Raw genomic sequence first — 57,509 nt, forward strand, 5'->3', positions numbered from 1 at the left:
TTCAAGTACTCGCGCCCACGCGGCATCATCGCTGCCGGTACCGAAGAGCCGAACGCCATCCTGCAGATCGGCTCCAGCGAAGCCACCCAGATCCCTAACGTGCGTGCCACCCAGCAGGCGCTGTACGCAGGGCTGGTCGCCACCAGCACCAACGGCTGGCCTAACGTCAACAACGACGTCATGGGCATCCTTGGCAAGGTCGGTGGCAGCATGATGCCGCCGGGCTTCTACTACAAAACCTTCATGTACCCGAAATCGTTCTGGATGACGTACGAGAAGTACATCCGCAAAGCCGCCGGCCTTGGCCGTGCGCCGCTGCAGAACGACCCGGACAGCTACGACTACATGAACCAGCACTGCGACGTGCTGATCGTCGGCGCCGGCCCTGCTGGCCTGGCTGCCGCCCTGGCCGCTGCCCGCAGCGGTGCCCGGGTGATCCTGGCCGATGAGCAGGAAGAGTTCGGCGGCAGCCTGCTCGACACCCGCGAAACCCTCGACGGCAAGCCTGCCGCCGACTGGGTCAACGCGGTGGTCAAAGAGCTCGAAGGCCTGCCGGAAGTGACCCTGTTGCCACGTGCCACGGTCAACGGCTACCACGACCATAACTTCCTGACCATTCACGAGCGCCTTACCGACCACCTCGGCGACCGCGCCCCGATCGGCCAGGTTCGCCACCGTGTGCACCGCGTCCGCGCCAAGCGCGTGGTCCTGGCTGCCGGCGCCCACGAGCGCCCGCTGGTGTATGGCAACAACGACCTGCCGGGCAACATGCTGGCCGGTGCCGTGTCCACCTACGTACGCCGCTACGGCGTGGCGCCGGGCCGCAAGCTGGTGCTGTCGACCAACAACGACCACGCCTACCGCGCCGCGCTGGACTGGCACGACGCGGGCCTGCAGGTGGTCGCCATTGCCGACGCCCGCCACAACCCGCGCGGCTCGCTGGTTGAAGAAGCACGTGCCAAAGGCATCCGCATCCTCACCTCCAGTGCCGTGGTCGAGGCCAAAGGCACCAAGCACGTCAGCGGCGCCCGTGTGGCCGCCATCGATGTGCAGGCGCACAAGGTCACCAGCCCTGGCGAAACCCTCGAATGCGACCTGATCGCCACCTCCGGCGGCTACAGCCCGATCGTGCACCTGGCTTCGCACCTGGGCGGTCGCCCGGTATGGCGTGAAGACATCCTCGGCTTCGTGCCGGGCGATGCCCCACAGAAACGCGAATGCGTAGGCGGCATCAACGGCGTCTACGCCCTGGGCGAGGTGATTGCCGATGGCTTCGAAGGCGGCGCTCGCGCAGCCACCGAAGCCGGCTTCAAAGCCACCGTTGGCAGCCTGCCGAAAACCGTTGCGCGCAAGGAAGAGGCCACCGTGGCGCTGTTCCAGGTGCCGCACGACAAAGGCACGGCCCGCGCACCCAAGCAGTTTGTCGACCAGCAGAACGACGTCACCGCAGCCGCCATCGAACTGGCCACCCGCGAAGGCTTCGAATCGGTCGAGCACGTAAAACGCTACACCGCACTGGGCTTCGGTACCGACCAGGGCAAGCTGGGCAACATCAACGGCCTGGCCATCGCCGCCCGTTCGATCGGCATCACCATCCCGGAAATGGGCACCACCATGTTCCGCCCGAACTACACGCCGGTGACTTTCGGTGCAGTAGCCGGTCGCCACTGTGGCCACCTGTTCGAGCCGGTACGCTTCACCGCCCTGCATGCCTGGCACGTGAAGAGCGGTGCCGAGTTCGAAGACGTCGGCCAGTGGAAGCGCCCTTGGTACTTCCCGAAAGCCGGTGAAGACATCCATGCTGCCGTGGCGCGTGAATGCAAGGCCGTGCGCGACAGCGTGGGCCTGCTGGACGCCTCGACCCTGGGCAAGATCGACATCCAGGGCCCGGATGCCCGCGAGTTCCTCAACCGCATCTACACCAACGCCTGGACCAAGCTCGACGTGGGCAAGGCCCGCTACGGCCTGATGTGCAAGGAAGACGGCATGGTCTTCGACGACGGCGTAACCGCCTGCGTCGGCGACAACCACTTCATCATGACCACCACCACCGGCGGCGCCGCCCGCGTGCTGCAGTGGATGGAGCTCTACCACCAGACCGAATGGCCAGAGATGAAGGTGTACTTCACCTCGGTCACCGACCACTGGGCGACCATGACCCTGTCTGGCCCCAACAGCCGCAAGCTGCTCAGCGAGCTGACCGACATCGACATGGACAAGGAAGCCTTCCCGTTCATGACCTGGAAGGAAGGCAACGTTGGCGGCGTGCCGGCCCGCGTGTTCCGTATCTCGTTCACCGGTGAGCTGTCGTACGAAGTCAACGTGCAGGCCAACTACGCCATGGGCGTGCTGGAACAGATCATCGAGGCCGGCAAGAAGTACAACCTGACCCCGTACGGCACCGAGACCATGCACGTACTGCGTGCCGAGAAGGGCTTCATCATCGTTGGCCAGGATACCGATGGCTCGATGAACCCGGACGACCTCAACATGAGCTGGTGCGTGGGCCGCAACAAGCCATTCTCGTGGATTGGCCTGCGTGGCATGAACCGCGAAGACTGCCTGCGCGACAACCGCAAGCAACTGGTAGGCCTGAAGCCGATCGACCCAACCAAGTGGCTGCCGGAAGGCGCCCAGTTGGTGTTCGATCCGAAGCAACCGATCCCGATGGACATGGTCGGCCACGTTACCTCCAGCTATGCCTCCAACTCCCTGGGCTATTCGTTCGCCATGGGTGTGGTCAAGGGCGGCCTCAAGCGCATGGGCGAGCGTGTGTACTCGCCACAGGCGGATGGCAGCGTGATCGAGGCGGAGATCGTGTCTTCGGTGTTCTTCGATCCGAAGGGTGAGCGGCAGAACGTCTAAGGCCCCCGGTACCAACCGGTGCCTGATTGGAATGAGGTCTATGTGGGTGCGGGCTTGCCCGCGAAGAAGGCGGTGAATCCACCATCGCATTCGCGGGCAAGCCCGTTCCCACAGGATGACCGTCACCCGCAGGCATCGTGGTCGAACCCAGAATTCAAGGCAGGTAAGAAATGAGCGCTATCAACGTCTTCCAGCAAAACCCCGGCAGCGATGCCAAGGCCCAGTCGCCACTGCACCACGCCGACCTGGCCAGCCTGGTCGGCAAGGGCCGCAAGAACGCAGGCGTGACCCTGCGTGAACGCAAGTTCCTCGGCCACCTGACCCTGCGTGGCGATGGCCACAACCCGGAATTCGCCGCCGGCGTGCACAAGGCCCTGGGCCTGGAGCTGCCGGTTGCCCTGACCGTGGTCGCCAACAACGAGATGTCGTTGCAATGGGTAGGCCCGGATGAGTGGCTGCTGATCGTGCCCGGCGGCCAGGAGCTGGCAGTGGAGCAGAAGCTTCGTGCGGCCCTTGACGGCCAGCACATCCAGGTGGTCAACGTCAGCGGCGGGCAGAGCCTGCTGGAGCTGCGCGGCCCGAACGTGCGCGAAGTACTGATGAAGTCCACCAGCTATGATGTTCACCCGAACAACTTCCCGGTGGGCAAGGCAGTCGGCACCGTGTTCGCCAAGTCGCAACTGGTGATCCGCCGTACCGCCGAAGACACCTGGGAGTTGGTGATTCGCCGCAGCTTCGCCGACTACTGGTGGCTGTGGCTGCAGGACGCTTCGGCCGAATACGGCCTGAGCATCGAGGCTTAAGGAGAGCAGAACATGAGTCGGGCACCGGATACCTGGATTCTCACCGCCGACTGCCCGAGCATGCTCGGCACCGTCGACGTGGTGACGCGTTTCCTCTACGAGCAGCGCTGCTACGTGACGGAGCACCACTCCTTCGATGACCGGCAGTCGGGGCGCTTCTTCATTCGCGTCGAATTCCGCCAGCCGGACGATTTTGACGAGGCGGGCTTCCGGGCCGGCCTGGCTGAACGCAGCGAAGCGTTCGGCATGGCCTTCGAGCTGACCGCACCCAATCACCGCCCCAAGGTGGTGATCATGGTGTCCAAGGCCGACCACTGCCTGAATGACTTGCTGTACCGCCAGCGCATCGGGCAGCTGGGCATGGACGTGGTCGCGGTGGTGTCCAACCACCCAGACCTCGAACCCTTGGCGCACTGGCACAAGATTCCGTACTACCACTTCGCACTCGACCCCAACGACAAGGCCGGGCAAGAGCGCAAGGTGCTGCAAGTGATCGAGGAGACCGGCGCCGAGCTGGTGATCCTTGCCCGTTACATGCAGGTGCTGTCGCCTGAGCTGTGCCGGCGCCTGGATGGCTGGGCGATCAACATTCACCACTCGTTGCTGCCCGGGTTCAAGGGCGCCAAGCCTTATCACCAGGCGTACAACAAGGGCGTGAAAATGGTTGGCGCCACAGCGCACTACATCAACAACGACCTCGATGAAGGGCCGATCATTGCCCAGGGTGTCGAGGTGGTGGACCACAGCCATTACCCCGAGGACCTGATTGCCAAGGGGCGCGACATCGAATGCCTGACCCTGGCGCGGGCGGTGGGGTATCACATCGAACGGCGGGTGTTCCTCAACGCCAACCGGACTGTGGTGCTTTAAGCATTTGGGGCTGCTGCGCAGCCCTTTCGCGACGCAAGGCCGCTCCTACAGAGGTACGTATTCTCCTGTAGGAGCGGCCTTGCGTCGCGAAAGGGCCGCACAGCGGCCCCAGCTTTTCCCCTGCCGTTAAAAGGCATCTCCCTGTCGTTTCCAGTCAGTGCAAACCGCCGTATCAGGCCCACAATTCCCTGCATTCCAGTAACACATGCCGCCCATGGACGGCGGCGCGTTCCACCACCGCTGCATAAATAAAAATCAAGCGAGGTAAGAGCATGTCTGGCAATCGTGGAGTGGTGTATCTCGGCGCTGGCAAGGTCGAAGTACAGAAGATCGACTACCCGAAAATGCAAGACCCACGCGGCAAGAAGATCGAGCACGGCGTGATCCTCAAGGTGGTCTCCACCAACATCTGCGGCTCCGACCAGCACATGGTCCGCGGCCGTACCACTGCCCAGGTCGGCCTGGTCCTGGGCCACGAAATCACCGGTGAAATCGTCGAGCTGGGGCGTGACGTAGAACGCCTGAAGATCGGTGACCTGGTGTCGGTACCGTTCAACGTCGCCTGCGGGCGCTGCCGCTCGTGCAAAGAGATGCACACCGGTGTCTGCCTCACCGTCAACCCGGCCCGCGCCGGCGGTGCCTACGGCTATGTCGACATGGGCGACTGGACCGGCGGCCAGGCCGAGTACGTGCTGGTGCCGTACGCCGACTTCAACCTGCTGAAACTGCCGGACCGCGACAAGGCCATGGAAAAGATCCGTGACCTGACCTGCCTGTCCGACATTCTGCCGACCGGCTACCACGGCGCCGTGACTGCCGGCGTAGGCCCAGGCAGCACCGTTTACGTAGCCGGTGCCGGCCCGGTCGGCCTGGCCGCCGCCGCCTCGGCCCGCCTGCTGGGCGCCGCCTGCGTGATCGTCGGCGACCTCAACCCAGCCCGTCTGGCCCACGCCAAGTCCCAGGGCTTTGAAGTGGTCGACCTGTCCAAGGACACCCCGCTGCACGAGCAGATCGTCGACATCCTCGGTGAGCCGGAAGTGGACTGCGCCGTCGACGCCGTCGGTTTCGAGGCCCGCGGCCATGGCCACGAAGGTGCCAAGCATGAGGCACCGGCCACCGTGCTGAACTCGCTGATGCAAGTTACCCGCGTTGCCGGCAGCATTGGTATCCCTGGGCTGTACGTGACCGAAGACCCGGGCGCGGTGGATGCCGCCGCCAAGATCGGCGCGCTGAGCATCCGCTTCGGCCTGGGCTGGGCCAAGTCGCACAGCTTCCATACCGGCCAGACCCCGACCATGAAGTACAACCGCCAGCTGATGCAGGCGATCATGTGGGACCGGATCAACATTGCCGAAGTGGTGGGTGTGCAGGTGATCAACCTGGATCAGGCACCGGAAGGGTATGGCGAGTTCGATGCAGGCGTGCCGAAGAAGTTTGTGATCGACCCGCACAAGATGTGGGGCGCGGCTTGACGCCGTGATGTAACAAAGAGCCCCTCATAGTGTGGGGCTTTTTTCATGGCTGCTTGTCTGAGCTTTGCACCACAAGGACCGAGCCTTTGTCATCGGTGGCGAGTAAGCCGCCGGCCTGGGTGTTGCTTGTACTCAACTCTGCCAGAGGTTGTTCTGCATTGCGGAAGATGGCGCGATACTCGTCGCCTTGTATCACAGTGATGAACTTGTCGCCCTGGTAGAAGAAAAGCGAGCGGTTCGATGCTTTGCTCATGATTCTGGTCCCTGCTGCGATGGATGTAGGGGGTGTGCTTGATGCCCATTCTGAACAGTCGAAGGAGTTTCGATACTGGCAGAAATAACAGTTTTACTGCCTCCCTTAGCACTGCCTCATAACCTGCGGGAGCGGGCTTGCCCGCGAAGAGGCCAGCCCTGCCAACCCTTCAATCAGCGCATCATCCCCAACTCTGCATCATCCATCAGCGCCTTGGCCAACGCGCTTAGATAATGTGAAGCCCAAAGTAACTGCGGCTTGTTGTCCATCAGGCCGTCAATGGTCAAATCCCGCACATAGCCCATCAGCTCTGAAGCCTGTTCGCGTGCGCTCTGGCAGGGAATGCCCGGGGCAATGCAGAACAGCGGGTGGGTGTGGCCTTCGCCCTGGTAGAAAAATGTCTTGCCTACGGTGGTCTTGGTGTTGTCGCTGGTCATGATTCAATCTCCCTGAAGTTTCTCGACTGCCAGGCCCGGCCCTATCGCGGCTAAAGCCGCTCCTACAGGCCTTGTGCGGTCCGTGTAGGAGCGGCTTTAGCCGCGAAGGGCCAGCCCAGCCAACACAAGGCTCAAGCCCTAGTGCAACGTTCGCGGCTCCGCCGGCATCTGCGCCTGGATCAACGCCGCCTCAAGCAGCACCCGCAGCGCATCAAGCTCATGCATCGTGGCCATCATCAGAATCGAGACCGGTGATTTGGGCTGCAGCAGTATCGCCTGATGCGCGACGGTTTGGGCGCACAGCGCGTAGTCTGTGGCCTGGATGAGGGTGTCTTCGAGGGAATGGGAGGTGTGGGGTGGATCGGGGACAATCTTGAGCATTATCGTTTGCCTCTTGGGGCCACCACACACTTGCTGTCAAACAAGAAGGCGGCAGCTGTACATGGGTTGACAGACCGGTAGGCAAACAAAAACCCGGCGCACGTGAAGTGCCCCATGCACAGCTGCCATAGAGGCAAAGCCATGTGTTTGACTAGGACGGCCTGTCAAAGCCGGTCGCTGATTTCGCAACGACCGCCCGAGACTAGAGCGCAGCCCAGATCATCGCAATGGCTTAAGCGGCTTGGGACCTTAATTCAGAAACGTCCTACATGTAAGAGGAAATAACGGAAATCCCGTGGGATTAGCACGACAAGAGACTCTTTTCAGCTTGGTCCACGCGAGAATCGCTCAGCTTCCGTACCGGCCAGAGCCAAACCATGAAATACAACCGCCAGCTGATGCAGGCGATCATGTGGGATCGGATCAACATTGCCGAAGTGGTGGGCGTGCAGGTGATCAACCTGGATCAGGCGCCGGAAGGGTATGGCGAGTTTGATGCGGGTGTGCCGAAGAAGTTTGTGATTGACCCGCACAAGATGTGGGGAGCGGCGTAGTAAACGTCGAATAAAAGAGCCCCTCTGGTCGAGGGGCTTTTCCAGAGCGATGTTGGCTATCGTTTCTTTAAAGCTGAAACCCAATCAGCTCATTTTTATGAGCGCCATGGCGAGCGGCACGCAGGATTAGTGGACGCTAGCTATCTTGTTTGATCGAGAAGTAGAATACTACTACGGCGGTTCATGGTCTGGGCGCGATCTTGCGATAGATTTATTTATGATTATGTGCCAGTTGTTATTTTCTGGCTTCGTTGACTAAGTGTTTAATCAAAAAGTAGCCGCCAGTTCCCACGCCTACGCTAACGATGACCTGGAATAGTCCGCTCACGCGACTTGGAAATATTTGGGTCCGGTAAGGGCTACGATAGCTAAACTGTATGTCGGGTTTTTTAGTAGGCTCAATGATGGCGGGGGTGTTTTTGCTATTAACTGATGTGCTGGTAAAATCCGCTGTAGCAGATTTAGAAGTAAATGTATGAGTCGATTCAGCTATAATTCCAGCTGGTGAGCGCTGGATGCCTCTGTTCAGAGTTGAGGGTGCACCTGCTTTCGGCTGCGCTATGACAGATGTAGGCGCTTGTACTAATTTTCTGCTATGCAGTCCATCTGTACCAAATTTAATAAGGTGGCGTGTGACGGATCTCAATATTGATTGGAATGCTCGCATGAAATTGCCCGATGGGTCTTCCCAGTTGATTGGGTCGCCTTGGCAGTAGCTATAAGAATTTGATCCGCCCTTCCCAAAAGGGCTAAGTTCGTCCTGAGAGGTAAATCGCATTAGTTTAGTGTTATAAAGCCGGCGCCCATTTCCGAGTAGGTATCCGCCTGCGGATATTTCCTCTCGTTGTCCATTGAAGCCAATCAGGGGCGCCATTTCATCCGTCGCACGATGCCCATATGGTGCGTACACCATGTGGGAAAGTTGCATACCGATAACCGAGCCTGAGAGATCGGTCCGCAACAGTTTTGCCGATTGCACATTGTTATGCTGTGCAACTGCTGACTCGTCCGACCACATTATTCGGTGGCTGCCCTGCAAGGATTTTTCAGTTGCAAGTCGGTCGCCTTGGTAAAAGCGGAGAGTCGATGCCAGCAACGCTTGTGGTGATTCGCTGAGCGCTTCTGTCGGTTCGTTCTGCTGTTTGCCCGTCATGGATGTGATCCTTGGATTTGACTGTTAGGCCTTAGGCTGATCCTCTGTACCAAAACCCACAACTAGTAAAAATGACAGGTGCATTCGCTAAGGCGATTTATCGATGACATCGAGCTTGGCCGGAACAGAAGGACTGACTATTCGGGTTGGTGCAGTCAGTTAGTCGGATCCGCTGTGCGGCCCTTCACGGGCAAGCCCGCTCCCACGGAGGGCGCACGACAGACCCTGATATGCGGCTCGGAACAAACCTCCAACCCACCAGTCAAATCCGTCGTTTCCCAGGCCATCCCGGCCCACGAGGTCCCTCCCGATGAAAGCATTCACCCTGGCAACCCTGATGACCCTGGCCGCAAGCCCGGTGTTCGCCTTCAACCTCAGTGACGCCGCCAACGCCGTCTCCGCCATGCAGACCCAGAAGCAACAAGGTCAGGTACAAGCGCCGGAAGGGCAGGCCAATCTGCTCAACACCCTGGGCAGCCAGTTGAACATCACCCCCGAACAAGCCGTTGGCGGGGCAGGGGCGATGCTGGGGCTGGCGCGCAACAACCTGAGCAGCGACGACTATGGCCAGCTGACCAAGGCGGTGCCGGGCCTGGACCTGCTGTCGGGCGCCAATGCCTTGGGCGGGCTGAGCGGGTTGGGTGAGTTGCTGGGCAGCGACAAGGGCAGCCAGTCGGCCCTGGACAAGGCGTTGGGCAACGATGTGGAGAACCGTGGCGACCTGGACAACGCGTTCAAGGCGCTGGGGATGGATACCGGGATGATCGGGCAGTTTGCGCCGTTGATTCTGCAGTACCTGGGGCAGCAGGGGATTGCCGGGTCGTTGTTGCAGAATCTGGGGAGTTTGTGGACTACTCCGGCGCCGTTGACACAACCTTCGGTCTGAGGAATTTGTAGCGCCAGTGCCGGCCCTATCGCCGGCAAGCCGGTTCCCACAGGGATAGCATCGCCTTCAAGCCTGGCTGTGTACCTGTGGGAGCGGCCTTGTGTCGCGAAAGGGCCGCAAAGCGGCCCCAGCAATTGTTGCGTTAACGCTGAAACCCTGGGGCCGCTTCGCAGCCCTTTCGCGACACAAGGCCGCTCCCACAAGAAAAGCAGAATTGCTTTGGGTCATGCAGCTTCGGTGAAGTCCACCAGGCGCACCGGGCGGCGGAAGCCGGCGGTCAGTACGGCCAGGTACGCCAGACCCAGGGCAAACCAGCACAGGCCAATCACCAAGGTCAGCGCCGACAGGCTGGTCCACAGCCACAACGTCAATGCCAAGCCCACCAGCGGCACCGCGCCATAGCACAGCAGCCCTTTGAGGTTGCGCTGCGCACCTTCGCCCATCAGGTGGGTCTTCACCACCGCCAGGTTCACCGCCGAGAACGCCACCAGCGCACCGAAGCTGATCAGCGAGGCCAGGGTGGCCAGGTCGATCACCAATGCCAGCAGTGAGAACGCCGACACCAGGGCAATGGCGAACACCGGTGTGCCAAAGCGTGGCGACAGGTAACCGAAGCTGCGCCGAGGCAGTACGTTGTCGCGCCCCATGGTGAACAGGATGCGCGACACCGCCGCCTGGGAGGCCAGCGCCGAGCCGAGGCTGCCGGCAACGTAGGCTGCAGTGAAGAAGTTGGCCAGGAACTGCCCGCCCGCCTTGAACATCACCTCGTTGGCCGCCGCATCGGCATTTGCAAAGGTGGTGCCTGGCATGACCAGCTGGCTGACGTAGGCCAGCACGGTGAACAGCAGGCCGGCGAACAGGGTCGTGAGGATGATCGCCCGTGGCACGTCGCGGCGTGCGTCGCGGCATTCTTCGGCCAGGGTCGAGACGGCGTCGAAGCCGAGGAACGACAGGCACAGTACCGCCGCGCCGGCCATGATCGCGCCGAAACCTGGCTTGGAACCATCACCCATCAGCGGCGACAGCAGGTCCAGCGGCTGGCCGGCCAGCGACTGGCAGGACAGCGCGACAAACACCACGATGAAGACGATCTGCGCACCGACGATCAGGTTGCTGGTCTTGGCCACCGAGTGGATGCCGACCACGTTGAGCACCGTCACCAGCACGATCGAAGCCAGGGCAATGGACCAGGCCGGGATGGCGGGGAAGGCGATGTTGAGGAACAGGCCGATCAGCAGGTAGTTGATCATCGGCAGGAACAGGTAGTCGAGCAGCAGCGACCAGCCTGCGAGGAAGCCGACGTTGGGGCCGAAGGCCATGTTGGTGTAGGAGTACGCCGAGCCCGCGACCGGGAAGCGCTTGACCATGAAGCTGTAGGACGCGGCGGTGAACAGCATGGCCACCAGGGTAACCATGTAGGCGCCGGCGGTGCGGCCACCGGTGAGTTCGGTGACGATGCCGTAGGTGGTGAAGATGGTCAGCGGGACCATGTACACCAGGCCGAAGAACACCAGGGCGGGGAGGCCGAGAACGCGGCGCAGTTGGGCGGAGTTGGAGCTGGGTGGGTTGGCCATTGATCGATCCAGGCTTTTTTGTAGTTGTGCTTTGGTCGATTTTTATCCACTTAGGTGGGTAATGACAAAAAAGTATTACTTATTCTAATTATTAGCCTGGGTTTTAATCGGGGTTATGCGCACTCCTGTGTCGGCCTCTTCGCGGGTAAACCCGCTCCTACAGGTACAGCGCAAATCTGACGGCCTGTGCAACCTCTGTGGGAGCGGGTTCACCCGCGAAGAGGCCGGCACAGGCCATGAAAATCTCAGTTCATTTCTGCGCGAAGCAGCTCAATGCGCTGATCCTTTTCAAGCCACAGCTGGTTCACCCAGGCCTGCACGGTCTGCCGGAACTCAGGATCATTCTCGTAATCCCCATCCCATAACGCCGGGTCCAGTTCACGCACCTGAATGTCGATAATCACCCGGCTGATGCTGCCATTGAGCAAGGCCCAGAACCCCGGTGCCTGGTTGCCGGGATAGACGATGGTCACGTCCAGCAGCGCGTCCAGCTGCTCGCCCAGCGCCGCCAGCACGAATGCCACGCCGCCGGCCTTGGGCTTGAGCAGGTAGCGGTAGGGCGATTGCTGCTCGCGCTGCTTGGCCTCGGTGAAGCGGGTGCCTTCCAGGTAGTTGACCACTGTCACCGGCTGGCGCTTGAACAGCTCGCAGGCGGCCTTGGTGATCTCCAGGTCCTTGCCCTTTAGCTCTGGGTGCTTTTCGAGGAAGGCCTTGCTGTAGCGCTTCATGAACGGGTAATCCAGGCCCCACCAGGCCAGGCCCAGCAGCGGTACCCAGATCAGCTCTTTCTTGAGGAAGAACTTGAAGAACGGCGTGCGGCGGTTGAGGCTTTCGATCAGCGCCGGGATGTCGACCCAGGTCTGGTGGTTGCTGACGGCCAGGTACGAGGTGTCCTTGCGCAGGTTCTCGACGCCGCGGATGTCCCACTGGGTGGGGATGCACAGGGCGAAGATGGCCTTGTCGATTTCCGACCAGGCCTCGGCGACCCACATCACCGCAGCGGAGGAGTAGTCACGGCCGCGGCCCGGCAAGACCAGCTTGAGCAGGGCAAAGATCAACAGCGGGCAGATCATCACCACGGTGTTGAGCAGCAGCAGGGTGGTCGTAAGAATGCCGGTAAACAGGCGACGCATAAGGAAACTCTTGTTGTGGGAAATTAGCAGGGCGCAATGATAAGCAGCGCCGCGGTCTACGCCAAATGTCCAATGCCCGACGGCGGGGACAAATGTTTCACAACATGTTGGTTAGGCTTGTGACAGCGAACCTATCCTGCCATTGCAGTCTAAGCACTGACTCTTCTCAAGGAAGCCTGCCTGTGAAATCCCTGCTTGCCCTGTTATCGCTGTTGGCGCTGCCGGTCATGGCCGCCGAACCCACGCTCTATGGCCGTTACGAGAACATCAAGCTGCCCGAGCTTGGCCAGACCCTGAAAGCCAAGCTGGATACCGGTGCCTGGACCGCCTCGCTGTCGGCCAAGGACATCGAGTTGTTCACCCGCGATGGCGAGGAGTGGGTACGTTTCCGCCTGGCGACCAAGGACTCCGACGGCAAGGTCTATGAGCACCAGGTCTCGCGCATCAGCAAGATCAAGGGCCGTGCCGATGAGGAGGATGAGGGTGATGCACCGGAAATCTCCAAGCGGCCGGTGGTCGACCTGGAGATGTGCCTGGGGGGTGTGAAACGCACCATGGAGGTCAACCTGGTGGACCGCAGCCACTTCAATTACCCGCTGCTGGTGGGCTCCAAGGCGCTGCGCGAGTTCAAGGCGGCGGTCAACCCGGCCAAGAAGTTTACTGCTGGCAAGCCTGACTGCTGATTCCGAAATCAGACTAGGCCTGCTTTTTGTGGGAGCGGCCTTGTGTCGCGAAAGGGCCGCAAAGCGGCCCCGGCGATCCATGCGGCGAAGCTGAGATCCTGGGGCCGCTGCGCAGCCCTTTCGCGACACAAGGCCGCTCCTACACGGATTGCGTATGTATCAGGCCAGCGGGGCAGTCGCGACCATCGACGGTCGCTGGCTCACCTGGGCATACCACGCCGCCAGCCCAGGCTGGCGCTCACGCCAGCCGAAATGCGGCTGACGCAGGTCCAGATACCCCAGCGCACAGGCCACGCCAATCGCGGCGAGATCGAACCCTGACGCCAGCTCTGCCAGATGTTCCTGCTCAAGGTTGGCCAGGCTACGGCGGATCTTGTCGGTCTGCGCTTCAAGCCAGCCATCCCAGCGCTTTTCTTCAGGCCGCAGGAAGCTCTCGTAGCGGCTGGACACCGCCGCATCCATAATCGCATCGGCCTGCGAAACCAGCGTCATGCGCCGCCAGCGCGCCGAGCCCTCGCGCGGCAGCAGTGGCAGGCCGACGTGTTGCAGGTCGAGGTACTCGCAGATCACCCGGCTGTCGTGCAGCACGGTGCCGTCATCCAGGCGCAGGGCCGGGATCTTGCCGATCGGGTTGCCCTGGTTGAGCTGCTCGTCGCCGTTCACCGGGCTGATGTTCACCGGTTGCAGGCTCACGCGCTGCAGCTGGCCGGTCTCGTGCAGAACCACCATGACCTTGCGCACGAAGGGCGACAGTGGCGAGTGGAACAGGGTCATCGTGCTCATGGTTCAGTTGCCCTGCAGGCTCGGTGGCAGGCACACGCCGGTGCCGCCGATGCCGCAGTAGCCGTCCGGGTTCTTGGCCAGGTACTGCTGGTGGTAGGCCTCGGCAAAGTACACGGTCGGTGCCTGGTCGATCTCGGTGGTGATTTCGCCGTAGCCGGCCTTGCTCAGCTCGGCCTGGAAGGCGTCGCGGCTGGCCTTGGCCTGCTCCAGCTGTTCAGGGCTGGTGCAGTAGATGGCCGAGCGATACTGGGTGCCGACATCGTTGCCTTGGCGCATGCCCTGGGTCGGGTTGTGCAGCTCCCAGAACATCGCCAGCAGCTCCTGGTAGCTGACCCGGTCCTTGTCGAACACCACCAGCACTACTTCGGTGTGGCCGGTCAGGCCCGAGCAGACTTCTTCGTAGGTCGGGTTCGGGGTAAAGCCGCCAGCGTAGCCGACCACGGTGCTGACCACGCCTTCACGCTGCCAGAAGCGGCGCTCGGCGCCCCAGAAGCAGCCCAGGCCGAAGATGGCGAAGTCGATGGCACCTTCGAAGAACGGGCCGAGCAGCGGGGTGCCTTCGAACACGTAGTGGAACTCGGGCAGCTGCATGGGCGTCTCGCGGCCAGGCAGGGCCTGCTCCGCAGTTGGCATGACGTTTTTGTTCACCAGGATTTCCGAACGCAGGACCATGGCCGTTCCTCTGTATGTCAGTTGAATAGGGGTGGCCGCATCGCGGATAAATCCGCTCCTACAGGGACCGTGTGGGAGCGGGTTCACCCGCGAAAGGGCCCGAATGGGATCTAGTGTGCCCGACCTTTAAGCGGCTGTCAGGCCATTGGACCGCGCGGGTAGCGCTTGAGTTTTTCTTCGAGCTCGCGGCCCGGGATTGGCCGGTCGAACAGGTAACCCTGGCCGACGTCGCAGCGGTGCCGGCGCAGGAACGCCAGTTGCTCAGGCGTCTCGATGCCTTCGGCCACCACCTTGAGCTTGAGGTTGTGGGCCATGGCTACCACCGCCGAGGTGATTTCCATGTCGTCCTGGTTATCGGGGATCTCGTTGATGAAGCTGCGGTCGATCTTGATGATGTCGATCGGGAACTTCTTCAGGTAGCTCAACGACGAATAACCCGTGCCGAAGTCGTCCATGGCCAGGGTCAGGCCCAGGGCCTTGAGCTCGTCGAGCTGGCGGTGGGTGTCTTCGGTGGCTTCCAGCAGCAGACCTTCAGTCAGCTCCAGCTCCAGCAGGTGCGCGGGCAGGCCTTCTTCCTTGAGGATCGAGCCGATCGAGGCCACCAGGTCGGGGTCGGAGAACTGCTTGGGCGACAGGTTGATGGCCACGTGCAGGCAGCCCATGCCGGCTTGCTGCAACTGTTGGCTCATGCGGCACGACTGGCGCACCACCCACTTGCCGATGGGGATGATCAGGCCGGTTTCTTCGGCCACGCTGATGAACTGGTCCGGGCGGATCATGCCGCGCTCGGGGTGGTTCCAGCGCAGCAGGGCTTCCAGGCCCAGCAGGCGGCCGCTGCGCAGGCACAGCTTGGGCTGGTAGAACACCTCCAGCTCGTTCTGGGTCAAGGCGCGGCGCAGGTTGTTCTCGACGAACAGCTTGTAGCTGGCTTCGGCGTTGAGCACTTCGGTAAACACCTGCACCTGGTGCTTGCCGTTGGCCTTGGCCTTGTGCAGGGCCAGGCCTGCGTTCTTCATCAGGGTGGTCGGGTCGCTGCCGTGCAACGGCGCGCAAGCCAGGCCTACCGAGGCGGTGACGTTGATCAGCTGGTTGTCGACGAACATCGGCTTGTCGAGGGTGCGCAGCAACTGCAGGGCAACACCCTGGCCGTCTTCCAGGCTGGTGTCATCGAGCAGCACGGCAAACTCGTTGCTGGCGAAACGGGCGAGCACGCCGTTGACGCTCAGGCTGTTGCGCAGGCGCCGGGCCAGGCTGATCAGCAGCTTGTCGCCGGTCTGATGGCCGAGGCTGTCGTTGATGCGCTTGAAGTTGTCGATGTCCACCAGCAGCAGGCAGATCGGGTTCTCGCTGTCACGGGCGAAGCGTTCGTCGAGCTTGCGGATGAACGCCGGGCGGTTGCCCAGGTTGGTCAGGTTGTCGGTGTAGGCCAGGCGCTCGATGCGTTGCTGGGCCAGCTTGGTCTGGGTGACGTCTTCGTAGATGCCGATGTAATGGGTCAACTCACGGTTGTCGCCGTACACCTTGGAGATCGACAGTTGGCCCCAGTAGGGCTCGAGGTTTTTGCGCCGGCTCTTGAATTCGCCCTGCCAGCTGTTGCCCATGGCCAGGCTCGACGGCGAGTCGAACAGCAGCTCGCTGAGGTTTTCCAGGGCTGGCAGCTCGGCCAGATGGTGGCCCTGGACTTCCTCGGTGCTGTACTGGGTGATCGCCGTGAAGCTTGGGTTGACGTACTCCACCACGCCGTCGCGGTTGACCAGCAGGAAGGCGCTGGCGCTTTGCTCCACTGCCCGCTGGAACAGGTGCAGGGCGCTGGCGGCGGTACGCCGGTTGTGGTTGGTGATGACTTGGGCGAACTGGTCGGCCAGCTCGCCGGCAAAGGCGATTTCATCCGACTGCCAGGCACGCGGCTGGCCGGTCTGCTCCAGGCACAATACGCCGATTACCTGGCCATCGACGCGGATGCTGGCGTCGAGCATGGCGTTGTTGTCGGCATACAGGCTCTCGGCCAGCTCACGGGTCCGAGGGTCGTGGTTGGCGTTGTGCGCGTCGATGGCACGGCTGGCGTGCAGGGCTTCCAGGTAGTCGGGGAAGCGGCTGGCATCGATCGGCTCGGGCAGGCGGTGCGCCTGCTCGTTGCGCAGCCAGGCACTGATCGGCTCCAGGCGCTGCTCTTCCAGGTGCCAGATGCTGGCGCTGTCGACCTTGTAGATTTCGCAGGCGCTGCGGGTAATCAGCTGGGCGGCTTCGATCAGCGAGTTCTCGGCACTGTAGCGCTGGCGGGCCAGGCGCAGGATCAGGTCCTGCTGGGCGCGCACGCGCTCCAGATGCTCAAGCTGTTCCTGCTGGGCACGTTGATTGATCTGCAGGGCCAGTTGCAGGCGGTTGTTGCGCGATTCCAGGTCGTTGGTGTCGAGGTCGCTGTCGACTTCGTCGTCGAGCACCGTCAGGAACCCGCGCAGCTGCTGGCGGTTGTGCTGCTTGAACGCCTCGCCGGCTTCCAGCAGGCGCAGGGCGCGCGACTGGGTGTGCAGGGTGTAGCGCACGCGGTAGTAGCCACGGTTGCTCAGTTGCAGCTGGATTTCATCGTGCAGCCGGTAGCGTGCCTCGGGCTCCATGAGGCTGGCATAGGGCGAGTCGATCAGTGCGCACAGCTCGGAAGCGGGCAGGCCGAACTGGCGATCGCAGGCCGGGTCCAGGTAGAGCATCGCCCAGCTGGCTTCGTTCAGCCTTTCGAAACGCAGCATGCCGAGCCGCGAGGGCACGGGAAGCTGCGTGACGACCTCGGCCGCCACACGGCTGGCGGCATCGGGTTGGCTTTTCATCGAAGACTCGCTTGAAGGGGGACGCGGCCTGGTCGGCGGCGCATCTGGCAAGGTTGCATCATGTCCCTGAGGCTGGCAAGCGGCCATGAGGGCTGTCATGTATATGTTTTCGGCCGCCGGGCTGAAATCCTTAGTTCGGCTTTAGAATTTGGGGCCGCTTTGCGGCCCTTTCGCGACGCAAGGCCGCTCCCACAGGCATGCGCGATTACCTGTGGGAGCGGCCTTGTGTCGCGAAAGGAGGGCGAAGCCCTCCCAGCTTTCTCAAGGCAAAAAAAGCCCCGCCAATCGACGGGGTTGAGGTACGAGCGTGGCAGCTCGAAAAGGGTACCTGCCTCCCCGAGGGGAGGCAGGCTGGCTGCGTGTTACAGCAGCATGGTGCGGATGTCGCCCAGCACGTCGCCCAGGCGCTTGGTGAAGCGCGCGGCGGCAGCGCCGTTGATCACACGGTGATCGTAGGACAGCGACAGTGGCAGCATCAGCTTCGGCTGGAAGGCCTTGCCATCCCAGACTGGCTGCATGGTCGCCTTGGAGACGCCCAGGATCGCCACTTCCGGCGCGTTGACGATCGGCGTGAAGCCGGTGCCGCCAATGTGGCCGAGGCTGGAGATGGTGAAGCAGGCACCTTGCATGTCGTCGGCCGACAGCTTCTTGGTGCGCGCCTTCTCGGCCAGTGCAGCGGCTTCGGCAGCCAGTTGCAGCAGGCTCTTCTGGTCGACGTTCTTGATCACAGGGACCAGCAGGCCGTCCGGGGTGTCCACGGCGAAGCCGATGTGCACGTACTTCTTGCGGATGATGGCCTTGCCGCTTGGCGCCAGCGAGCTGTTGAAGTCCGGCAGTTCCTTGAGCAGGAAGGCGCAGGCCTTGAGCAGCAGTGGCAGCACGGTCAGCTTGACGCCAGCCTTCTCGGCCACGGCCTTCTGCGCAACGCGGAAGGCTTCCAGCTCGGTGATGTCGGCGGAGTCGAACTGGGTCACGTGCGGCACGTTCAGCCAGCTGCGGTGCAGGTTGGTGGCACCGACCTGCATCAGGCGGGTCAGGGCCACTTCTTCCACTTCACCGAACTTGCTGAAGTCCACGGCAGGGATCGGCGGGATGCCAGCGCCACCGGTTGCGCCGGCGGCTGCCGGGGCTTCCTTGGCCTTTTGCATCATCGCCTTGACGTAGACCTGCACGTCTTCTTTCAGGATGCGGCCGTGCGGACCGGTGGCGGCAACTGCGCCCAGGTCGACACCGAATTCACGGGCCAGCTGGCGAACCGCCGGGCCGGCGTGAACCTTGGCATTGCTGCCAGCAGCCGGGGCGGTAGCGACCGGAGCCGGGGCAGCAGCCGGGGCAGCGGCGGCAGGCGCGGCAGCTGGAGCAGCTTCGGCCTTGGCTGGTGCTGCAGCGGCTGGCGCCGGAGCGGCAGCAGGGGCAGCGCCCGCGACCTTGAGCTTGAAGATCAGGTCGCCAGTGCCAACTTCATCTTCCAGCTTGCACAGGACTTCTTCGACCACGCCGGCAGCCGGCGACGGGATTTCCATGGAGGCCTTGTCGGACTCCAGGGTAATCAGCGACTGGTCGGCTTCGACGGTGTCGCCGACCTTGACCAGCACTTCGATGATCTTGGCCTTGCCCGACGAACCGATGTCCGGCACGTGGATGTCCTGCACGCTGGCGGCAGCCGGAGCTGCTGCCGGAGCAGGGGCCGCTTCGGCGGCCGGAGCAGGCGCAGCAGCTGGAGCCGGAGCTGCGGCGGCGGCCGGGGCCTCAGGGGCCGCAGCAGCGGCGCCCTCGGCTTCCAGGACCAGCAGCTCGTCGCCTTCTTTCAGGCGGTCGCCCAGCTTGACCTTCAGTTCCTTGATCACACCGGCCTTGGGCGCCGGGATCTCCATGGAGGCCTTGTCGGACTCCAGGGTCAGCAGGCTCTGGTCAGCCTCGATACGATCACCGACCTTGACGAACAGCTCGATGATTTCACCTTCACCGCTGCCGATGTCAGGTACGCGAATGAGTTCGCTCACTTAAAAATACTCCTCAGCAGTCCAGTGGGTTGCGCTTGTCCGGGTCGATGCCGAACTTGACGATGGCGTCAGCCACAACCTTGGGTTCGATCTCGCCGCGGTCAGCCAGGGCTTCCAGGGCAGCCAGCACCACGAAGTGGCGGTCGACCTCGAAGAAGTGACGCAGCTTCTTGCGGCTGTCGCTGCGACCGTAACCGTCGGTACCCAGGACTTTGAACTCTTTGCTTGGAACCCACTGGCGAATCTGCTCGGCGAACAGCTTCATGTAGTCGGTGGACGCGATGACCGGGCCCTTGCGACCGTTCAGGCACTGCTCGACGTAAGTCTGCTGTGGCTTCTGGCCAGGCTTCAGGCGGTTGGCGCGTTCCACGGCCAGGCCGTCGCGACGCAGTTCGTTGAAGCTGGTGACGCTCCACACGTCGGCACCGACGTTGAACTCTTCACGCAGGATCTTCGCCGCTTCGCGGACTTCGCGCAGGATGGTGCCGGAGCCCATCAGCTGTACGTGGTGCGCGGCTTCGCGGGTGTCTTCTTCGAGCAGGTACATGCCCTTGATGATGCCTTCCTCGACACCGGCCGGCATGGCTGGCTGCTGGTAGGATTCGTTCATCACGGTGATGTAGTAGAAGATGTCCTGTTGCTCTTCGGTCATCTTCTTCATGCCGTCCTGGATGATCACCGCCAGCTCGTAGCCGTAGGTCGGATCGTAGGTGCGGCAGTTCGGGATGGTGCCCGCCATCATGTGGCTGTGACCGTCTTCGTGCTGCAGGCCTTCACCGTTGAGGGTGGTACGGCCGGCGGTACCGCCGATCAGGAAGCCACGGGTGCGGCTGTCGCCAGCGGCCCAGGCCAGGTCGCCAATACGCTGGAAGCCGAACATCGAGTAGAAGATGTAGAACGGCAGCATCGGCTGGTTGTGGCAGCTGTACGAGGTACCGGCAGCGATGAACGACGACATGGCGCCGGCTTCGTTGATGCCTTCCTCGAGGATCTGGCCCTTCTTGTCTTCGCGGTAGAACATCACCTGGTCTTTATCGACTGGCTCGTAGAGCTGGCCGACGGACGAGTAGATGCCCAGCTGGCGGAACATGCCTTCCATACCGAAGGTACGGGCTTCGTCCGGGATGATCGGAACGATGCGCTGGCCGATTTCCTTGTCCTTGACCAGTTGCGCGAGGATACGCACGAAGGCCATGGTGGTGGAGATTTCGCGGTCGCCCGAGCCGTCCAGGATCGCTTTCAGCGTTTCCAGGGATGGGGTCGGTACGCTGAAGCTCTTGGCACGGCGCTGCGGTACGAAGCCACCCAGGGCTGCGCGGCGCTCGGCCAGGTAACGGGCTTCGGCAGAACCTTCTTCCGGCTTGAAGAACGGCAGGTTCTCCAGGTCCGCATCCTTGACCGGGATGTCGAAGCGGTCACGGAAGTGACGCAGGCTGTCGACGTCGACCTTCTTGGTGTTGTGCGCGGTGTTCTTGGCTTCGCCAGCACCGGTGCCGTAACCCTTGATGGTCTTGGCCAGGATGACAGTCGGCTGCTCTTTGTGGTTCACAGCCTGGTGGTAAGCCGCGTAGACCTTGTACGGGTCGTGGCCGCCACGGTTGAGCTTCCAGATCTCGTCGTCGGACAGGTCTTCGACCATGGCCTTGAGCTCTGGGGTGTTGAAGAAGTTCTCACGAACGTACGCGCCGTCTTTGGCTTTGTAGTTCTGGTACTCGCCGTCGATGACTTCGTCCATGCGGCGCTGAAGGGCACCGTTGGTGTCCTTGGCCAGCAGTGGGTCCCAGAAGCGGCCCCAGACGACTTTGTTGACGTTCCAGCCACCGCCACGGAACACGCCTTCGAGTTCCTGGATGATCTTGCCGTTGCCGCGAACCGGGCCGTCGAGGCGCTGCAGGTTGCAGTTGATGACGAAGATCAGGTTGTCCAGCTTCTCGCGGCCGGCCAGGGCGATTGCGCCCAGGGATTCCGGCTCGTCGCACTCGCCGTCGCCCATGAAGCACCAGACCTTCTGCTTGCCGGCCGGGATGAAGCCGCGCGCTTCCAGGTACTTCATGAAACGTGCCTGGTAGATGGCCTGGATCGGGCCCAGACCCATCGAAACGGTCGGGAACTGCCAGAAGTCAGGCATCAGCCATGGGTGCGGGTACGAAGACAGGCCGTTGCCGTCCACTTCCTGACGGAAGTTGTTCATCTGGTCTTCGTTGATGCGGCCTTCCATGAAGGCACGGGCGTAAACGCCTGGCGATGCGTGGCCCTGGAAGAAGATCAGGTCGCCGCCGTGTTCTTCAGTCGGCGCCTGGAAGAAGTAGTTGAAGCCGATGTCGTACAGGGTGGCACTGGAAGCGAAGCTGGAGATGTGGCCGCCCAGGTCCGAGTCCTTCAGGTTGGTGCGCATCACCATGGCCAGCGCGTTCCAACGCACCATCGAGCGAATGCGGCGTTCCATGAACAGGTCGCCAGGCATGCGTGCTTCGTGGGTGACAGGGATGGTGTTGCGGTATGGCGTGGTGATCGCGTACGGCAGCTGGGAGCCACTGCGGGTGGCCAGCTCGCCCATGCGGGTCATCAGGTAATGAGCGCGGTCTTCGCCTTCTTTGTCGAGGACCGACTCCAGGGCATCCAGCCATTCCTGGGTTTCGATTGGATCGAGGTCTTGCATGGCTTGCTCCAGGGCGGAAAGGCCACCAGAATCGGGGGCCTGAGTTTGCGACTGGCCTTATGGGCAGACGTCGTGAATTCTTGGATTACCGGGGTGTCTCCCGGCGCCGTGTAGTTTTACTACATTTGCTCCGGCATTTCATGCTTTTGCACGCCATGGGTAGTAGTAAAACTACACAAATGCGACGTTTGGTCGCACCTCGGCTTGTGAGGAAAAACGTTCATGTTGGTTGGCGGTGTGTCGCGAACAGGTGAATCTTGATGTTTCGTGCCAATGATTCGTTTTTTTCAGCTATTTCCAACTTTTGTATGACAGTCCAACCGTGGTCCGGCTTCCTCTTGGCCGCTTTTTCCCCTCCATTTCACGCCGATCAAGGATAGACCATGCGCCTACCTTTGCCGCTCGAACTGCCTGCTTCCCTGCAACCGCTGGTCGTTCGCAACCAGCAGTTTCTGAGCGATGCCGTGGCAGGCCACGCTGAACTCGACCTGCAAACCTGGACCCCGCTGCACCGGCAACAGTTCGATCAGGTAGCCGCCGCCAGCGACTTCGTGCTTGGCCTGGCCCAGCGTGAGCCGGCCATGCTGTTTGCCCTGATCGCCAGCGGTGAGCTGGACCGCCGTTACGCCGCAGGCGAGTTGCGCGGGCAGATCGCCGCTGCGGCCCAGGCCGCGCAGAGCGAAGACGAGCTGGCGCGTAACCTGCGCCGCGAGCGCAACCGCCAGCAGCTGCGCATCATCTGGCGCGACATCACACGGCAGGCCGAGCTGGGCGAGACCTGCCGGGACCTGTCCGACCTCGCCGATGCCGCCATCGACGAAGCCTACCAGTGGCTGTACCCGCGCCACTGCCAGCAGTTCGGCACGCCGATCGGCAACCGCAGCGGCCAGCCACAGCACATGGTGGTGCTGGGCATGGGCAAGCTGGGCGCGGTGGAGTTGAACCTGTCGTCGGATATCGACCTGATCTTCGGCTTCCCCGAAGGTGGTGAAACGGAAGGGGTCAAGCGCTCGCTGGACAACCAGGAGTTCTTCACCCGCCTGGGCCAGCGCCTGATCAAGGCACTCGACCCGGTCACCGTCGATGGCTTCGTGTTCCGCGTGGACATGCGCCTGCGCCCTTACGGCTCGGCCGGCGCACTGGTGCTCAGCTTCAATGCGCTGGAGCAGTATTACCAGGACCAGGGCCGCGACTGGGAACGCTACGCGATGATCAAGGCGCGGGTGGTGGCTGGCGACCAGGCCGCAGGCGCGCAACTTCAGGAAATGCTGCGGCCATTCGTTTACCGGCGTTACCTGGACTTCTCGGCGATCGAAGCGCTGCGCACCATGAAGCAGCTGATCCAGCAGGAAGTGCGGCGCAAGGGCATGGCCGACAACATCAAGCTCGGCGCTGGCGGTATCCGCGAGGTCGAGTTCATCGCCCAGGCATTCCAGCTGATCCACGGCGGGCGCGACCTGAGCCTGCAGCAGCGGCCGCTGCTCAAGGTGCTGGCGACGCTGGAAGGCCAGGGTTACCTGCCGCCGGCAGTGGTGGCGGAGCTGCGCGAAGGTTATGAATTCCTGCGTTATACCGAGCACGCCATCCAGGCCATCGCCGACCGCCAGACGCAGATGCTGCCGGATAGCGAGCTCGACCGTGAGCGTGTCGCCTATATCCTCGGCTTTGCCGACTGGCAGAGCTTCCACGATCAGCTGATGTACTGGCGCGGTCGGGTCGACTGGCACTTCCGCCAAGTGATTGCCGACCCGGATGAAGACGAAGGTGAAGGCGAGCTGGTAGTGGGTGGCGAGTGGTCGCCACTCTGGGAACAGGCCCAGGATGAAGATGCAGCGGGCCGCCAACTGGAAGAGGCTGGCTTCAAGCAGCCGGCCGAAGCCCTGCGCCGCCTGGCCGGGCTGCGCGCCAGCCCGCAGCTGCGCTCGATGCAGCGTATCGGCCGGGAGCGGCTGGATGCCTTCATTCCACGGTTGCTGGCCCAGGCCGTGGAGCACGACAACCCGGACCTGGTGCTGGAACGCGTGCTGCCGCTGGTCGAAGCCGTGGCGCGGCGTTCGGCCTATCTGGTGCTGCTCACCGAAAACCCGGGTGCCCTGCGGCGCTTGCTGACCCTGTGTGCGGCCAGCCCATGGATCGCCGAGCAGATCGCCCGCTACCCGTTGCTGCTCGATGAGCTGCTCAACGAAGGCCGCCTGTTCAGCCCACCGTTGGCGCCGGAGCTGGCCGCCGAGCTGCGCGAGCGGCTGACGCGCATTCCCGAGGACGACCTGGAGCAGCAGATGGAAGCGCTGCGCCACTTCAAGCTGGCGCACAGCCTGCGTGTTGCTGCATCGGAAATCAGCGGCAACCTGCCGTTGATGAAAGTCAGCGATTACCTGACCTGGCTGGCCGAAGCGATTCTCGACCAGGTGCTGGCCCTGGCCTGGCGCCAGACCGTGGCCCGCCATGGCCAGCCCAAGCGCAGCGACGGCAGCTTGTGCGACCCAGGCTTCATCATCATCGGCTATGGCAAGGTCGGCGGCCTGGAGCTGGGCCACGGTTCGGACCTGGACCTGGTGTTCATTCACGATGGCGACCCGCAAGCGGAAACCGATGGCGCCAAGCCGATCGACAGTGCGCAGTTCTTCACGCGCCTGGGCCAACGCATCATCCACCTGCTGACCACCCAGACCAACTCCGGCCAGCTGTACGACGTCGACATGCGCCTGCGCCCCTCCGGTGCGGCGGGGCTGCTGGTCAGTTCGCTGGGGGCGTTCGAGCGTTACCAGCAGAGCGAAGCCTGGACCTGGGAACATCAGGCCCTGGTGCGCGCCCGTGTGCTGGTGGGCTGCAAGCAGGTGGCGACGGCGTTCGAGGGTGTACGGGCCAAGGTCCTGGGCCAGGCCCGCGACCTTGGCAAGTTGCGCAGCGAGGTGAGCGAGATGCGCGCCAAGATGCGTGACAACCTCGGTACCAAAGCCACGGCTGCCGGCACCGCGGCCAATGCCTTCGATGCTGGCGTTGCGTTCGATATCAAGCAGGATGCCGGCGGTATCGTCGATATCGAATTTATGGTGCAATACGCCGCTTTGGCCTGGTCTCACGAGCATCCGGCCATACTCCGATGGACCGATAACATCCGCATTCTGGAAGAGCTGGAGCAGGCAGGGTTGATGCCGGCCAGTGACGCGGTGCTGTTGCGTGAGGTGTACAAGGCGTTCCGCTCGGCGTCGCACCGCCAGGCCCTGCAGAAGCAGGCCGGGGTGATCGATGCGGCGCAGTTTGCCGATGAACGCCGCGAAGTGCGGCGGATCTGGAGCGAATTGGGTCTGACCTGAGGCCGCTGGGGCCGCTTTGCGGCCCTTTCGCGACACGAGGCCGCTCCTACAGGTGATCGCATTCCCTTGTAGGAGCGGCCTTGCCGGGGCGCCGGACCGGTCGGAAAGGGGCGCGAAGCGGCCCCAGCGGTTCCCCGGTGGTACACTGTCCGCCACATAGCCTGAATATAAAGAGGGGAGGCCAGGCTGTAAGCAGCCTGTAGCCTCCCCGAGCGTTTCTGGACTAAGCATGAGAATACTGATCATTGGCCCCAGCTGGGTCGGCGACATGGTGATGGCGCAGACCCTGTTCCAGTGCCTGAAACAGCAGCACCCCGACTGCGTGATCGACGTGCTGGCGCCCGAGTGGAGCCGGCCGATCCTCGAACGCATGCCCGAAGTACGCCAGGCCTTGAGCTTCCCGCTCGGCCACGGCGCGCTGGAGCTGGCCACGCGGCGGCGCATCGGCAAGTCCCTGGCCGGCCAGTACGACCAGGCCATCCTGCTGCCCAACTCGCTGAAATCGGCATTGGTGCCGTTCTTTGCGGGTATTCCCAAGCGTACGGGTTGGCGCGGCGAGATGCGTTTTGGCCTGCTCAATGATGTGCGCAAGCTGGACAAGGCCCGCTACCCGTTGATGATCGAGCGCTTCATGGCGCTTGCCTACGCGCCCGGTGCCGAGCTGCCGCAGCCGTATCCGCGGCCGAGCCTGCAGATCGAAGCGCAGAGCCGCGAGGCGGCGCTGGCCAAATTCGGCCTGGCGCTGGACCGCCCGGTACTTGCGCTGTGCCCAGGCGCCGAGTTCGGCGAGGCCAAGCGCTGGCCGTCTGAGCACTACGCCAACGTTGCCGACGCGATGATCCGCCAGGGCTGGCAGGTGTGGCTGTTCGGCTCGAAGAACGATCACCCGGTCGGTGAGCAGATCCGTGACCGGCTGATCCCGGGCTTGCGTGAAGAGTCGTACAACCTGGCCGGTGAAACCTCGCTGGCCGAGGCCATCGACCTGATGTCCTGCGCCGACGCCGTGGTCTCCAACGATTCCGGCCTGATGCACGTGGCTGCCGCGCTGAACCGCCCGCTGGTAGCGGTGTACGGCTCTACCTCGCCAGGCTTCACGCCGCCACTGGCTGAAAAAGTGGAAGTGGTGCGCACCGGCATAGAGTGCAGCCCGTGCTTCGACCGCACCTGCCGCTTCGGCCATTACAACTGCCTGCGCCTGCTGGAGCCCGGCAAAGTCATCGCCGCCCTGCACAGCTTGGGTGGCTCGAACCTGATCGATACCGTGGCCGAGGTCGACTAAGTGCGGGTACTGATCATCAAGACCTCGTCGCTGGGTGATGTGATCCACACCCTGCCGGCGCTTACCGACGCTGCCCATGCCATCCCGGGCATCCGTTTCGACTGGGTAGTGGAAGAAGGCTTCGCCGAGATCCCCAGCTGGCACCCGGCGGTCGACCAGGTCATCCCGGTGGCGATCCGCCGCTGGCGCAAGAATATCTGGCAGACGATCAGGAGCGGCGAGTGGAAGGCGTTCAAGCAGCGCGTTCGCGAGCGCAAGTACGACCTGGTGATCGATGCCCAGGGCTTGGTAAAGTCGGCCTGGCTGACCCGCTACGTCAAGGCACCGGTCGCCGGCCTGGACCGTTTCTCGGCCCGTGAAGGCTGGGCCAGCCGCTTCTACGACCGGCCCCTGTCGGTTGCCGTCGGCCAGCATGCCGTGGAGCGTGTGCGCCAGCTGTTCGCCATGGCCCTGGCCTACGACCTGCCGGAAGGCATCGGCCATTACGGCCTCGACCTCGACCGCCTGCAGCTGCCGCCGGCCGCACCCTACGTGGTGTTCCTGCACGGCACGACCTGGGCGACCAAGCACTGGCCCGAAGCCTATTGGCGCGAACTGGCCGAGCGCCTTGGCCGGCGCAAGCTGCAGGTGCGCCTGCCGTGGGGCAACCCGGACGAGAAGGCCCGCGCCGAGCGCATCGCCCAGGGCTTGAACAACTGCCAGGTGCTCCCCAAATTGAACCTTGCCGGCGTCGCCCGTGTGCTGGCGGCGGCCAAGGCTTGTGTGGCGGTGGATACCGGCCTCGGCCACCTGGCCGCAGCGCTGGATGTGCCGACCATTTCGCTGTTCGGCCCGACCAACCCGGGCCTGACTGGCGCCTATGGCCGCGTGCAGGTTCACCAGGCCAGCGATTTCCCTTGCGCACCGTGCCTGCAGAAGAAATGCACCTACAAACCGAGCGCTGACGACCAGCGCCGGTTCGATCTGAAACGCGAGTGGCCGCTGTGCTTCACTCGCCTGAATCCCGAGCATGTAGCGAGCCGCCTGAGCGCGCTGCTGCTGGCTGAGGATGTTCGTTGATGCAACTGGCTTTCGTGCTTTACAAATATTTCCCCTTCGGCGGGCTGCAGCGCGACTTCATGCGCATTGCCCTGGAATGCCAGAAGCGGGGCCACCAGATCCGCGTGTACACGCTGATCTGGGAGGGTGACATCCCGCCGGGCTTCGAGGTGCTGGTGGCGCCGGTCAAGGCGATCTTCAACCACCGGCGCAACGAGAAGCTCAGCGCCTGGATGGAAGCGGACCTGGCCAAGCGCCCGGTCGACCGCCTGATCGGCTTCAACAAGATGCCGGGGCTGGACGTTTACTACGCCGCCGACGGCTGCTTCGAAGACAAGGCGCAGACCCTGCGCGGCGGCCTGTACCGCCGCTGGGGCCGCTACCGGCATTTCGCCGAGTACGAGCGCGCCGTGTTCGCCAAGGACGCGCGCACCGAAGTGTTGATGATTTCCGAAGTGCAGCAGCCGCTGTTCATCAAGCACTACGGCACCCCGGTGGAACGCTTCCACCTGCTGCCGCCGGGCATCTCCCAGGACCGTCGTGCGCCGGCCAATGCCGCCGAGATCCGCGCCGATTTCCGCAAGGAATTCAACCTGGGCGATGACGACTTGCTGATGGTGCAGATCGGTTCAGGCTTCAAGACCAAGGGCGTCGACCGCAGCCTCAAGGCCTTGGCCGCGCTGCCTCCGGCGCTGCGCAAGCGCACGAAGCTGATGGTCATTGGCCAGGATGACCCTAAGGTGTTCCAGCTGCAGAGCGCCACCCTGGGCCTGGGCGAGCAGGTGCAGTTCCTCAAGGGCCGCAGCGACATCCCGCGCTTCCTGCTGGGCGCCGATCTGCTGATTCATCCGGCGTACAACGAGAACACTGGCACGGTGCTGCTCGAGGCCTTGGTTGCCGGCCTGCCGGTGCTGGTGTCCAAGGTTTGCGGCTATGCCCATTACATCGCCGAGGCCGACTGCGGCCTGGTGCTGGACGAGCCGTTCGAACAGGAACAGCTCAATGGCTACCTGCAGCGCATGCTCGAAGACGGGCAGGCCCGCGCTGGCTGGTCGCGCAACGGCCTGGCTTTTGCCGACAGCGCCGACCTGTACAGCATGCCGCAACATGCTGCCGATGTGATCCTGGGGCAGGAGAACGCATGAAGCTGATATTGGCCGAACCCTTCAAGCGCCTGTGGGCCGGGCGTGACGCCTTCGAGGCCGTGGAAGCGCTGCAAGGCGAGGTCTACCGCGAGCTGGAAGGCCGCCGCACGCTGCGTACCGAGGTCGCTGGCGAAGGTTTCTTCGTCAAGATCCACCGTGGCATTGGCTGGGGCGAGATCTTCAAGAACCTGCTCACCGCCAAGCTGCCGGTGCTCGGTGCCGGCCAGGAATGGCAGGCCATCCAGCGCCTGCATGAAGTCGGCGTGCCGACCATGACGGCCGTGGCCTATGGCGAGCGCGGCAGCAACCCGGCGACTCAGCATTCGTTCATCGTCACCGAAGAGCTGGCACCGACCATCAGCCTGGAAGACTTCAGCATCGACTGGGTCAAGAACCCGCCCGAGCCGCGCCTCAAGCGCGCGCTGATCGCTGAAGTGGCGAAGATGACCGGCGGCATGCACCGCGCCGGGGTCAACCACCGCGACTGCTACATCTGCCACTTCCTGCTGCACACGGACAAGCCGGTGACGCCTGAAGACTTCAAACTGTCGGTGATCGACCTGCATCGCGCGCAGACCCGGGCGAAAATCAGCCGCCGTTGGCGCGACAAGGACCTGGCCGCGCTGTATTTCTCGGCGCTGGACATCGGCCTCACGCGGCGCGACAAGCTGCGCTTCCTGCGCGGCTACTTCCAGCGCCCGCTGCGGCAGATTCTGGCCGAAGAGGCCGCGCTGCTCGCCTGGCTCGAACGCAAGGCGCAGAAACTTTACGATCGCAAGCAACGCTATGGGGATGCACTCTGATGGCGAGTTGGACACTGGCGCCAGGCTACGAACATCTGGCGTCGGACTTCGGCAGCCTCGATGCGGTGTTTGCCCTCAAGGGTGAACACCTCACGCGTGACCCACTCAGCGAGGTCATCCGCATCGAGCGTGACGGGGTCAACTACTACGTCAAACGCTACACCGGTGCTGGCAAGCACATGCGCCGCTACCTGGGCCGGCCCCGCATCAAGGCCGAATGGCAGAACCTCAAACAGTTCGCCAAGTGGGAAATTCCCACTGCCGAAGTGGTGGCCTGGGGGCTGGAACGCAAAGGCCTGGCCTTTGGCCGTGGCGCGATGATCACCCGCGAACTGCCGCGTACCGAAGACCTCTCGGCGTTGGCCGAACGCAACGACCCACGCCTGGCCGACCGCGTCTGGGTCGACAAGCTGAGCCGCCAGCTGGCGCGCCACACCCGGGTGATGCATGAGCACCGTTTCGCCCACAACGACCTGAAATGGCGCAACCTGCTGGTCGACGACCTGGGCACGCTATTTTTCATCGACTGCCCGACCGGCGACTTCTGGCGTGGTTTCATGTGGCGTCACCGCATGATCAAAGACCTGGCCTGCCTGGACAAGGTGGCCAAATATCACCTGTCGGCGACCCAGCGCCTGCGTTTCTACCTGCAGTACCGTGGGCGCCAGCGCCTGAATGTGCGCGACAAGCGGCGCATTCGCCAGGTGCTGAGCTTCTTCGAGGGAAGGGAATGACCGATTACCTGGCCAGCGCGGACCTCGCGCTGCTCAAACGCCATGGCTTGAACGACTTCGAAGCGCTGTGGGCGCTGCAACTCGACGCCGTGGACGAACCCAATACTGGCCGCGGTGGCTGGAGCAGCGTCTACCGCCTGGAGCTCGAAGGCAAAGGCTACTACCTCAAGCGCCAGAGCGACTACCTGACCCGCACCTTGCACCGGCCGTTTGGCGAACCGACCTTCGCCCGCGAGTTCCGCAACATCAGCCGCTACCAGAAGCTGCACATTCCGGCTTTGCAGGCCGTGTTCTACGGCGAACGCAAGCACAAAGGCCAGCACCGGGCGATCCTGATGACCCGTGCGCTGGACGAATGGAGCGACCTGGAGGGCCTGCTGGCCCAGTGGCCGCAGCTCGCCGAGGGCGCCCAGGCGGGCATCCTCAAGGCCTGCGGCCAGTTGGCGCGCACCCTGCACGGTGCCGGCCAGGTGCACGGTTGCTTCTATCCCAAGCACATCTTCCTGCGCCAACGCCGCGAAGGCTGGGATGCGCAGCTGATCGACCTGGAAAAGACCCGGCCACTGCTGTTTGGCATGCGTGACCGCCTGCGGGACCTTGAGCCGCTGCTGCGCCGTGCCCCCGCCTGGGGCGAGGCAGATGTTCGCCAGTTGCTGGCCGCCTACCTGCAGCAGCCTGCTGACAGCGCACTGGTCGGTACCTGGCTGCAACGCCTGACGCAACGCCGTCGTGAAAAAGAGGCCCGCTGATGCGTTTGTCTGAACTCAAGGCGGCCGGGCGCAGCCCGTCGCTCCCCCTGAGCATTACCCTGGCCGATGCCGCCGGCACGGCTGACCTGCAGTTGTTCAGCCTGCTGCGGGTGCTGCCCGGTCAGCGCTATGTCGGCGCTGGCATCTGGCGCGGCACCCCGGTGCTGGCCAAGCTGCTGGTTGGCGGCAATGCCGCACGGCACTTCCAGCGCGAGCTGGATGGCGTGAAGCTACTGGCCAAAGAAGGCCTGACCACACCACAACTGCTTGCCGACGGCCTCAAGGAAGGCGAGGGTGGCTGGCTGCTGTTCGAGTTCCTCGACGGAGCCGAAAGCCTGGCCGATGCCTGGGCAGCGGTAGAGGATCTGCCGGTGCTGGCTGACGAGCAGCACCTGGTGCTGGGCGAAGCCCTCACTGCCGTGGCGCAGATGCATGCACAAGGCCTGTGGCAGGAAGACCTGCACCTGGACAACCTGTTGCGTCACGACGGCAAGCTGTACCTGATCGACGGCGCCGGCATCAAGGCCGAGACGCCCGGCCAGCAACTTTCACGCCCGCGCGTGCTGGAGAACCTCGGGGTGTTCTTCGCCCAGTTGCCCAAGCGCCTGGAGCCGTTCATCGAAGAGTTGCTGGTGCATTACCTGCTGGCCAACGCCGAGCATGCGCTGCCGCTGGAAGCGCTGCAGAAGCAGGTGGACAAGGTGCGCAGCTGGCGGCAGAAGGACTACCTGGAAAAGGCTGGTCGCGAGTGCAGCCTGTTCAGTGTCGAACGTAGCCTTTCAGGCCTGCGGGCGATTCGTCGCAATGAAGTGGATGCCATGCTGCCGGTGCTGGAGCAGGCGGATGAACTGATCGACAAGGGCCACCTGTACAAAACTGGTGGTGCCGCCAGCGTGGCGCGTATCGAGGTAAACGGCCGCAAGCTGGTACTCAAGCGCTACAACATCAAGAACACCGCGCACTGGTTCAAGCGCTTCTGGCGCCCGAGCCGGGCTTGGCACTCGTGGATCGAGGGGCACCGCCTGGAGTTCCTCGACATCGCCACGCCCAAACCCTTGGCAGTGCTGGAGCAGCGCGTAATGGGCCTGCGCAGCCGTGCCTTCCTGGTTACCGAGTACGCTGACGGCCCGGACCTGACTGCGTGCTTTGCACCTTATGTGGAAAACGGTGATGCCCCCGAAGAGCAGGTTGATGCCCTGGTGCACCTGATGCAGCAGCTGATCCGCGAGCGCATCAGCCATGGCGACTTCAAAGGCCATAACCTGTTCTGGCAGAACGGCCAGTGGTCGCTGATCGACCTCGATGCCATGTGCCAGCATGCCACCCAGCTCAGCTTAGCGCCGGCCTATGCTCGTGACCGCGCACGGCTGCTGCGTAATTGGCCCAAGAACAGTGCCTTGTACCAGCGTCTGGATCAACTACTGCCGCGGTTGTCGGAGTAAGCCGACGGTAGTGTCAGCCAGTTGCTGCTGCGGCCGGTCTGGCGCACGCGGATACGCCATTCATCGTCGCGCCGGCGCAGCACCGCCCAAGCGGGGACGGTGCCGCGCAGTTGTTCAGGCAATATCAGATGGTAATGGCCTGCAAGCAGGTGGCGTCGTACGGGAAGCTGATGCGTACCTAGCAGCACGTAGGACAGGGTGTTGTCCTGCAGGAGGTTTGCATCGTCTTCGTCTGGGCTGCCTTGCCTCGGCGAAGCCAGGCGACAGTCATCCAGTAGTTGTTGGATATCTGGCAGGCCGTCATACCAGAGGAAGGGCGAGTCGATTACCCAACTGCCATCCAGGCAGCGCTTGATGGGCAGCTTCAGGTACGCATTTGGCATGTCCGGGTCGATGGCGCGCCAGCGAGTACCGTCGAAGCTGACATTGTATAAGCGGCCTAGGTTGTCTTTGACGTAATACTGGGACAGGCCGGTGCCTGGGGATGCCTGCTCGTAGACGGCCTCGCCATGCAGGCCATCGATCTTGTAACGCAACTTGGCCGCCTCGGTTACCGCTTCGTAGTGCGGTGGCAGCGGTACGGGAGGCGGTTTTGGGAGCCCACGCATCACCCGTCGCATCAACCCTGACCCCGCCATGTCGTTGAGCCCGGCAGTTGCATGCCCGAGTGCGGCGACGGCGTGGTGAAGTGCTGCATCGTGGTCGTCACGTTCAAAAGCTTCAAAACCATCCCAGATTGAAATGCCCATACGACCGAATGCCAGTGCGATCGTGCCAGCATGCGGAAGCACCAACGTGACGATATCCAGCAATAGTCTCAGCACGTTGACCGAGAACTCTCCCAGTAGTTCTTCATTGCTACGGGTGGATGCATTGGTTTGTGCGATCAGTGCCTGGACCTCTGCGCGGTAGAGCCGGTGGTAGAGGTTGCCAGTGATTGTTTGAAGCTCGATGTAGGATGACAGCCGACCTTTTGCAAGGCGCTTTTCGAGGGCTTTGGCATTACCTAATGGCAAGCGCTGGATCACATAGTTGCGTAGTTGCGCATCGCTGCGCAATGCTCTGACGAGTGCCCGCGTATTGCGGTATTCACGCCAGGGGCGGCGGTCAGGGGCATCAGGGCAGTAGGCGACGATACGGTGGGTGTTTTCTGGTGAAACGAGCAGGAAGACCCCTTGCACGGTTTCACCATGAATCAGGATCTGGCGAGCAATGACTTGTTGTTCGTTGTAGTGCGGGCGGGTGTGACTGTCGGGCGAGTGGATCACCGTGTTTGCCCAGCCATAGCCTTGATCGAACGTGTCCCGTTCAAAATGCCCGGCATATCGTCCCTTTACCGCTTCGGCGTTCATACGCGCCCGGTTGAGTTGGCTATATGCCCGTTGGCGCCATTGGCCGTGCGGCGATTTCAGCAGGTGCGTACGCAAGAAGGCCTCATACCCGCTGCCAGCATTCAGGCGCCGGACTATCTGTTTGACCCTCAGCGGAGTGAGGGCTGGGAGGGGCTGGTCGCCGTCAAGGTGTACGCGTGCGGTCAGCCAGTAATCGACATCGAACCAGGCAATATTGAGTAGTGCCAGTTCGTCAAGGCGATAAGTGTGCTTGACCAGTTCGATGCCTTCGCCAGCCTGCGGTCTGCTGGCGACAGGTATGTAGGAGCTGATGGACAGTATGTTGAAAGTCGGGCCAGTCTGGCGTGCCATGGTCACGCTGATTGAAATGTCTTGTGCGGGGGTATCGATGCCGGGGTCACGCCGTAAGAACTCGCCTATGCGCTCGCGTACCCAGGCCAGCAACGAGTGGCGTTGATTGAACTGCTCAAGGGTAGGTATGCCTGAGGCGGCAGTAGCTTCGAGGGCTGCTACATGTTCCTGCATCGCTTGCATGATGTGTGCAACGCCTGTTACCGGGGTAGTACGCAGCCAGTTGGGCAGGTGTTTTTCCAGCAAAAGGCCGTAGCGGTTGGCCAAGAGTCCTTTGCTACTGACTTCGGGTTGCAGGTTCAAGGCCGTTGCGAGGGTATTGTCGAGTTGCTCGATACTGCGCTGCTGGCCAGTTTTCCACGCATGTTGCCAGGTATATGAAAGCCGTTTGATGTGAGCATCGCGCACGCTCATTGCCTGGGTCTGGGCGATATCCTCGGTGAACCAGTCATAACGCAGGCGCTCGGCTTCGTGTGCACGTTGCATGTCGTGAGGTTCGACTAACAGTGCAACGAGAGCATCACGTTCTTGCGGGTTGTCGAGGCGCTCGCAGAGCTCCAGGTGCAGGTCGGCGAGAGTGTCGAATGCTTCGATACCGTGCCCGACGCTGTACAGAATGCTCCTGCCTACGGCCTCCTGGGGCGCGATCAGCCCTTCAGGGCCGTGCTCGGTGAGGACCAGCACGCCATGCAGATGGCTGCGCCAGTTCGGCGCGGTGGCAGACAGTAGCGGTCGATATACCTGGGGGCGGGCCGTGGCGGGCAAGTGCTGGCGTTGCCACGGGTGGGGATATTCGATACAGGTCTTGAGCAATAGACGATGTTCTGCAGACAAAGTCTCGTCGGATGTGCGCAGGCGCGCCTCAATATCCAGGTAATCTCGCAGCAGCGAGGCCAGCCGCACCACGCGCGTCAGGCCCCGGCGGTCACGCTCCTGCCAATAAGTCTGTAGCCGCGCATGCGGGTCCTGGCGGATCGTCGAGCAAAAATTGCCAATGTGAGTAGCGAAGTCGTTGGGCAGCCTGAGTTGGGGGTGGTCTTTGAGCTGCGGTTGGCTACCGGCTGGCAGCTTGAATGTGCCGCCGTCGAATAGATGAAAGCCGACCAGTTCGAGCAGGCTGAAACGGTCAAAACGCAACGTTCGGGCAGTGATGGTCATGCCGGGGAACAGCTCTGCCAAGCGCAGGTCGAGGCTGAGCTCGATGCCCTGAAGCGGTGGCAGCAGTGCCTGTAGTTGAGCATCTAGCGCCTGGAGTTGTAGCAGCGGTGTCATGGTCCGTTTCCTGGTGTGAAAACGGAGCATGCTGCGCCCACCGTGCCGGTCGGCTGCGTTAGCCTGTTACCTCATTTTCGGCACAGGGCGCGCACCGCCAACCCCGCCGGGACGCCCAGGCCGAGCCAGGCCAGGCTGTCCAACCAACCGTCACCGAGCAGGGCGGCGAACAAGCCTGTGGCGCCCAGAGCGGCAATCAGGACAGGCCAGGCGAAAATGCGCCTGGCCGGCTGCGATCTGTGGCTCATACGCGGGTCCCTCTGCTTTTGCGCTGTTTGTCCCACCACAGGTACAGGCCGCTGCCGAGCACGATGATGGTCAGCAGGTCCAAGGTTGCCCACAAGATCTGCATCGGTCGCCCGCCGTAATCACCGAAGTGCAGGGGCTGTGAAAGGCCCATGGCGTCCATGTACCACGGCCGTTCGCCAACGGCGGTCACTTGCAGGGTTTGCGCATCGATCAGCACCGGTGTGAGCAGGTGCGAGGTCAGGTGCGTGGCGCCTTTCATGAACACGGCGTAGTGGTGCTCGCTGGAGAAGCGGGTGCCGGGGAAGGCGATGAAATCAGGGCGCATGCCGGGCGCTGCCCGTTCGGCGATCTCCAGCAGATGCGTGGCTGGCGCGCGCTGGCTTAGCGGCGGGGCGTCGCGGTAGGGCGCGACCATGGCGGCCAGGCTGTCGTTGCGCCAGGCGGCGATGACCAGGTCGGACAGCGCGCTGATCACCCCGGTGACGCCGACGGTCAGCGCCCAGGTCAGGGTGACGATGCCGATCAGGTTGTGCAGGTCGAGCCAGCGCAGCCGGCGCGATTTGTCGTGGCGCACTGTGGCGAAGTCCAGGCGGCGCATGAACGGCGCATAAAGCACGGTGCCCGAGATGATGGCGAGGACGAACAGCACGCCCATGAACGCCAGAAGCAACTTGCCGGGCAGCCCGGCGAACATGTCCACGTGCAGGCGCAGCATGATCATCATGAAGCCGCCGTTGGCGGCCGGCATGGCCACGGCCTCACCGGTGCGGGCGTCGAGCATGAAGGTGTGCGAGGAATTGGGTTCGGTGCCGGCGGTGGCAGCGGTGATCGCGAGCACGCCGTTGGGTTCGTCCTCGTCGAAGCCGAAGTATTGCACGACCTCGCCGGGGCGGTGCTGCTCGGCCTTGATGACCAGCTGTTGCAGGTCCAGCTGCGCGGTGCCAGCGGGCATCTCGCGTAGTTCTGGGGCATCGCCGAGCAGATGTTCGAGTTCGTGGTGGAAGATCAGCGGCAGGCCGGTAAGCGCCAGCAACAGCAGGAACAGGGTGCAGACCAGGCTGCTCCAGGTATGGATCACCGACCAGCGGCGGATGGTTGGGCTTTTCATCACGGTACCGATTTATGTCTGTTGGACCGTGGGGCTGCTGCGCAGCCCTTTCGCGACACGAGGCCGCTCCTACAGGAGAGTGCGGTCCCTTGTAGAAGCGGCCTTGTGTCGCGAAAGGCCGCCAAGCGGCCCCCGCTCACTCAGAACTTGTAGGAAGCACTGGCAACGACGCTGCGCTCATCGCCGTAGTAGCAGTAGTACGAATCACAGGTGGAGATGTAGTCCTTGTTGAACAGGTTCGTGGCATTGACCGCCACCGACGCGCCCTTGAGGCTGGTGCTCAGGCGGCCGAGGTCGTAGTGCACCGAGGCGTCGAACACGGTGTAGGCATTGGCCTTGCCCAGGTAGGTGTTGGCCTGGTCGCCATAGGTGTTGCCGGTATAGCGCGCGCCGCCGCCGATGCCGAAACCGTCGAGCACGCCGCTGTGCCAGGTGTAGTCGGCCCACAGCGAGGCTTGCTGGTTGGGCATCAGCTGCAGGCGGTTGCCTTTGAACTCGCCGTCCTGCACTTCCGACTTCGCCAGGGTGTAGGCGGCAGTCAGCTTGAGGTTTTCGGTGACGTCGGAAACCGCTTCCAGCTCCAGGCCATGGACTTTCACTTCACCGGTCTGGCTGGTGACGGGGACGCCGCCGACATTGTTGCTGACTTCGACGTTTTTCTGCGTCAGATCATAAACGGCTGCCGACAACAGAGTGTTCGAACCGGGTGGCTGGTACTTGACGCCCAACTCCCACTGCTCGCCTTCAGTAGGCTTGAAAGACTTCGTTGCAGATACCCCGGCGTTGCTGGAGGGCTGGAACGACTCGGCATACGAAAGATACGGCACGAAGCCCGAGTCGAACACGTAGCTGATGGCCGCGTTGCCGCTGAACTTCTTGTCACGCTGGGTATTGGTGGCATCACCCTGGTTGAGGAACTTGGTGCTGGTGTGCACCCAGTCTTCACGACCGCCCAAGGTCAGGCGCCAGTTGCCGAGGGCCATCTGGTCCTGGATGTACACGCCGGTCTGACGGGTCTTCTGGTCGTAGTCGTAGAACGCCGTGGAGCGATCCGGGCGGGTGATCGGAACGCCGTAGACCGGGTTGTTCACGTTGCTGTCCGGCACGTTGAAGCCGAAGATCGACAGGTAGTTGGTGTTGACGCGCTGGTGGTCCAGGCCCAGCAGCAGCGTGTGGGTAACGTCGCCGGTGGCGAAGTCGGCCTGGAAGTTGTTGTCCACTGCGAACTGGCTGATGTCTTCATCGGTGTTGGTGGACATGCGGCTGACGGTGCCATCGTCCTGCACTGGCGGCGTGGTTGCGTTATAGCTGCCGGGGGTGATGGTCTGGAACGCCAGGTCAGTCTTGGTGTAGCGCAGGTTCTGACGGAACTGCCAGACATCGTTGATGCGGTGCTCGAAGGCGTAGCCCAGTGCGTAGTAGGTGCGGTCGTAGAACTCGTAGTCCGGGTCACCCAGGTTCTTGTGGTGGGAAACCTTGCCGAACGGCATATCGATCTTGGTGCCTTGGACTGGCCGGAACTGGCTGGTGGCGCCGGTGTCGTCGCGGGTGAACTGGGTCAGCAGGGTCAACGAGGTATCGTCGTCGATGTTCCAGGTCAGGCTCGGGGCAATGTTGTAGCGCTTGTCGTCGATATGGTCGATCTGCGTGCCGCCATCGCGGATCACGCCGCTGACGCTGTACAGGAATTGGCCCTGGTCATCGATCTTGCCGGTGCTGGCAAAGTTGATCTGGCGATGGTTGTCGCTGCCGTACTGCAGTTCGATCTCGTTGGCGCTTTCAGCCTGCGGGCGGCGGCTGACCATGTCCAGCAGGCCGCCGGGCGGGGTCTGACCATACAGCGATGAGGCTGGGCCACGCAGCAGGGCCAGGCGGTCGAGGTTCCAGGTTTCGGCTTTCGGGTTGGCATACACGCCCCGTGGCAGTGGCAGGCCGTCGAGGAACTGGGTCGGCTCGAAGCCGCGCACGCGCATCCAGTCGTAGCGGGTGTCGCTGCCGAAGCTGGCCGAGACGATGCCCGGCATATATTTCACGGCGTCGTCGAGGCTGTGCACACCACGGTCGCTCATCTGCTGGCGGGTGGCCACGGAGATCGAGCGTGGTACTTCGACCAGTGCGGTGTCGGTCTTGGTACCGGCGGCGGTGCGCTTGGCCAGGTAACCGTCCACCGGGCCCCAGGCGCTTTCGGAAGCGCTGGCGGCATTCACAGTGGTTTCCGGCAGGGCCAGGGCACCCTCCGGAACGGCGACCAGGCTGTAGCTACCTACGCTGCTCTGCTGCAGTTGCAGGCCGGTGCCCAGCAGTGCGGCCTGCAGGGCGCCGAGACCATTGTATTGGCCATTGACCGGGGCCGAGGTACGGCCGCTGACCAGTGCCGGGTCGATGGCCAGGGCGATGCCCGACTGGCTGGCGATCTGGTTCAAGGTGGTGGCCAGCGGGGCGGCGGGCAGGTTGTAGGCGCGCGGTGCGGACTGCTCGGCGGCGAACAGGGCAGTGCTGGACAATGGCGCGGCCATGGCAATGGCCAGGGCCATCAGGCTTGGACGCAGGATACGATCAACGGCACGGGACATGCAGCGGTTCCTCGACGGATAAGTGCTAACTGCTTCCTTGCCGAGCGAGATTTGAGAAGTGACAGGGGTAATCGGAAATAAAGTGAGAATTATTTGAGTCTGGCTTTCGCCTGCACCGATTCATTGTCTGTAGGAGCGGCCTTGTGTCGCGAGAGGGGTGCGAAGCAGCCCCGGCAATTTCAGCAGTGGCGCTGATATCTGGGGGCGCTTCGCACCCTTTCGCGACGCAAGGCCGCTCCTACAGGCGAGGAGTCCGGTTTACTTGGGAACGACAGTCACCCACCACGGCGCATGCCGCTCGATCTTCACCGGTAGCGCCGGCACCAGCGAAGCCAGGGCCAGGTCGGTATCGGTCAGCGGGAAGCTGCCGGTCACGCGCAGGTCGGCCACTTCATCGGCCACGCCCAGGTGGCCGTTGCGGTAATGGCCCAGCTGTTTCAAGAGGTCGGCCAGGCGCACGTTGTCGACCACCAGCATGCCGCGGGTCCAGGCGTCGGCCCCGGCTTGCACCGGGCCTATCCGGCCCAGGCCGTTGCTGTTCATCAGCACTTGCTGGCCTTCGCGCAGCACCTGTTCGTCGCCGCTGTTGTGCGGCATGGCGGCTACCGACGACTGCAGCACCTCAAGGCGCGTGCCCTGGTCTTCACGGCGTACCAGGAAGCGCGTGCCCAGTGGCCGCAGGCGGCCATCGTCAGTGCGCACCAGCAGCGGGCGTGGGTCGTCATGGCCGGTCTCGACCGAAATTTCGCCCTGATGCAGCACGATCAGGCGCTGCTCGCCCTGGTAGTCGATGTCGACGGCGGTGTGGGTGTTCAGGCTCAGCAGCGTGCCATCTTCCAGGCGCAAGGTGCGCAGTTCGCCAGTGGCGGTGCGCTGATCGGCCAGCCAGTAGCTGGGCGCCAGTGACGGAGCACCGACCCAGGCCAGTAGCGAACCGAGCAGGAACATCCCGGCCAGCCCGCCACCGACTTTGCCGATGCGCCGGCGCAAACCCGCGCGAGATTGCAGCAGGGCCTGGCGCGCAGGGCCGGCGGCCACGCTGACGCGTTGGTCGAGGGCGCCGAGCTGGCGCCAGGCTCGGGCATGTTCCTCGCTGGCGGCGTGCCAACGGATGAATTCGGTGCGTTCGTCAGGCGTGCCGCTGCCATCGTCCAGGCTCATCTTCCAGGCAATGGCGGCTTCCAGCACCTGCCACGAAACCGGTGTGTTGTTCACGTCGGTTCCCCGTAAAGAGCCACGTAGCACTGGCGCATGCCTTGGGCGATGTACTGGCGCACGCGCGACACCGAAACACCCAGGCGTTCGGCGATTTCGGCATGGCCCATGCCATCCAGGCGGTTGTGCAGGAAGGCTGCACGGGCTTTGCTCGACAGCTTGCCGAGCAGGCGGTCGATGGCCTTGAGGTCTTCGAGGATCAGGTGCTGGGTTTCCGGGGACGGGTGTTCGGCTTCGGGGATCAACGCCAGCTCGGCCAGGTAGGCCTGCTCCAGTGCTGCGCGGCGGAAGTGGTCGAACATCAGGCCCTTGGCCACGGCGGCGAGGAAGGCCCGCGGCTCGCGCGGGGTGTCCAGCTGCTCGCGGCCGAGCAGGCGTACGAAGGTGTCCTGGCTCAGGTCTTCGGCACGCTGACGGCAGGCCATGCTGCGTTGCAGCCAGGCAAGCAGCCAGCCGCGATGGTCGCGGTATAACGAGCCGACCAGTTCGGCGTGTGGGCTGTGGGCAGAAGACATGCAGCGTCCCCGGAACGAATGCATTAACTAACGATAATTATTCGCGATTGTTGCAGAGGCGGGGGGTGGGGTGCAATGGACGCTTATCGGATTGCCATCATCAGAGCTTGGTCTTGCAGCGCCTGTGAGATCGAGCGCCGCCCGCGCGGCGCATCGCGGATGAATCCGCTCCTACATTTGTTGCAACGTGGCCATGCCTGTGAGGCCATGGTTGTCAGCCTTCTTTGTAAGGCTCACGTCATGCGCCAAGGCAGGCGACCATGGCGTTACAGGTTCGGCACGTTGCAATAGATGTAGGAGCGGATTCATCCGCGATGCGCCGCGCGGGCGGCGCTCGATCTCTCAGGCGCAAAACCCCTCAAGCCCTGAACCTCTAAAGCCCGTGGTTATGCACTGCGCGCCTGCGCCACCCCCGCAGTCGCTGTTCCAGTTGCAACGGGCTGTCGAGTTGCTGGCGCCGTGCCTGGCTGAACAGGATCAGTGCAAGCTCTGCCGTGACCTGTGCATCGGCGCTGGCATGGTGACGCTCATCGACCTGCAGGCCAAAGCGCGCCACCCAGTCGTCCAGCCCGGCCTCGCGCAGGACGGTGTCGGGGTTGAGCATCGGTGCCAGCTCCGCCACGTCGAGGAAGGGCAGCTGCAAGCGATGGCCCAGGCTTTCCTTCAAGGCACGCGCAAGCATGCGCTGGTCGAACGGCGCATGGAACGCCAGTACCGGGCTGTCGCCAATGAATTCAAGCAGGTCGAGCAAGGCCTCGGCCGGGTCGCAGCCAGCAGCCAGGGCACTTGGCCCAAGGCCGTGGATCAGCACGCTGGCGTTGGTTTTCTGTTCTGGGCGGTGCAGGGTGCGTTCGAACTGCTGAGCGAAATCGATCGCCCCGTCCTCGATGGCCACTGCGCCGATCGACAACACTTGGTCACGATTGGGGTTCAGGCCACTGGTTTCCAGGTCGAGCACGACCCAGCGCTGCTCGCGCAACGCGCACACGCCCAGTGGCCTGGCCTTGGGCAGCCGTGCCAGGCGCTGGCGCAAGGCATCGCTCAGCAGCGGGGCGGCAGGGCGCAGCCAGGCGAACAGGCTCATAACTGATACCGCAGGGCCAGGCTGCTCTGCAGGCGCTGGGCCTGGCGCAGGGATTCGCGCAGGATGCGCCGGTCCAGATGGTTGAGGCTGTCCGGGTCGACGCGGTTGGAGTACGGCAGGTTGTCGCGGGTCTGGCGCTGGTGCTGCTGCATGCGGGTTTGCTGAATGAAGTGGTAGGCCTCTTCATAAGCGGCGCCGTCGAGCGCTTCGATGACTCCCTTGTCGACCAGCAGGCGCAGGCGTTCCAGGGTGTTGCAGGCGGCAATGCCATTGGCCAGGGCCAGCAGGCGCGCGCCATCGACGAAAGGCGTCAGGCCCTGGACCTTGAGATCGAGGGTGGCGGCCTTGTCGTTGCCCTGGCGGGTCAGCACGAACTCGCGCAGGCGGCCCACCGGGGGGCGCTGGCGCAGGGCGTTGTCGGCCAGCATGCGCTGGAAGATGCGGTTGTCCGCCACCTGCTCCAGCAGTTGCCGGCGCAGTTGTTCACAGCCGTGTTCATCGCCCCAGACCACGCGCAGGTCGAAGTAGATACTCGAACCCAGCAGGTTCTCCGGGCTGGCCTCACGTACGAAGCCGGCAAAGCGCCGTGCCCACTGCGCGCGTGACAGGCACAGCTCGGGGTTGCCGGCCATGACGTTGCCCTTGCACAGGGTGAAGCCGCATTGGGCCAGGCACTGGTTGATGTACTGCGCCAGGGGCAACAGGCGCGCGCGAATGGCCTCGGCTTCAGCGTCGTCGGCAGCTTCGAAGAGGATGCCGTTGTCCTGGTCGGTGTGCAGGGTCTGCTCGCGGCGCCCTTCGCTGCCGAAGCACAGCCAGCTGAAAGGCACGCCGGGGTCGCCACGTTCGGCAATGGCCAGCTCGATCACCCGGCACACCGTGTGGTCGTTGAGCAGGGTGATGATCTGGGTGATCTGCGTCGAGGAGGCGCCGTGGGCGAGCATGCGCTCTACCAGTTGGCCGATCTCGCCGCGCAGCTGCACCAGCGAATCGAGGCGTGGCGCATGGCGGATGGTACGCGCCAGGTGCACCAGGTCGACCCGCTGCAGGGAGAACAGGTCGCGCTCCGACACCACGCCACACAGGCGCTGGTTGTCCACCAGGCAGACGTGGGCGATGTGACGTTCGGTCATCGCCATGGCCGCATCGAAGGCGCTGGCCTGGGGGCTGAGGTAGAACGGCCTGGCGGTCATGTGCTGCTCGATCGGCGCGCCGAGGTCGGCATCGGTGGCGGCCACCACCTGGCGCAGGTCGCGCAGGGTGAAGATGCCCACTGGGTAGCGCTGCGGGTCGATCACCACGATGCTGCCGACCTGCTGCTCATGCATCAGCCGCACAGCCTCGCGCAGCGGCGTATCCGGCGCACAGACCACCGGGTGACGCATGGCCAGTTCGCCAAGCGGGGTATTCAGCGAGTACTGGGTGCCGAGGGTTTCCACCGCGCGTTGACGTACTTGCTGATTGACCTGGTCGAGCAGGCTGCTGACCCCGCGCAGGGCAAAATCTCGAAACACTTCCGACATCGAGAACACGCGGATGAACGCGGCTTTGTTCAGTTGCAGGCAGAAGGTGTCTTCGCCCGCCAGGTGTTCGGTGCGCGTCGCCCGCTCGCCAAGCAGTGCCGCCAGCGGGAAGCATTCGCCGCCAGTGATCTCGAAGGTGGTTTCCACCCCGGGCTTGACCAGGTGCTGGCGCTCGCCGACCACACGGCCCTGCTTGACGATGTAGAAGTGCTCGACTGGCCCGTCCGTGGGTTTGATGATGCTTTCGCCACTGGCATAGAAGCGCAGCTGGCATTGTTCCACCAGAAAGGCCAGATGGCTCTGCTCCATCTGGTTGAACGGCGGGAAACGCTGCAGGAACTGCAAGGTGCCCTGGATGTTCTGCAGTACTGCCGTTCTACCCGCCTGGTTGTAGGCGTCCTTTTTGCTCATGACACTGACCGTATCGCTACGCCGAACTATATATATCTATATATAGGTGCCGGCCTTGTTGTTCTCGGCTCCCATGGTCGGCTGGCAGCGGGGTGGTGCCCATTGGACGTAAGTCTAGTGAGCCCTGGCTGTCAAAGGCCCGACGAAAGGCGAGCCGGGTTACGGGGCTTTTGCGGTCCTAATCACTGAGCGGGATTTTTTTGACGAGATGACCATGGCTGAGCATGACGACATCCTGAGTGACGCCGAACGCGAGGCGTTGGCCGTGGTGAGCGCACCTGTTGCGCCGAGTCCTGTGGTACTGGTTGTCGATGACAACCCGGTCAACAGCGAGGCGCTGAAGCTGTACCTGAAGAGCAGGGGCATCGAGAGCATGACTGCTGACGGGGCGCAGGAGGCAATGCTCAAACTGCACTACGAACCGCGCATCGCCCTGATGATCACTGACCTGCGCATGCAGCCCAACGATGGCCTGGAACTGATCCGGCAGATTCGCGAGTCGGAGCGGGCGGCGTTGTCGATCATCGTGGTGTCGGGCGACACCGATGTGAAGGAGGCGGTGGATGTGATGCACCTGGGGGTGGTGGATTTTCTGCTGAAGCCGGTGGATCTGGGGAAATTGCTGGGGCTGGTAAAAAAGGAACTGAAAATCGAGTAGTGCAGGACTGGGGCTGCTTCGCAGCCCTATCGCGACACAAGGCCGCTCCCACAAGTACAGCGCAAGGTTTGAAGCTTGCGGTATCCCTGTGGGAGCGGCCTTGTGTCGCGATTGGGCCGCAAGGCGGCCCCCTGTCGCAGATGTAGCTTACAGACCGTTACGCGCCTTGAACTCGCGGCGACGGCGGTGCAGCACCGGCTCGGTGTAGCCGTTCGGTTGCTTGGCACCTTCGAGCACCAACTCCACCGCAGCCTGGAAGGCCACGTTGTCGTCGAAGTTCGCCGCCATCGGACGGTACTGGGCGTCACCTGCGTTCTGCTTGTCGACCACAGCAGCCATACGCTTGAGGCTCTCTACCACCTGCTCTTCGCTGACGATGCCATGGCGCAGCCAGTTGGCCAGCAGCTGGGCCGAGATGCGCAGGGTGGCTCGGTCTTCCATCAGGCCGACGTTGTTGATGTCCGGCACTTTCGAGCAACCCACGCCGTGGTCGATCCAGCGCACCACGTAGCCGAGGATCCCCTGGGCGTTGTTGTCCAGCTCGTTGCGGATCTCTTCAGCCGACCAGTTGGTGTCGGCTGCCAACGGGATGGTCAGGATGTCATCGACCGACGCCGGCGTGCGCGAAGCCAGCTCGCGCTGACGTGCCTGCACATCGACCTTGTGGTAGTGCAGGGCGTGCAGGGTGGCGGCGGTTGGCGACGGTACCCAGGCTGTGTTGGCGCCTGCCAGCGGGTGAGCGATCTTCTGCTCGAGCATGGCGGCCATCAGGTCAGGCATGGCCCACATGCCCTTGCCGATCTGCGCACGGCCTTGCAGGCCAGTGGCAAGGCCCACGTCGACGTTGTTGTTCTCGTAGGCGCCGATCCACTTCTCGTTCTTCATGGCGCCCTTGCGCACTACGGCGCCGGCTTCCATCGAGGTGTGGATTTCGTCACCGGTGCGGTCGAGGAAGCCGGTGTTGATGAACACCACGCGCTCGGCGGCAGCCTTGATGCAGGACTTCAGGTTGACCGTGGTACGGCGCTCCTCGTCCATGATGCCGACCTTGACGGTGTTGCGCGGCATGCCCAGCAGGTCTTCGACGCGGCTGAAGATCTCGGCGGCGAAGGCGACTTCTTCTGGGCCGTGCATCTTCGGCTTGACGATGTACACACTGCCGCTGCGGGTGTTCTTGCGGGTGGTGTTGCCGTTGAGGTTGTGCAGGGCGATCAGGTTGGTGAACAGACCGTCCTGGATGCCTTCAGGGATTTCGTTGCCCTGGCCATCGAAAATCGCCGGGTTGGTCATCAGGTGACCTACGTTGCGCACGAACAGCAGCGAACGACCGTGCAGGGTTACGCTGCCACCATTGGGAGCGGCGTATTCGCGGTCCGGGTTCATGGTGCGGGTGAAGGTCTTGCCACCCTTGCTCACGCTTTCGGCCAGGTCGCCCTTCATCAGGCCCAGCCAGTTGCGGTAGACGATGACCTTGTCATCGGCATCGACGGCGGCGACCGAGTCTTCGCAGTCCATGATGGTGGTCAGTGCCGATTCCATCAGGATGTCTTTGACGCCGGCGGCATCGGTGCTGCCGACTGGCGTGCTGGCGTCGACCTGGATCTCGAAATGCAGGCCGTTGTGCTTGAGCAGCACGGCGGTCGGCGCCTTGGCGTCGCCATGGAAGCCGATCAGCTGTGCGTCATCACGCAGGCCGCTGTTGCTGCCGCCTTTGAGGGCAACGACCAGCTTGCCGCCTTCGATACGGTAGCCGGTGGAGTCGACGTGGGAGCCGGCCGCCAGTGGTGCGGCTTGGTCGAGGAAGGCGCGGGCGAAGGCAATGACCTTGTCGCCACGAAGCTTGTTGTACCCCTGGCCTTTCTCGGCGCCGCCTTCATCGCTGATGGCATCGGTGCCATACAGCGCGTCGTACAGCGAACCCCAACGGGCGTTGGCGGCGTTCAGGGCGAAGCGGGCGTTCATCACCGGGACGACCAGCTGCGGGCCGGCCATGTGGGCGATTTCTTCGTCCACGTTCTGGGTGGTGGCCTGGAAATCGTCGGCTTGTGGCAGCAGGTAGCCGATTTCCTGGAGGAATGCTTTGTAGGCTACGGCGTCGTGTGCCTGGCCTTTGCGTGCCTGGTGCCAGGCGTCGATCTTGGCTTGCAGCTCGTCGCGCTTGGCCAGGAGGGCTTTGTTCTTGGGGGCGAGGTCGTTGATGATCTTTTCCGCCCCGGCCCAGAACGCATCGGCTTTGATGCCGGTTCCAGGGATCGCTTCGTTGTTGACGAAGTCATACAGGGCCTTGGCGACCTGAAGGCCACCGACTTGAACGTATCCAGTCATTGCTTGCCTCACCTCTGCTCAGCTATTTCGCTTTCGCTCTTCTGTATTAAGCCTGTAGCGCTTCTCTAAACACGGCACCAGTTCATGCTCTCGCCACTCACGAGAGCGGCTGGGTGCAGCTCGCCAGGCAGGCTGGCGGGCGGTTGGCGTATTTTCACAGGCGCCTTGGCAGACATCGAAACGACGTTTTGTAGTCCGCGCCAGCGCATACTACATGAAGCAGCAGGCAGGTAAACATCAGACTAAAAGCGTCGCTCTGCGACCGGGTGGTCGCGTTGGGTCACGCTGGGAATTGGTATGTTCGCAAAAAACCGGTGGATTGTTCCAGATAAATCTTGAAACAGTACACGATTAGTTCCGCGGACGGCCCTGCGGCAGGTTGCCGCGCCTTGCCTATACTGAGTCGATCCCCCGTATTTCCGCCGCTTAGGGCGGCTCGAAGCAGAGGAAGCCCCTGTGGATCATCTTGTATTGACCGTGATTGCCCCGGACAAGGCCGGCCAGGTGGAGCGCATAGCCCAGTGCATTGCCGATCATAACGGCAACTGGCTGGAGAGCCGCATGTCGCGGATGGCCGGGCAGTTCGCCGGGATCCTGCGGGTAGCGGTGCCGGCGGAAAGTTATGACGAGCTGGTGAAGTCTCTGCAGGCCCTGGGGCAATACGATATTCGTGTGCTTATTGCCGAGAGTGGCATAGAACCGTCCTGCACCTGGAAACCGATTGCCATGGAGCTGGTGGGCAATGACCGCCCGGGGATCGTGCGCGATATCACCCGCCTGCTGGCGGATCATGGGGTGAACCTGGAGCGCTTCACCACCGAAGTGCGGCCGGCACCGATGAGCAGTGAGCCGCTGTTCCATGCTGATGCCTTGCTGGCGTTGCCGCTGACCTTGTCGCTGGATGACCTGCAGCAAAAGCTGGAAAGCCTGGCGGATGACTTGATGGTCGAGTTGAAGTTGCGACCGGAGGACTAATCGGAGAATGCCGGGGCCGCTTCGCAGTCCTTTTCGCGACACAAGGCCGCTCCTACAGGGGAACGCGATCGTCTGTAGGAGCGGCCTTGCCGGGGCGCCGGGCCGGTCGGAAAGGGGCGCGAAGCGGCCCCCTGCGGTTATCCCGGTTTCACGGGGAAGGCCCTGTGGATAAGCTGGGGGTGCACCTCTCCAGCCCAGGCGTGGCAAGCGCTCCCGAGGTTTGAGCAAAAAACGTACAAAAATCAGTTGCTTGTGCACAAAGCACGGGGACGAGGGTGTGGATAACCTCTGGAGATATTGCTGCAGGCCACGAACGACGTGGCCTGCAAGGTTTTGATCGTTTTTTGATCAGGCACGCTTGCGCAGGTTCAACCAGGCGTCGACGCTGTATACCGCCAATCCCGCCCAGATGAAGATGAACGCAATCAGGCTGCTCGACGACAGGTGCTCATCAAACAGCAGCACTGCCTGCAGCAGCACCAGGGTCGGCGCCAGGTACTGCAGGAAGCCCAGCGTGGTGTAGGGCAGGTGACGCGCAGCGGCGTTGAAGCACACCAGCGGCACCAGGGTCACCGGGCCTGCAGCCATCAGCCACAATGCCTGGCTGCTGGTGTAGAACTCGCTCTGGGCGCTCATCGCCGCCGGGTGCAGCAACATCCAGCCCAGCGCCAGTGGCACCAGCATCCAGGTTTCCACTACCAGGCCAGGCAGTGCGGCAACCGGTGCCTGCTTGCGGATCAGGCCATAGAAGCCGAAGCTCAGAGCCAGTACCAGCGACACCCACGGCAGGCTGCCTACCTGCCATACCTGCTGCGCAACACCTAGCGCCGCCATGGCCACCGCCAGCCATTGCAGGCGGCGCAGGCGCTCGCCAAGCAGCAGCATGCCCAGCAGCACATTGATCAAAGGGTTGATGTAGTAGCCCAGGCTGGCTTCGAGCATGCGGCCGTTGTTGACCGCCCAGACATAGGTCAGCCAGTTGCCGGCGATCAACGTACCGCTCAGGGCCAGGATCGCCAGCCGGCGCGGGTTTTCACGCAGTTCGCGCCACCAGCCGGGGTGCTTCCACACCAGCAGCAACAGTGAACCGAACAGCGCCGACCAGAGTACACGGTGGACGATGATTTCCACCGCCGGAATGCTCTGGATAGCTTTGAAGTACAGCGGGAACAAGCCCCAGATGATGTAGGCACCAAGGCCCAGAAGGTACCCGCGGCGCGGGTTTGCAGCTTGCATGGTGAATCCTTGCTGAATAAAGCGACGCCTATTGTAGACAGAGGCGCGCTCGCTTCTAGAACAATTTCAGCGGTTGCTCGTCCAGCGCAGCCAGTTGTTCGCGCAAGGCGAGAATCTGGTCGCCCCAGTAACGTGGCTGACCGAACCAGGGGAAGCTTGGCGGGAACGCCGGGTCATCCCAGCGGCGTGCCAGCCAGGCGCTGTAATGCAGTTGGCGCAGGGCACGCAGCGGCTCGATCAGGGCCAGCTCGCGTGGGTCGAAATCGTGAAACTCGTTGTAGCCGTCAACCAGTTCGGCCAGCTGCCCCAGGCGTTCCTCGCGGCTGCCGGCGAGCATCATCCACAGGTCCTGCACTGCCGGGCCCATGCGGCAGTCGTCGAGGTCGACCACGTGGTACACCTCGTCGCGGTGCATCAGGTTGCCAGGGTGCAGGTCGCCATGCAGGCGAATCGCCTTGTGCGGGGTGCGGGCGTAGATGGCTTCGACACGCTTGAGCAGGTCACGGGCCACCGACTCGAAGGCCGGCAGCAATTCCTTGGGCACGAAACCGCCTTCGAGCAAGGTATTCAGCGAGGCGTGGCCGAAGTTGTCCACGGCCAGTGCTTCGCGGTGTTCGAAGGGGCGTGCTGCGCCAACGGAGTGAAGGCGGCCGAGCAGTTGCCCGAGGCGGTAGAGCTGGTCGAGGTTGCCCGGCTCCGGTGCATGGCCGCCGCGACGCGGGAACAGGGTGAAGCGGAAGCCCTGGTGTTCGAACAGGGTCCTGCCTTCGTGCTGGAGCGGGGCGACCACCGGTACCTCGCAATCGGCGAGCTCGGCGGTGAACTGGTGTTCTTCGAGGATCGCTTCGTCGCTCCAACGGCCGGGGCGGTAGAACTTGGCGATCAAGGGTTGCGAGTCCTCGATGCCCACCTGATAGACGCGGTTCTCGTAGCTGTTCAGCGCCAGAATCCGGGCATCGCTGAGAAAGCCCAGGCTTTCCACGGCGTCCAGGACCAGGTCGGGGGTGAGGGTGTCGAAGGGGTGGGACATGGAAGCTCCGGGAGGTGGGCGGCATGTCGGCATGGTACCGCATTCCAGGGCCTGCTCTGATTTCGCCTGAGCTTGCCCTTTCGCGGGTAAGCCCGCTCCCACGGATACGGCATCATGCCTGAGGTGGGTGAAGCCTCTGTGGGGGCGGGTTTACCGGTGAAAGGGGCGGATCAGGCTACACCGGTACCCCCAGCAGCACGTAGGACGGATGGAACTGCACCTTCACTTTGCTTCCTTCCTTGACCGACTGCTCGACCAGCCAAGCGGCCTCGGCGATCGCACACAACGTCTGCCCATTGCCCAGTGCCAACCGTACTTCGCTTTCGCCCTGTGCATCTGCCAGCACCTCCTCGACAGTGGCATTGAGCACGTTGCTTCCCGCCTCGGCTTCATCTTCCGCGCCCAGCAGCTGCACCCAACCGGCCTTGAGCAGCGCCATCACCGTGGTCCCCAGGGTCAGTTCCAGCCGTGCCGTGCTGTCATGGGTAATCAGCGCATCGATCTCCAGCCCGCCGCCCAGCGCCAGGCTGACCCGATCATGCCGGCCCTCCCTGCGTAGTCCACTGACTTGCCCCTGCAACTGATTGCGCGCACTGGTGCGCAACATCAGGCGGCCAAGCAAGTCGAGGTCACTGGACTCTTCCGCTGCTTCGAGAATCTGCGCCTGCAGTGCCTGTACTTTCTGGTACAGGCGCAGCACCCGCTCACCCTCTGGCGAAAGCCTTGCGCCACCACCGCCACGCCCCCCCGTGCTGCGCTCGACCAAGGGCTGGCTGGCCAGGTTGTTGAGTTCATCAATCGCATCCCAGGCAGCCTTGTAGCTGATGCCGGCAGCCTTGGCCGCGCGGGTGATCGAGCCTTGCTCGGCGATGTGCTGGAGCAGGGCGATGCGCTGCGGGCGGCGGGCGATGTGCTGGGTGAGCAGGGTGGGCAGGGACATGGTGGCGCCTATCTGGAACTGACCCGTCAAGCTTGCCCCGGTTTTGCCGTGCGTGCCAGGCAATACACATCGATCCTGTGTGCGCCGGCCTGACGCAACAGCTGTGCGACGGCCTGTGCGGTGGCCCCGGTGGTCAGCACGTCATCAACCACGGCGACATGCTTGCCCTCGAGCGATGCCTCACCGGCAAGCGCGAATGCCTGGCGCAGGTTGCGATGGCGTGCCCGGGCATCCAGGTGTTGTTGAGCCGGCGTCTCGCGTGTGCGCAGCAGCAACCGCTCATCGCATTCGATAACCAGCGCTTTCGACAGCCAGCGCCCTAGCATGCCGGCCTGGTTGAAGCCGCGCTTGCGCAGTCGACGCCGAGCCAGTGGTACAGGCAACAGCAGGTCTGGCTTGGGTAGGCCCTCGTGAAAGCGATGACTCAGGTTCAGGCTCAACATTTCGGCCATCAGCCGGCCAAGCGGCCACTGGCTGTTGTGCTTGAAGCGGCTGATCAGCGTGTCCAGCGGAAACCCGAAGTGCCAGGGCGCAATGACCTGATCAAAGGCCGGCGGGCGGCGGCTGCACTGGGCACAGGTCAGGCCGGCCATCGCCAGGGGCAGGGCGCAGCGCAGGCAATGTTCGTCGTTCCAGGGCAGTTCCTGCTCGCAGGCAACACACAGCGGGTAGCGTTGCTCGGCGGGTTCGTTGCACAGCAAACAGGTATGGTTAATATTCGTACACTTGTAAACCAGTGCTTTTAACCAAGGTTGACAGTTCATAGGCCTTCCATGACTATGCGAGCTATCCGTGATGCGCTGGCGGGCACTCCTGCCTCGGCGCCAGTTACAGCCTAAACAAGGAAACGCCGATGAGCGCCAGCACAACTGCAACAACACGTCACGACTGGTCCCTGCCTGAGGTCAAGACACTGTTCCAGCAGCCTTTCAATGACCTGCTGTTCCAGGCGCAGACCGTGCACCGCGCGCACTTCGACCCGAACCGCGTCCAGGTTTCGACGCTGCTGTCGATCAAGACCGGCGCTTGCCCGGAAGACTGCAAATACTGTCCGCAGTCCGGCCACTACAACACCGGGCTGGAAAAACAGAAGCTGATGGAAGTACAGAAGGTGCTCGAGGAAGCCGCGCGCGCCAAAGCCATCGGCTCCACGCGCTTCTGCATGGGGGCGGCCTGGAAGCACCCGTCGGCCAAGGACATGCCCTACGTGCTGGAGATGGTCAAAGGCGTGAAGGCCATGGGCCTGGAAACCTGCATGACCCTCGGCAAGCTCGACCAGGAGCAGACCGCGGCCCTGGCCCAGGCCGGCCTGGACTACTACAACCACAACCTCGATACCTCGCCAGAGTTTTACGGCAGCATCATCACCACCCGCACTTACAGCGAGCGCCTGCAGACCCTGGCCTACGTGCGCGATGCCGGGATGAAGATCTGCTCCGGCGGTATTCTCGGCATGGGCGAGTCGCTGGATGACCGCGCCGGCCTGCTGATCCAGCTGGCCAACCTGCCCGAGCACCCAGAGTCGGTGCCGATCAACATGCTGGTCAAGGTAGCTGGCACCCCACTGGCCGAGGAAGAAGATGTCGACCCGTTCGACTTCATCCGCATGCTGGCGGTCGCCCGTATTCTCATGCCCAAGTCGCACGTGCGCCTGTCCGCCGGCCGCGAGCAGATGAACGAGCAGATGCAGGCCTTGGCCTTCATGGCTGGCGCCAACTCGATCTTCTACGGCGAGAAGCTGTTGACCACCGCCAACCCGCAGGCCGACAAGGACATGCAGCTGTTCGCCCGCCTGGGCATCAAGCCTGAAGCGCGCGAAGAGCATGCCGACGAAGTGCACCAGGCGGCCATCGAGCAGGCCTTGGTCGAGCAACGCAGCAGCGAGCTGTTCTATAACGCAGCAATGGCCTGATATGGCCTTCGACCTGGCGGCGCGCCTGGCCGAACGGCGCGCCGCAGACCTGTATCGGCAGCGGCCATTGCTGGAAAGCCCACAGGGGCCTGAGGTAGTGGTCGACGGCCAGCGCTTGCTGGCCTTCTGCAGCAATGACTACCTGGGGCTTGCGAACCACCCTGAAGTGATCGCCGCCTGGCAGGCGGGCGCCGAACGCTGGGGTGTCGGTGGCGGCGCCTCGCACCTGGTGATCGGCCATAGCTCGCCGCACCATGCCGTCGAAGAAGCGTTGGCCGAGCTGACCGGCCGCCCGCGTGCGCTGCTGTTTTCCACAGGCTACATGGCCAACCTTGGCGCCATCACCGCACTGGTGGGGCAGGGCGACACGGTACTGCAGGACCGCCTGAACCACGCATCGCTGCTCGACGGCGGGTTGCTCAGTGGTGCCCGTTTCAGCCGCTACCTGCATAACGACGCTGCCAGCCTCGCCAACCGCCTGGGCAAGGCCACCGGCAACACGCTGGTGGTCACCGACGGCGTGTTCAGCATGGACGGCGACCTCGCCGACCTGCCGGCGCTGGCCGGCGTCGCCCGTGCCCGTGGTGCCTGGCTGATGGTCGACGACGCCCATGGTCTGGGTACCTTGGGTACGCAAGGCGGCGGCATCGTCGAGCACTTCGGCCTGGGTATCGAGGATGTACCGGTACTGATCGGTACACTGGGCAAGGCCTGTGGCACCGCGGGTGCGTTTGTCGCCGGCAGCGAAGAGCTGATCGAAGCCCTGGTGCAGTTCGCCCGGCCGTATATCTACACCACCAGCCAGCCCCCGGCGCTGGCCTGCGCCACGCTCAAGAGCCTGGAGCTGCTGCGCCGCGAAACCTGGCGCCGCGAGCACCTGGCTGCGCTGATCCGCCAGTTCCGCCAGGGCGCCGAGCAAATGGGCCTGCAACTGATGGACAGCCCGACGCCGATCCAGCCGATCCTGATCGGCGACAGTGCCCAGGCCCTTGAATTGTCGCGCATGCTGCGCGAGCGCGGCCTGCTGGTGACCGCCATCCGCCCGCCAACCGTGCCTGCCGGCAGCGCGCGCCTGCGGGTAACCCTGAGCGCCGCGCACAGTGAGGCGCAGGTACAGCTATTGTTGAATGCATTGGCCGAGTGTTATCCACAGCTGGAGGCCGCCGATGCGTAACCGTTTGATCCTTCTTCCTGGCTGGGGGCTGGGCACCGCCGCCCTCGAGCCGCTGGCCGCCAGCCTGCGGGCTCAGGACGCACGCCTGCAGGTCGAGCTGATGCCGCTGCCGGAACTGGCCGATGCCGATGTGCAAGCGTGGGTGGACTACCTCGACCGCAAATTGCCCAGCGATACCTGGCTGGGTGGCTGGTCGTTAGGTGGCATGCTCGCCAGCGAGCTGGCGCGCAAGCGCGGCGACCATTGCTGCGGCTTGCTGACCCTGGGCAGCAACCCCAGTTTCGTGGCCCGCCCCGATTGGCCCCACGGCATGGCTGGCGACACCTTCGGCACCTTCCTCGATGGTTGCCGCAGCCATACCTCGGTGACCCTCAAGCGCTTCCGCACGCTGTGCAGCGAGGGTGCCCTACAACCTCGCACGCTGCTGCGCCAACTGGGTGTCGGTGTGCCAGACACCGACCCGCTGTACCTGGCTACTGGCCTTGAAGTGCTGGCCGGGCTCGATACCCGTGAAGCCCTGCAGGCCTATGCCGGCCCGCAATTGCACCTGTTCGCCGGCAGCGATGCGTTGGTGCCGGCTGAAGCGGCGAAAGCCCTGAGCGAGCTGCTGCCCGACGTGGAAGTCGGCCTGGTCGAAGACAGTTCCCACGCCTTCTTGCTGGAATATCCGCAGGAGCTGGCGGCGGGCATCAAGAGTTTCCTGCATGAGAGTGGCGATGACTGACCTTTCCCGTCCAACCCTGCCCGGTACGTTGCCGGACAAGCGCCAGGTGGCTGCCTCGTTCTCCCGTGCGGCGGCCAGCTACGACAGCGTCGCGGCCCTGCAGCGTGCAGTAGGGGTGAGCTTGCTGGACCAGCTGCCGGACGGCCTGACGCCGACGCGTTGGCTGGACCTGGGCAGTGGCACCGGGCATTTCAGCCGAGTGCTCGGCGAACGCTTTGAACAGGCAACCGGTGTGGCGGTGGATATCGCCGAAGGCATGTTGCGTCACGCCCGCGGCGAGCGCGGCGGGGCGCACTACCATGTTGCCGGTGATGCCGAGCGCTTGCCGCTGGGCGATGCTTGCGTCGACCTGGTGTTCAGCAGCCTGGCGGTGCAGTGGTGCGGTCAGTTCGCCAGTGTCCTGGATGAAGCCCGGCGCGTACTGCGCCCAGGTGGCGTGCTGGCCTTCAGCAGCCTGTGCGTTGGTACGCTCGATGAGTTGCGCGCCAGCTGGCAGGCGGTTGATGGCATGGTGCATGTCAATCGCTTCCGCAGGTTCGATGACTACCAGCGCCTGTGTGCCGCCAGTGGCTTCGCACAGGTCAGCCTGCAGCGCCAGGCCCATGTGCTGCACTACCCCGATGTGCGTAGCCTGACCCATGAACTCAAGGCCCTTGGTGCCCACAACCTCAACCCTGGGCGGCCTTCAGGCCTGACCGGCCGGGCGCGCATGCAAGGCCTGTTGCAGGCCTATGAAGCGTTTCGCCAGCCCCAGGGGCTGCCCGCCACCTATCAAGTGGTCTATGGTGTGTTGCGCAAGCCACAGGCATGAGAGGAGCGACATGAGCCAGGCCTATTTCATCGCCGGGACCGACACCGATGTCGGCAAGACCACCATCGCCGCCGGGCTGCTGCATGCAGCGCGGTTGCAAGGGCTGAGTACCTTGGGCGTGAAGCCGGTGGCTTCGGGTTGTACAGTGACGCCCAAAGGCCTGCGCAACAGCGATGCCCAGGCGCTGATCGACGAGAGTTCGATCAAGCTCGCTTACGAAGAGGTCAACCCGTTTGCCTTCGAACCGGCCATTGCGCCGCATGTGGCTGCCCGGGAGGCGGGTATTGCCCTGGAGGTCACCGAATTGACCAAGGCCATGCGCCATGTGCTGGACAAGGGGGCCGACTTCACCTTGGTTGAAGGTGCTGGCGGTTGGCGAGTGCCATTGTCTGACCATGCCAACCTTTCAGACCTGGCGATTGCCCTTGAGCTGCCGGTGATTCTGGTGGTCGGGGTGCGCCTGGGCTGCATCAACCATGCGCTGCTCAGTGCCGAGGCGATTGCCCGGGACGGGCTGCAACTGGCGGGCTGGGTGGCGAATATCATCGAGCCCAGAACCTCGCGGCTGGAGGAAAACCTGGCCAGCCTGGCAGAGCGTTTGCCAGCGCCGTGCCTGGGGCGAGTGCCAAAGCTCAAGCAGGCAACTGCGGATGCGGTGGCGGAACACTTGCAGCTCGACTTGCTGGATTGAGCGCTGGCAGAAATGCCCGTGGGCTATCAGATAGCACCGAGCCATTAGGGATTTAAACGGGCCTTTTCGTGCCTGGCCTGCTTTAATTGGCCGTGTTCATATCCAGCGTCATTGGAGTTCTGACATGGAAATCACCGGCAGCACCGCGTATTACGCGGGCCTCAACGCCATCTACAACGGCCAGGATCGTGTCGATCAGGCCGCCGGCCAGATCGCCAATGCTTCGGTCGAGCGTTCTGCCACCAGCCAGTCCAGCGACTTCCAGGCCGAGCGCCTGCGTGGGGTCGACCGCAGCCAACAGATGGACCTGGCAACCAGCACCGTGCAATTGGCCCTGGGCAAGACCGAGGTCGAACTTGGTGCAAAGGTGGCCAAGGCGTCCGACGAAATGCTTGGGCGCTTCATCGATACCTACGCCTGATTCTTGCCTCCCCCGGCTATCCCTGTGGGAGCGGGTTTACCCGCGAATGCGTCCGCCCAGACATCTCTGTTTTCTGGGCTGGCCCTTTCGCGGGTAAACCCGCTCCCACAGTCATTTCTGCCTGCGATTTCATGCGTTGGCATAAATGCCATCTTTCGCGGCGTAAATGGAACCATAGTCCCTCCTTGACATCGGACGGTGCTAAACGTAAGTTTCAAACAACTGTTTGACCGAAAGCCGACAAGAGCTGGTCGGTACCAGCGGTCCCCTACCGAACTCATCACAGAGGTTCATCGCAATGCCTGATTACAAAGCCCCCTTGCGTGATATCCGTTTCGTCCGCGACGAGCTGCTCGGCTACGAGGCGCATTATCAGAGCCTGCCGGGTTGCCAGGACGCAACGCCCGACATGGTCGACGCGATCCTGGAAGAAGGCGCGAAGTTCTGTG

General features: G+C 63.1%; 47 protein-coding genes and 1 pseudogene (2 of these 48 cut by a window edge). 24 read left to right on the forward strand and 24 right to left on the reverse strand.

Annotation, left to right across the window (positions count from 1 at the left end; genetic code table 11):
• The 4 genes from BUQ73_RS00300 to fdhA form a co-directional block, all read left to right on the forward strand.
• Positions 1-2,865, forward strand: the 3' portion of a protein-coding gene (locus BUQ73_RS00300) for a sarcosine oxidase subunit alpha (protein WP_079226254.1). It extends 153 nt beyond the left edge of the window; the window shows 2,865 of its 3,018 coding nt (coding positions 154-3,018); its start codon lies off the left edge, out of view; it ends in the stop codon at positions 2,863-2,865.
• A 170-nt stretch (positions 2,866-3,035) separates the two neighbouring features.
• Complete coding sequence (locus BUQ73_RS00305; RefSeq protein ID WP_027917539.1) at positions 3,036-3,668, forward strand: sarcosine oxidase subunit gamma; 633 nt, start codon at positions 3,036-3,038, stop codon at positions 3,666-3,668.
• A gap of 12 nt (positions 3,669-3,680) precedes the next feature.
• On the forward strand, positions 3,681-4,538 hold the full coding sequence (gene purU, locus BUQ73_RS00310) for a formyltetrahydrofolate deformylase (protein WP_027594310.1): 858 nt from the start codon (positions 3,681-3,683) through the stop codon (positions 4,536-4,538).
• 272 nt (positions 4,539-4,810) lie between these two features.
• Complete coding sequence (gene fdhA, locus BUQ73_RS00315; RefSeq protein WP_016393294.1) at positions 4,811-6,010, forward strand: formaldehyde dehydrogenase, glutathione-independent; 1,200 nt, start codon at positions 4,811-4,813, stop codon at positions 6,008-6,010.
• Between the two features lie 43 nt (positions 6,011-6,053).
• Here the strand turns inward: fdhA and BUQ73_RS00320 are convergent, their stop codons facing one another.
• From BUQ73_RS00320 to BUQ73_RS00330, 3 genes are all read right to left on the reverse strand, one after another.
• Entirely contained in the window at positions 6,054-6,263 is a 210-nt protein-coding gene (locus BUQ73_RS00320) for a hypothetical protein (RefSeq protein ID WP_079226255.1), read from the reverse strand.
• A gap of 173 nt (positions 6,264-6,436) precedes the next feature.
• Complete coding sequence (locus BUQ73_RS00325) at positions 6,437-6,700, reverse strand: DUF3077 domain-containing protein (protein ID WP_079226256.1); 264 nt, start codon at positions 6,698-6,700, stop codon at positions 6,437-6,439.
• A gap of 138 nt (positions 6,701-6,838) precedes the next feature.
• Positions 6,839-7,081: a hypothetical protein gene (locus BUQ73_RS00330; RefSeq protein WP_079226257.1), complete on the reverse strand. Its 243-nt coding sequence runs from the start codon at positions 7,079-7,081 to the stop codon at positions 6,839-6,841.
• Between the two features lie 341 nt (positions 7,082-7,422).
• Here BUQ73_RS00330 and BUQ73_RS00335 point away from each other — a divergent pair.
• Positions 7,423-7,635: pseudogene (locus BUQ73_RS00335) on the forward strand (formaldehyde dehydrogenase, glutathione-independent); the annotation flags it as partial.
• A 235-nt stretch (positions 7,636-7,870) separates the two neighbouring features.
• Here BUQ73_RS00335 and BUQ73_RS00340 read toward each other — a convergent pair.
• Positions 7,871-8,788 (reverse strand): RHS repeat-associated core domain-containing protein, encoded by a 918-nt coding sequence (locus BUQ73_RS00340; protein WP_079226258.1) that lies wholly within the window; start codon positions 8,786-8,788, stop codon positions 7,871-7,873.
• 310 nt (positions 8,789-9,098) lie between these two features.
• Here BUQ73_RS00340 and BUQ73_RS00345 point away from each other — a divergent pair, with 310 nt between their 5' ends.
• Positions 9,099-9,674 carry a DUF2780 domain-containing protein gene (locus tag BUQ73_RS00345; RefSeq protein ID WP_079226259.1) on the forward strand — a complete coding sequence of 192 codons (576 nt, stop codon included), beginning with the start codon at positions 9,099-9,101 and terminating at the stop codon, positions 9,672-9,674.
• 224 nt (positions 9,675-9,898) lie between these two features.
• Here BUQ73_RS00345 and BUQ73_RS00350 read toward each other — a convergent pair whose 3' ends face one another.
• Complete coding sequence (locus BUQ73_RS00350; RefSeq protein ID WP_079226260.1) at positions 9,899-11,248, reverse strand: APC family permease; 1,350 nt, start codon at positions 11,246-11,248, stop codon at positions 9,899-9,901.
• A 245-nt stretch (positions 11,249-11,493) separates the two neighbouring features.
• Positions 11,494-12,381, reverse strand: coding sequence for an acyltransferase (locus BUQ73_RS00355; protein ID WP_079226261.1), 888 nt, complete (start codon positions 12,379-12,381; stop codon positions 11,494-11,496).
• A 182-nt stretch (positions 12,382-12,563) separates the two neighbouring features.
• Between BUQ73_RS00355 and BUQ73_RS00360 the strand changes: the two genes are divergently transcribed.
• Positions 12,564-13,064 carry an ATP-dependent zinc protease gene (locus tag BUQ73_RS00360; RefSeq protein ID WP_079226262.1) on the forward strand — a complete coding sequence of 167 codons (501 nt, stop codon included), beginning with the start codon at positions 12,564-12,566 and terminating at the stop codon, positions 13,062-13,064.
• A gap of 159 nt (positions 13,065-13,223) precedes the next feature.
• On the opposite strand, the gene BUQ73_RS00365 is transcribed toward BUQ73_RS00360, so the two are convergent.
• The 5 genes from BUQ73_RS00365 to aceE all read right to left on the reverse strand — a co-directional run bounded on the left by BUQ73_RS00365 (position 13,224) and on the right by aceE (position 22,003).
• A complete protein-coding gene (locus BUQ73_RS00365; RefSeq protein ID WP_079226263.1) occupies positions 13,224-13,847 on the reverse strand; it encodes a glutathione S-transferase in 624 nt (207 codons plus the stop codon).
• A 3-nt stretch (positions 13,848-13,850) separates the two neighbouring features.
• On the reverse strand, positions 13,851-14,519 hold the full coding sequence (gene msrA / locus BUQ73_RS00370; RefSeq protein ID WP_079226264.1) for a peptide-methionine (S)-S-oxide reductase MsrA: 669 nt from the start codon (positions 14,517-14,519) through the stop codon (positions 13,851-13,853).
• Positions 14,520-14,656: 137 nt separating this feature from the next.
• Positions 14,657-17,341, reverse strand: a complete 2,685-nt coding sequence (locus tag BUQ73_RS00375; RefSeq protein ID WP_079226265.1) for a putative bifunctional diguanylate cyclase/phosphodiesterase — start codon at positions 17,339-17,341, stop codon at positions 14,657-14,659.
• Between the two features lie 362 nt (positions 17,342-17,703).
• Entirely contained in the window at positions 17,704-19,344 is a 1,641-nt protein-coding gene (gene aceF, locus BUQ73_RS00380; protein WP_079226266.1) for a dihydrolipoyllysine-residue acetyltransferase, read from the reverse strand.
• A gap of 13 nt (positions 19,345-19,357) precedes the next feature.
• The gene (gene aceE, locus BUQ73_RS00385) at positions 19,358-22,003 is read right to left on the reverse strand and encodes a pyruvate dehydrogenase (acetyl-transferring), homodimeric type (RefSeq protein ID WP_079226267.1); all 2,646 of its coding nucleotides are present in this window, start codon (positions 22,001-22,003) and stop codon (positions 19,358-19,360) included.
• A gap of 383 nt (positions 22,004-22,386) precedes the next feature.
• Between aceE and glnE the strand changes: the two genes are divergently transcribed.
• The 8 genes from glnE to BUQ73_RS00425 all read left to right on the forward strand — a co-directional run bounded on the left by glnE (position 22,387) and on the right by BUQ73_RS00425 (position 32,510).
• Positions 22,387-25,320 (forward strand): bifunctional [glutamate--ammonia ligase]-adenylyl-L-tyrosine phosphorylase/[glutamate--ammonia-ligase] adenylyltransferase, encoded by a 2,934-nt coding sequence (gene glnE, locus BUQ73_RS00390; RefSeq protein WP_079226268.1) that lies wholly within the window; start codon positions 22,387-22,389, stop codon positions 25,318-25,320.
• 229 nt (positions 25,321-25,549) lie between these two features.
• Positions 25,550-26,599: a lipopolysaccharide heptosyltransferase II gene (waaF, locus tag BUQ73_RS00395; protein ID WP_079226269.1), complete on the forward strand. Its 1,050-nt coding sequence runs from the start codon at positions 25,550-25,552 to the stop codon at positions 26,597-26,599.
• Positions 26,600-27,658 carry a lipopolysaccharide heptosyltransferase I gene (gene waaC / locus BUQ73_RS00400; protein WP_079226270.1) on the forward strand — a complete coding sequence of 353 codons (1,059 nt, stop codon included), beginning with the start codon at positions 26,600-26,602 and terminating at the stop codon, positions 27,656-27,658.
• Positions 27,658-28,782: a glycosyltransferase family 4 protein gene (locus tag BUQ73_RS00405; RefSeq protein WP_079226271.1), complete on the forward strand. Its 1,125-nt coding sequence runs from the start codon at positions 27,658-27,660 to the stop codon at positions 28,780-28,782. Before waaC ends, BUQ73_RS00405 begins: the two co-directional genes overlap by 1 nt.
• Positions 28,779-29,585, forward strand: a complete 807-nt coding sequence (gene rfaP / locus BUQ73_RS00410) for a lipopolysaccharide core heptose(I) kinase RfaP (RefSeq protein ID WP_079226272.1) — start codon at positions 28,779-28,781, stop codon at positions 29,583-29,585. Before BUQ73_RS00405 ends, rfaP begins: the two co-directional genes overlap by 4 nt.
• Positions 29,585-30,319 carry a lipopolysaccharide kinase InaA family protein gene (locus tag BUQ73_RS00415; RefSeq protein ID WP_027917522.1) on the forward strand — a complete coding sequence of 245 codons (735 nt, stop codon included), beginning with the start codon at positions 29,585-29,587 and terminating at the stop codon, positions 30,317-30,319. The genes rfaP and BUQ73_RS00415 overlap by 1 nt, the downstream gene beginning before the upstream one ends.
• On the forward strand, positions 30,316-31,068 hold the full coding sequence (locus BUQ73_RS00420) for a lipopolysaccharide kinase InaA family protein (RefSeq protein WP_079226273.1): 753 nt from the start codon (positions 30,316-30,318) through the stop codon (positions 31,066-31,068). Before BUQ73_RS00415 ends, BUQ73_RS00420 begins: the two co-directional genes overlap by 4 nt.
• The gene (locus BUQ73_RS00425; protein ID WP_079226274.1) at positions 31,068-32,510 is read left to right on the forward strand and encodes a lipopolysaccharide kinase InaA family protein; all 1,443 of its coding nucleotides are present in this window, start codon (positions 31,068-31,070) and stop codon (positions 32,508-32,510) included. The genes BUQ73_RS00420 and BUQ73_RS00425 overlap by 1 nt, the downstream gene beginning before the upstream one ends.
• Here the strand turns inward: BUQ73_RS00425 and BUQ73_RS00430 are convergent.
• From BUQ73_RS00430 to BUQ73_RS00460, 8 genes are all read right to left on the reverse strand, one after another.
• On the reverse strand, positions 32,483-35,485 hold the full coding sequence (locus BUQ73_RS00430; protein WP_079226275.1) for a dermonecrotic toxin domain-containing protein: 3,003 nt from the start codon (positions 35,483-35,485) through the stop codon (positions 32,483-32,485). The two genes, BUQ73_RS00425 and BUQ73_RS00430, sit on opposite strands and share 28 nt — an antisense overlap.
• A gap of 71 nt (positions 35,486-35,556) precedes the next feature.
• The gene (locus tag BUQ73_RS28435; protein ID WP_192858678.1) at positions 35,557-35,733 is read right to left on the reverse strand and encodes a hypothetical protein; all 177 of its coding nucleotides are present in this window, start codon (positions 35,731-35,733) and stop codon (positions 35,557-35,559) included.
• Positions 35,730-36,842: a PepSY-associated TM helix domain-containing protein gene (locus BUQ73_RS00435; RefSeq protein ID WP_079226276.1), complete on the reverse strand. Its 1,113-nt coding sequence runs from the start codon at positions 36,840-36,842 to the stop codon at positions 35,730-35,732. The genes BUQ73_RS28435 and BUQ73_RS00435 overlap by 4 nt, the downstream gene beginning before the upstream one ends.
• Positions 36,843-36,982: 140 nt before the next feature.
• On the reverse strand, positions 36,983-39,415 hold the full coding sequence (locus BUQ73_RS00440; protein WP_079226277.1) for a TonB-dependent siderophore receptor: 2,433 nt from the start codon (positions 39,413-39,415) through the stop codon (positions 36,983-36,985).
• Positions 39,416-39,673: 258 nt separating this feature from the next.
• Entirely contained in the window at positions 39,674-40,630 is a 957-nt protein-coding gene (locus BUQ73_RS00445; protein WP_079226278.1) for a FecR domain-containing protein, read from the reverse strand.
• On the reverse strand, positions 40,627-41,145 hold the full coding sequence (locus BUQ73_RS00450; protein ID WP_079226279.1) for an RNA polymerase sigma factor: 519 nt from the start codon (positions 41,143-41,145) through the stop codon (positions 40,627-40,629). Before BUQ73_RS00450 ends, BUQ73_RS00445 begins: the two co-directional genes overlap by 4 nt.
• A gap of 373 nt (positions 41,146-41,518) precedes the next feature.
• On the reverse strand, positions 41,519-42,229 hold the full coding sequence (locus BUQ73_RS00455; RefSeq protein ID WP_079226280.1) for a PolC-type DNA polymerase III: 711 nt from the start codon (positions 42,227-42,229) through the stop codon (positions 41,519-41,521).
• Positions 42,226-44,163: a DUF294 nucleotidyltransferase-like domain-containing protein gene (locus BUQ73_RS00460; RefSeq protein ID WP_079226281.1), complete on the reverse strand. Its 1,938-nt coding sequence runs from the start codon at positions 44,161-44,163 to the stop codon at positions 42,226-42,228. Before BUQ73_RS00460 ends, BUQ73_RS00455 begins: the two co-directional genes overlap by 4 nt.
• Positions 44,164-44,377: 214 nt before the next feature.
• Here BUQ73_RS00460 and BUQ73_RS00465 point away from each other — a divergent pair, with 214 nt between their 5' ends.
• A complete protein-coding gene (locus BUQ73_RS00465; protein ID WP_079230459.1) occupies positions 44,378-44,821 on the forward strand; it encodes a response regulator in 444 nt (147 codons plus the stop codon).
• Between the two features lie 147 nt (positions 44,822-44,968).
• Here the strand turns inward: BUQ73_RS00465 and BUQ73_RS00470 are convergent, their stop codons facing one another.
• Positions 44,969-47,146, reverse strand: a complete 2,178-nt coding sequence (locus BUQ73_RS00470) for a malate synthase G (protein ID WP_079226282.1) — start codon at positions 47,144-47,146, stop codon at positions 44,969-44,971.
• 456 nt (positions 47,147-47,602) lie between these two features.
• On the opposite strand from BUQ73_RS00470, the gene BUQ73_RS00475 reads away from it, so the two are divergent.
• Positions 47,603-48,121: a glycine cleavage system protein R gene (locus BUQ73_RS00475; RefSeq protein ID WP_079226283.1), complete on the forward strand. Its 519-nt coding sequence runs from the start codon at positions 47,603-47,605 to the stop codon at positions 48,119-48,121.
• Positions 48,122-48,469: 348 nt separating this feature from the next.
• Here BUQ73_RS00475 and rarD read toward each other — a convergent pair whose 3' ends face one another.
• The 4 genes from rarD to BUQ73_RS00495 form a co-directional block, all read right to left on the reverse strand.
• Entirely contained in the window at positions 48,470-49,357 is an 888-nt protein-coding gene (rarD, locus tag BUQ73_RS00480; RefSeq protein WP_079226284.1) for an EamA family transporter RarD, read from the reverse strand.
• Between the two features lie 55 nt (positions 49,358-49,412).
• Complete coding sequence (locus tag BUQ73_RS00485) at positions 49,413-50,387, reverse strand: serine/threonine protein kinase (protein ID WP_079226285.1); 975 nt, start codon at positions 50,385-50,387, stop codon at positions 49,413-49,415.
• A gap of 175 nt (positions 50,388-50,562) precedes the next feature.
• On the reverse strand, positions 50,563-51,327 hold the full coding sequence (locus BUQ73_RS00490; protein WP_079226286.1) for a TOBE domain-containing protein: 765 nt from the start codon (positions 51,325-51,327) through the stop codon (positions 50,563-50,565).
• A 26-nt stretch (positions 51,328-51,353) separates the two neighbouring features.
• Entirely contained in the window at positions 51,354-52,091 is a 738-nt protein-coding gene (locus tag BUQ73_RS00495; RefSeq protein ID WP_079226287.1) for a ComF family protein, read from the reverse strand.
• Between the two features lie 89 nt (positions 52,092-52,180).
• Between BUQ73_RS00495 and bioB the strand changes: the two genes are divergently transcribed.
• The 7 genes from bioB to BUQ73_RS00530 form a co-directional block, all read left to right on the forward strand.
• Entirely contained in the window at positions 52,181-53,239 is a 1,059-nt protein-coding gene (gene bioB, locus BUQ73_RS00500; protein WP_079226288.1) for a biotin synthase BioB, read from the forward strand.
• Position 53,240: 1 nt separating this feature from the next.
• Complete coding sequence (gene bioF, locus BUQ73_RS00505) at positions 53,241-54,413, forward strand: 8-amino-7-oxononanoate synthase (RefSeq protein WP_079226289.1); 1,173 nt, start codon at positions 53,241-53,243, stop codon at positions 54,411-54,413.
• Positions 54,406-55,137, forward strand: a complete 732-nt coding sequence (locus BUQ73_RS00510) for an alpha/beta fold hydrolase (protein ID WP_079226290.1) — start codon at positions 54,406-54,408, stop codon at positions 55,135-55,137. Before bioF ends, BUQ73_RS00510 begins: the two co-directional genes overlap by 8 nt.
• Positions 55,130-55,948, forward strand: a complete 819-nt coding sequence (bioC, locus tag BUQ73_RS00515) for a malonyl-ACP O-methyltransferase BioC (protein ID WP_079226291.1) — start codon at positions 55,130-55,132, stop codon at positions 55,946-55,948. The genes BUQ73_RS00510 and bioC overlap by 8 nt, the downstream gene beginning before the upstream one ends.
• A gap of 10 nt (positions 55,949-55,958) precedes the next feature.
• Entirely contained in the window at positions 55,959-56,639 is a 681-nt protein-coding gene (gene bioD / locus BUQ73_RS00520; RefSeq protein WP_079226292.1) for a dethiobiotin synthase, read from the forward strand.
• A 124-nt stretch (positions 56,640-56,763) separates the two neighbouring features.
• Positions 56,764-57,060 (forward strand): hypothetical protein, encoded by a 297-nt coding sequence (locus tag BUQ73_RS00525; RefSeq protein WP_027917500.1) that lies wholly within the window; start codon positions 56,764-56,766, stop codon positions 57,058-57,060.
• A gap of 298 nt (positions 57,061-57,358) precedes the next feature.
• A protein-coding gene (locus BUQ73_RS00530; protein ID WP_079226293.1) for a phenylacyl-CoA dehydrogenase crosses the window boundary here: on the forward strand, positions 57,359-57,509 show its 5' end (the start). The gene runs 1,655 nt beyond the window's last position; 151 of the gene's 1,806 nt are visible here — the first part of the coding sequence; its start codon is at positions 57,359-57,361; its stop codon lies beyond the right edge, outside the window.

Origin of the sequence: Pseudomonas putida (genome assembly GCF_002025705.1) — a bacterium.
Lineage (GTDB): Bacteria > Pseudomonadota > Gammaproteobacteria > Pseudomonadales > Pseudomonadaceae > Aquipseudomonas > Aquipseudomonas putida_J.

Excerpts from the sequence above, each read along its gene's own strand:
- BUQ73_RS00305 (WP_027917539.1), top strand. The coding sequence starts at position 3,036 with ATGAGCGCTATCAACGTCTTCCAGCAAAACCCCGGCAGCGATGCCAAG.
- purU (WP_027594310.1), top strand. The coding sequence starts at position 3,681 with ATGAGTCGGGCACCGGATACCTGGATTCTCACCGCCGACTGCCCGAGC.
- fdhA (WP_016393294.1), top strand. The coding sequence starts at position 4,811 with ATGTCTGGCAATCGTGGAGTGGTGTATCTCGGCGCTGGCAAGGTCGAA.
- BUQ73_RS00320 (WP_079226255.1), bottom strand. The coding sequence starts at position 6,263 with ATGAGCAAAGCATCGAACCGCTCGCTTTTCTTCTACCAGGGCGACAAG.
- BUQ73_RS00325 (WP_079226256.1), bottom strand. The coding sequence starts at position 6,700 with ATGACCAGCGACAACACCAAGACCACCGTAGGCAAGACATTTTTCTAC.
- BUQ73_RS00330 (WP_079226257.1), bottom strand. The coding sequence starts at position 7,081 with ATGCTCAAGATTGTCCCCGATCCACCCCACACCTCCCATTCCCTCGAA.
- BUQ73_RS00340 (WP_079226258.1), bottom strand. The coding sequence starts at position 8,788 with ATGACGGGCAAACAGCAGAACGAACCGACAGAAGCGCTCAGCGAATCA.
- BUQ73_RS00345 (WP_079226259.1), top strand. The coding sequence starts at position 9,099 with ATGAAAGCATTCACCCTGGCAACCCTGATGACCCTGGCCGCAAGCCCG.
- BUQ73_RS00350 (WP_079226260.1), bottom strand. The coding sequence starts at position 11,248 with ATGGCCAACCCACCCAGCTCCAACTCCGCCCAACTGCGCCGCGTTCTC.
- BUQ73_RS00355 (WP_079226261.1), bottom strand. The coding sequence starts at position 12,381 with ATGCGTCGCCTGTTTACCGGCATTCTTACGACCACCCTGCTGCTGCTC.
- BUQ73_RS00365 (WP_079226263.1), bottom strand. The coding sequence starts at position 13,847 with ATGAGCACGATGACCCTGTTCCACTCGCCACTGTCGCCCTTCGTGCGC.
- msrA (WP_079226264.1), bottom strand. The coding sequence starts at position 14,519 with ATGGTCCTGCGTTCGGAAATCCTGGTGAACAAAAACGTCATGCCAACT.
- BUQ73_RS00375 (WP_079226265.1), bottom strand. The coding sequence starts at position 17,341 with ATGAAAAGCCAACCCGATGCCGCCAGCCGTGTGGCGGCCGAGGTCGTC.
- aceE (WP_079226267.1), bottom strand. The coding sequence starts at position 22,003 with ATGCAAGACCTCGATCCAATCGAAACCCAGGAATGGCTGGATGCCCTG.
- glnE (WP_079226268.1), top strand. The coding sequence starts at position 22,387 with ATGCGCCTACCTTTGCCGCTCGAACTGCCTGCTTCCCTGCAACCGCTG.
- waaF (WP_079226269.1), top strand. The coding sequence starts at position 25,550 with ATGAGAATACTGATCATTGGCCCCAGCTGGGTCGGCGACATGGTGATG.
- BUQ73_RS00405 (WP_079226271.1), top strand. The coding sequence starts at position 27,658 with ATGCAACTGGCTTTCGTGCTTTACAAATATTTCCCCTTCGGCGGGCTG.
- rfaP (WP_079226272.1), top strand. The coding sequence starts at position 28,779 with ATGAAGCTGATATTGGCCGAACCCTTCAAGCGCCTGTGGGCCGGGCGT.
- BUQ73_RS00415 (WP_027917522.1), top strand. The coding sequence starts at position 29,585 with ATGGCGAGTTGGACACTGGCGCCAGGCTACGAACATCTGGCGTCGGAC.
- BUQ73_RS00420 (WP_079226273.1), top strand. The coding sequence starts at position 30,316 with ATGACCGATTACCTGGCCAGCGCGGACCTCGCGCTGCTCAAACGCCAT.
- BUQ73_RS00425 (WP_079226274.1), top strand. The coding sequence starts at position 31,068 with ATGCGTTTGTCTGAACTCAAGGCGGCCGGGCGCAGCCCGTCGCTCCCC.
- BUQ73_RS00430 (WP_079226275.1), bottom strand. The coding sequence starts at position 35,485 with ATGACACCGCTGCTACAACTCCAGGCGCTAGATGCTCAACTACAGGCA.
- BUQ73_RS28435 (WP_192858678.1), bottom strand. The coding sequence starts at position 35,733 with ATGAGCCACAGATCGCAGCCGGCCAGGCGCATTTTCGCCTGGCCTGTC.
- BUQ73_RS00435 (WP_079226276.1), bottom strand. The coding sequence starts at position 36,842 with ATGAAAAGCCCAACCATCCGCCGCTGGTCGGTGATCCATACCTGGAGC.
- BUQ73_RS00440 (WP_079226277.1), bottom strand. The coding sequence starts at position 39,415 with ATGTCCCGTGCCGTTGATCGTATCCTGCGTCCAAGCCTGATGGCCCTG.
- BUQ73_RS00450 (WP_079226279.1), bottom strand. The coding sequence starts at position 41,145 with ATGTCTTCTGCCCACAGCCCACACGCCGAACTGGTCGGCTCGTTATAC.
- BUQ73_RS00455 (WP_079226280.1), bottom strand. The coding sequence starts at position 42,229 with ATGAGCCTGTTCGCCTGGCTGCGCCCTGCCGCCCCGCTGCTGAGCGAT.
- BUQ73_RS00460 (WP_079226281.1), bottom strand. The coding sequence starts at position 44,163 with ATGAGCAAAAAGGACGCCTACAACCAGGCGGGTAGAACGGCAGTACTG.
- BUQ73_RS00465 (WP_079230459.1), top strand. The coding sequence starts at position 44,378 with ATGGCTGAGCATGACGACATCCTGAGTGACGCCGAACGCGAGGCGTTG.
- BUQ73_RS00470 (WP_079226282.1), bottom strand. The coding sequence starts at position 47,146 with ATGACTGGATACGTTCAAGTCGGTGGCCTTCAGGTCGCCAAGGCCCTG.
- rarD (WP_079226284.1), bottom strand. The coding sequence starts at position 49,357 with ATGCAAGCTGCAAACCCGCGCCGCGGGTACCTTCTGGGCCTTGGTGCC.
- BUQ73_RS00485 (WP_079226285.1), bottom strand. The coding sequence starts at position 50,387 with ATGTCCCACCCCTTCGACACCCTCACCCCCGACCTGGTCCTGGACGCC.
- BUQ73_RS00490 (WP_079226286.1), bottom strand. The coding sequence starts at position 51,327 with ATGTCCCTGCCCACCCTGCTCACCCAGCACATCGCCCGCCGCCCGCAG.
- BUQ73_RS00495 (WP_079226287.1), bottom strand. The coding sequence starts at position 52,091 with ATGAACTGTCAACCTTGGTTAAAAGCACTGGTTTACAAGTGTACGAAT.
- bioB (WP_079226288.1), top strand. The coding sequence starts at position 52,181 with ATGAGCGCCAGCACAACTGCAACAACACGTCACGACTGGTCCCTGCCT.
- bioF (WP_079226289.1), top strand. The coding sequence starts at position 53,241 with ATGGCCTTCGACCTGGCGGCGCGCCTGGCCGAACGGCGCGCCGCAGAC.
- BUQ73_RS00510 (WP_079226290.1), top strand. The coding sequence starts at position 54,406 with ATGCGTAACCGTTTGATCCTTCTTCCTGGCTGGGGGCTGGGCACCGCC.
- bioC (WP_079226291.1), top strand. The coding sequence starts at position 55,130 with ATGACTGACCTTTCCCGTCCAACCCTGCCCGGTACGTTGCCGGACAAG.
- bioD (WP_079226292.1), top strand. The coding sequence starts at position 55,959 with ATGAGCCAGGCCTATTTCATCGCCGGGACCGACACCGATGTCGGCAAG.
- BUQ73_RS00525 (WP_027917500.1), top strand. The coding sequence starts at position 56,764 with ATGGAAATCACCGGCAGCACCGCGTATTACGCGGGCCTCAACGCCATC.